We start from the raw sequence: 44,796 nt of genomic DNA, 5'->3' as shown, positions 1-44,796 counted from the left end.
GCCCCGCACAGCATTCCGCCCACCCGGCCGCCGCAACCGCCACCCCGCATAAGCCACAGCCCCCAAAGGAATCGGCAACACATACGTCAGCCCCCGCGCCAACAACACCGCCGCCGTAACCCGCGCGGCCCCCGCCGGGTCCAGCCCGACGGCCAGGTACGCCGTCAGCCCCAGCTCGATCACGCCGACCCCGCCCGGCGTCACCGGCACCGCCGACAGCACCCGCGCGAGCGCGAAGCCGGCCAGACACCGGCTCCACGGAACCTGCGACTGCGGCACCCCGCACGCCAGCAAGCACGTCTGGAACACCAGCAGCCAGCCCAGGTCGTTCCCGATGCTCGCCAGCGTCAGCCGTGTGCTCCGAGCCCGCAGCAGCTCCACCGAATCATCACGAAAACGCACCACCACCGCCGCGATCGTCGTCGGCGCCGTGCGATGCGCCAGCCGGAACACGCGGTCGGCCCACCGCTGCGCACCACGCCCGACGGCGTGCGCCGCGCGCTCGTCATGCAGCGAGCGGCGAACCACCGCCACACCACCAACAAACGCGCCAGCGCAGATCGCCGCACCCAGGCACAAAGTCGCGACAGCCCCATTGCCCGACGTCAGCCGCCCGGTGCCAGCCAACACCAGCACCACCACCGCAGGCGTCGCCAACTTAGCCAACGTGCTCCACACCCCGGTGACCCCGGTGTACACCGCGAACGACCGCCGACTCAGCCCCCAACTCGACAGCATCCGCCAACTCACCCCGACCGACACCGCGCCGCCCGCCGGCACCGTATTCGCCACAGCCGTCGACGCCAAATTCACCGCAGCCGCGCGCCGCAACGGCAGCCCGGGAATCGCGGCGGCAATAAACACCCAGTTCGCGAGCAGGTTCAGCGCCGCAGCAGCCAGGACCAGCACCGCCCAACCCGAAGTCAGCGCCCGGAAAGTGCCCAACACCCCGTGGTACGACGCGAGCTTGGGCAGCCCGTACCCGAAGGCGGCGACGCACACGACCGCCGGCACCAGCACCGCAGCCGCACGCCGTCCCCGAGCCCCAAACCTCCCCACGACAGCCACGTCAGCCCCCTCCGGCCTCTGACAAGAGCACTACCAAGCGCACGACCAAGAACACAACCAAGGACACTGACAAGAAGCGCCCTGATATCGAAGGAGGCTAACGGACCGGGCATAACTATGCGGCAGCGTTACGCCCAGCCCCACCGATCGACCACGAAAGCGTTACGCCCCGGCCACCCGCACGTTGTGCACCCGAAGCCGAACCGCCACCGCAGCCAGCGACGGCACCGCGACGCCCAGCGCCTCGCCGCGCGCCACCAGGTCGCCGAAGATCTGCTCGGCCTCGACCGGCAGGCCCACGGACAAGTCGCGGAACAGCGAAGAGGTGTCGTCGCTGTCCTGCTCGGTGAGCATGCCCCGGTAGACGTCCAGTTCCTTGTCCGAGACCGGATATCCGGCCGCCGCCGCAACCGACGCGCCCTCGGCCAGGACCGTCTCCGCCAGCGCCGCACCGCCACTCACCCCCGCGACCTCGCCGACGGTGCCGTTGCCAAGCACGCAAACCGCCCCGAGCGCGGCGATGAACGTCCACTTCGACCACATCCCCGACAGGATCCGCTCGGACAGCGCGGTATCGAACCCGGCGTCGGACAGCTCGGCGTGCACGGCCCGGATCCGGTCGTCGAGGCTCCCGTCGCGGCGGCCGTAGGCGACGCGGTGCATCGGCGCCAGCCGCAGGATGTCGCCGTCGGCGTCGAGCGTGGTCATGACGTAGGCGATGCCGCCAAGCACCGCGTCCTCACCGAAGCGCTCGACCAGCACGTCGATCTGCCGCATCCCGTTGAGCACCGGCAGGATCAGCGTGTCCGGGCCGACGGCGGGCGCCAGGTCCGCCACCGCGCCGAGCAGGCCGGACTCCTTCACCGTGAGCAGCACCAGGTCGTAGGGCCCCTCGACGGTGTCGGCGGTGACCAGCTTCGGCTCCAGCACGGTCTGCTCGCCGAGCCCGACGATCCGCAGGCCGCGCTCGCGCAGCGTGCGGGCCCGGCCCTCGCGGACCAAGAACGTCACGTCCCGCCCGGCCTGGGCCAGCCGCCCACCGAAGTATCCGCCGGTGGCCCCGGCTCCGACGACGAGAATCCGCATTCCGCACCCCTCCTGGGAAGCAACAGTGGTCCTAGCGAACAACCACTGCGCGGAGGTGATCATTCCCGCGCCACTGTCCACGAGCACTCCGGACAGCCATCCGTTCGGAGCAACGAATGCGGCATTGAGCCCGATGGATCGAGAATCTGGAGGGCATGAAGTCTCTCATCAGCCCCCGAAGCGTCGCGCGCCTGCTCGCCGCCGCCACAGTCGTCGCCGCCTCACTCGCGCCGATCACCGCCGCCGCGTCGACCCACGACCTCTGCGACGGCCACAAGTGGTCGCTGTTCGGCTGCCGCCACGATCTGGGGCAGCACCGGGTCCACCAGCCTGAGGCATCGCTGCCCGGATCAGGCCTCGCGGTCGGTGCGGCGGCGCGCGGCCCGGACGGTGCCGATGCCCGCGAGTAGTGCGGTCAGCGCGGTGACCGCGCCGAGGGCTGCTGACATGGGGACTCCGGTGTCGGGAAGGCTGCGGGCCTTCTTGCCGGTCTTGTGGAAGGGCAGCCCCGGGTGGCGCTTCTTGGGCGTCGCGTGCTGGGGCGCGGAGGGTGTCGTCGCAGGGTGCTGAGGCGCGGCGACGGGCACGGCGGCCGGGGCCGGGGCCGGGACCGCGACCGGAGCCGAGGCCGGGTCCGCCGGCGCCTCGACCAGGCCGCCCTGCTGCGGCGCCGGAGCCAGAGCCGAAACCGGCCCCGAGTGGACCGGGAACCCGACAGTCCCGGCCTCCAGGTCGAAGCGGATCGGACCCTGCGCGAACGCCGGGAACCCGATCAGCGTGCCGGAGGTCGTGGTCGAGGGCGCGTCGGCCACGGTGACGCCGGTGCCCGAGCCGGTGCTGTAGGCGGCTGACCAGCCGGCCGCCGGGACGCCGACGAGCAGCGAGCGCCCCGCCGGCCAGGTGCCCGCCGGACCGCCGGGCACGTTGAGCGCGAACTCCGGGGTCCCGGTGTCGAACATCGCCGGGCCGCAGTTCTTCACCAGCCCGGCGCCCTCGACGCAGGTCTGCACGGCCCGCGGGTTCCACGACGGCGGCGCCGCCGGCAGCCGCGCCGACCGCACGTGCCGGTGGCTGCCCGCCGGGGTCCTCGGCAGCTGCGCCAGGCCGTAGCCGGCGGCCGGGACGTTCAGCCGGATCTCACCGCTGACCTGCGAGGGGTCGTAGCTCACCGCGAACTGCCGGCCGATGTGGTCGCCGGCGGCGTCGTGCAGCGCCCACAGCGGGTTCACCAGCCCGGAGATCTCCTCGGGGCTGACGCCCATGATGCCGTCGAGGACGCCGCCGAACATCGCGGGCCTGGCGCCGTGCGCGGCCGGGCAGTTCGGCTTGTCCGCGAAGCAGTCGGTGGAGCGGACCAGCTCGATCGGCAGCGGACCGGTGTGGTAGCCGTTCATGACCACGTCGGCGTCGGCCTGGTCGCCGTGCAGCTGGATGCCGCTGCCGTAGCCGTAGGCCGCGGCCGGGCCGGTGACCGTGACCGCGCCGGAGGGGATCTTGTCGGCCGCCACGCGGATCCCGGTCGAGCCGGTGTCCAGCAGCATCAGCAGCTGCACGCCGCCGATCACGATCGTGACCACCGGCCGGGGCGCGGTGTCCGGATCGGCGACCGAGTAGGGGATGGAGCCCGACCCCGCCGCCGGGCTTAAGGGCGCGGGACCTAAGCGCGCCGGACCTAAGGACGCGGGGCCTAAGGGCACCGGACGCGCCGCCGCCGTCGCCGCGCCCACCGGCGAGGCGGCGAGCACCCCGCCCACCAGCCCGATCGCCGCCGCCGTTGCCGAGAACCGTGTGGCCAAGGTCCGAATCCGTCCGCCCGAGGTTGCCGAAGACGCGCCTACTCTGGGCGATCAGGACCCGGAGACACGAATCGCTTGCGCTGAACGGATGAAGGCATCCCCGATTCCGCTCGCGCACCCCTGGATGACGTGGAAACCTGACCCCCATGAAGCCGACCGAAGCAGCCATCGGCGCACCGTGCTGGGCCGAACTGGGCACCGCCGACGTCCCGAAGTCGGGCGAGTTCTACACCGCCCTGTTCGGCTGGACCGTGACCACGGACCCGCGCGCCGAAGCCGGCGGCTACACCATGGCGACGCTGGAGGACACCCCGGTCGCGGCCATGTCCCCGCTCTACGCCCCGGGCCAGCCGGTCGCCTGGACGGTCTCCTTCGCGGTCCTGGACGCCGACGCCACGGCCGCCCGGGCCGCCGAGGAGGGCGGCGAGGTCCTGATGGCCCCGATGGACATCTTCGACAACGGCCGCTTCGCGGTCCTGCGCGACCCGACCGGCGCGATGTTCACCGTCTGGCAGCCCCGCACCTTCCACGGCTTCGGCCTGTGGGACGAGCCCGGCGCGCCGTGCTGGGCGGAGCTGGCGACCCGCAACGTGCCCGCCGCGAACGCCTTCTACCAGGCGCTGTTCGGCTGGTCGATCAGCGACGACGCCTACGCGCACCTGAGCGCTGGCGACCGCCGGTTCGGCGGCGTGCAGAACATGCGCGCTTCGGGCGTCCCCGACGACGTCCCGCCGCACTGGCTGCTGTACTTCCGGACGGACAGCGCTGCGGCGGCTGCGGAACAGGCGGCAGAGTTGGGTGCACAGACCCTGACTCAGGCCTTCCACCTGCCGGGCACCGGCTACTTCGCGACGTTGCGGGATCCGCAGGGGGCTGTGTTCGCGCTGTATGAAGCCGAACGCGCGGACGCCACCGTGGCCTGAGCCCGCGTCACCGGCGTACCGGCGTCACCGGCATCACCGGACCAGCCCTTCCAGCAACGGCCGGTAGTACTCGAATCCCGGCACGTCAGCATCGGGATCCTTCGCCTCCTCGTCCCAGCGGCGCAGCGCCACCGCCTGGAGCGCGTACTCCCCGGCGGCGAACCGCTCGGCCTCCTCGGCGCTCATCGGACCTCCCTGCACCTGCAGGGTATAGACGGACGCCTCCGACAGCTTCTCGAAGTATCCGGGCTCGGTGGCGCACAGGTACCGCTTAGCGGCGACGTGCAGCCGCACCGGCTCGGTGACCGACTCCGGGAACCAGGCGCCGAGCCAGTCCGCGCCGACGTGGCTGTGCCGATTGTCGGTGCCGGACATCAACTCGTCGCCGCTCACCGGACCGGTGAAGTGCCCGACATCGTGCAGCAGAGCGGCGGCCACCAGCGACGCCGGAGCACCAGCGGCCTCAGCGAGCGCCGCGGCTTGGAGCATGTGCGCGGACTGGGTCACCGCCTCGCCGAGGTAGTCGTTCGCACCTTGCTCGGCGAACAGGATGGCAAATGTGTCGACCGGGTTCATCGCTGTTGTCTCATTCACTATGCCGCTCCGTTCGATTCGAGGGATCCGCGGCGCAGGACCGCGAGTGCGCTGTACGCGCCGTCCAGATCGGCGTAGCAGCCTTGCAGGTGACGTGCGCCGCCGGCCCGGAAGCCGGTACGCGCGTGCAGGACGCGGGTGTTGTCGAACACGACGCAGTCGCCGGGCTCCAGCCGGAAGGTGAGCTGCGCTTCGGCGCTGTAGAGGATTTCGGCGAGCCGCCGGTAGGCGGCGTAGAAGGCGGCGATCTGCTCGGCCGGCAGGGCGATCGGCCGCATCGAGCGGTTGTTGAAGCGGATCTCGCGGATCCGACCGACGGGATCGAGGCCGATGAGGGGCCGGGTCGCAGACAGTTCAGTTGCGGCGTCGGCGTAGCGGAAGGTCACTGGAGTCCGGGCGAGCAGGTCGAAGGCGGCGGGATCTTCTGCTCGCAGCCGCGCCGCCGCAGCGAAGCCGTCCACCAGGCCGGAATCCCCGCCCTCGGCGGCGTTCACCAGGCAGTGCAGCAGCTGGATGGTCGGGACGGGATCGCGGTACGGGTTGTCGGTGTGCGGTGTGATCGGGAGGCTGCTGAAGGCGAGGTTCGTGGGCTGGTCTTCGACCCGGACCTCGAAGAGTTCGCCGTAGTTGGTGCGGCGTACGTAACCGAAGGATTCGGCCACGGTCAGGACCGCGCGGTCGGTCGGCGGGACGTCTCGCAGCAGGAAGAAGCCCTGGCGCAGCAAGGCCTCCAGGCCCGCGGCCCGCGCGACCGGATCCTGCTGGAACGTCGGCCAGTCGCCGGTAGGGATCGCATCGGCCAGGTCAGTGGCCTGCCAGAGGTTCTTGGCGTCCTCAGAGCGGTCGTCGGCCGGTCGCGTCCCGGACCCTGCGTCGAGCCGGTGCGCTGCCAGCCAGGCGTGGGTGAAGCGGCTGCGGTGATCGTCCGGTGCGAAGACGACGACCACGGCGTCCTCGTGCTCTTCGACCCGGGCTATGCGGGTGTCCGGCGCCAGGTCGGTGATGCCGTGGAGCTTCTGCTCGGTACCCGGTGCCACGCAGTCGCCACAGGAACAGTTGTCGCGCAGCCACAGCGCGGGGTAGTCGGAGACGGGAAGGGTCATGAGCGGTCCTTCTTGACGTGGTCGCGCGCCAGCGGTGCGGCGCCAAGGGAGTTGCGGATGGAGAAGGCGACGGCGTCGCCGCGGTAGACGTCCTCGGACCACTCCAGGGGCCGGCCGTCGTGGTCGGTGGTGCGGCGGCGTTCCCGCAGCAGGGCGGCGCCGGGCTCGGTCTCCAGCAGCGCGGCGTCCTCGGCGGAGGCGTTGACGGCCTCCATGGTGTGCTGCGCGTGGGCGAAGAAGATGCCGTACTCCTCCAGCCGCTCGCAGACCGACTCCCGCTCCAGGTCGACGAACCCGAGCAGGGACCCGGCCCGGTCGGCGTACGCGGTCCGCTCGATCATCACCGGCCGGCCGGAGAGCAGGCGCAGGCGGACCAGGTACACCACCTGCTCCCCCGCCGCCAAAGCCAGTTGTTGCGCCTCGACGTCGGTGGCGGCCCGCCGCTCGAGCAGCACCACCCGGCCGGAGGGCACCTCGCCGATGGAGCGCGCCCACCGCGAGAACGATCGCAGCTCGCTGAAACTCTGCACGCGCGGCTCGGCCAGCACGATGCGGCGCGCGCCCTGGTGCGAGGAGATCAAGCCGTCCTGGCTGAGCGCGGCGAAGGCCCGCCGGACGGTGTTGCGGGAGGCGCCGTAGCGCTCGGAGACCTCGTGCTCGGAGGGCAGGCGCGAACCCGGCGGGAAGCTGCCGTCGGCGATCGCGTCGCGCAGTGTCGCTGCCAGGTCCTGGTACATGGCTGCCGGCATGGCGTCTGCTCTCCTCGGGGTTCGTCACTTGTAGGACCAAGTTCTGTCTTGGTGGAACAAGCTACTCGGCGACGCCGGCTCGGCGGGTGAACGACGGGTGAAGACTCCCTGACCTCCAGCAGCCTGCTGCCGATCCTCACCCGCGGCCGCACCGACCAGCGCTGGACCGCCCTCGTCGGCTCGCTCACCGTCGCCGGCGGCTTCGCGCTGCTGATGGCCGCGCCGTCGGCCTACCTGGTGTCGTGCACCCTTCTGGGCATCGGCGGCGGCGCGACCCTCGTCCTGGCGCTGACGTTCCAGAGCCAGCGCGCGGGCAGCGCCGGCGCGCGGGCAGCGCCGGCGACGCGGCGGCGCTGGCCGGCATGGCGCAGTCGATCGGCTACCTCATCGCCGCGACCGGCCCTCTGTTGCTCGGCATCCTGCACCAGAGCACCAACGGCTGGACCCTGCCGCTCGGGCTGCTCGTGGCGCTGAGCGTGCTGATGGCCGGCGCCGGCTACGAGGCGGGGCGCGATCGGCTCGTGGAGCGCTGAACGAACAAGGAACGAACAAGGGCTGGTGGCCGGCTGAACGGCCAGCGGCCCTCATCCCAGCGCCGCGCCGACCACCTTCGGCAGCTGATTCTCGGCGATCTGCCGACAGGCCGCCTCGAACTGGTCGAGCGAGCCGGTAGCCGGTATCCCCAGCACCGCCACGGCGTTCCGTTTCAGGCTGTACACCGTGCAGATGGAATTGCCGGTGGGTGCCGCGCTGTAGCGCACATCCGCACTCAGTGACTTCGAGCCCGGACTTCTCCGGACGAACTCCGCCTTGGCGCGCGACCGGCCGTCGTGCACGGCCTTGTCCGTGTACTGCACAGCGGTACCGAGATCCAGGCTGCCCGCCTGGTAGATGTCGACGGCGACGTAGCCCTGCATGTCCGCGGTCGCGCACTGGAGGTCCATGAAAGCCGGATCCAGACCGTGCTCAGGCGGCTGAGTCGGGGCGTCGTTCACCACCGTCAACGCCGGCTGTCCGGGCAGCGCACCCGCGAGTTTGCCGCACGTCGGCAAAGCCTTGTAGTCACTCGCGTCCGCTGATCCGGTGACCAGCAGCGCCGTGGTCGTCCCGGCTGCCGCCACGACGACTACGGCTGCGGCCGTCCCCCACCTCCGACGTCTCATTCCCGGATTATGGCATCGAACGCCGACGGCGAATCAGCGCTGAGGGGTGGTCTTCAGACAGGGTTCACGTGCCAGCGCGCCCCTGCTCGATCAGCTCCGCGACCCGGGTCGGGGTCTGCGCCAGGTAGAAGGCGCGGACGGAGAGTTCGACGCCGTACTCCTGGGCCACCCTTTCGATGATCTTTATCCCGATCAGCGAATTCCCGCCGAGTTCGAAGAAGTTGTCGTCAGCCTCGACCGCGCCGTCATTGAGGTATTCCCCCCACAGCGCCGAGATCTCACGCACGAGTGACATGGGCAGCCCCGATTCCATTGCCGGCGGTTGTCCCGCCAACGGGACACAAGCGTGTGGTCCGATCCTGGCGCGGCCGCACCACCGATGTCACCCTCTGCGCCTCAGGCGCCGCGCGCGCCGGAGGCGGCCATTGTCCGGGGTATCTCACGGGGATTACCGTGACTGCTCGGAATAATGACGCCCATCTGTGTCGGATCCTCCGGCCAGTATGTGTGGGGAGGATTTCGTTGCTAAAATCACAACGGCTCGCGGTGCTGCCGATGGACTCGTACGATCTCGAATCCGAACTGGCCGTCGTGGACCACCACGACTATCCCGGCGAGTACGACGCCCTGACCTTCGGATCATGGTCCTGCCACGTTCTGGCGAACGGCAGCGGCGCCGATTCCGACCTCGCCTTCCGCCCGCACGGCGACGAACTCGCGCTCACCGAACTGGGCAAGCGGCTGCCGGCCGTCATGTCCGTCGTGACCGATCACTTCTCCCTCGACCGGCTGCAATGGGTGCGCATCTTCGCGCTCCACGACGGGGGAATAGTGCCGCATGTGGATTTCCTGGAATTCGAGGAACCGGGCACCAGGCTGCAGGTCCCACTGCGCACCAGCGAAGAATCGCTCCATTCGGAGAACAACATCGTCTATCACCTCCGCCGCGGTGAGGTGTGGAAGATCCACACCACCGATCCGCATTCGGCGGGCAGCACTTCCGCCATCTCCCGGCTCAATCTGGTTCTGGACTACGCGGGCTCGGAAAAGCCGGTCGAGATCCGCGGCGACATTCCCGCGACCGAGCCGGTCCGCATCATGGATCGGCCCGAGCCGACCGAGGAGGAACGCGAAGAACTGCTGGACTCCTGCCGGCGGCTGACCGCCGCGACCATGCGGCCGGCGTTCCGCCGGTTCGTCGAGACCCACTTCTCGCGGCACCTGCACGCCCGGGAGGTCTTCGACTGGTACGTCGAGGCCGCCCGACGTTCCGGCGACGAGGACATGGTGGCCAAGGCCCGGGCATTCCGCACCTACTGCATCGAAAAGCGGAGCCTCCGCGAGAAGTTCGAGTGGTGAGGGCCGCCGAACAAGGCGACTCTCGACACAGGAGACGGAGCTGATGTATGGACACGCTTGACGACGGCGTGCTGAAGAGAGCCGCGGAGGAATACGCCGAGCAGGGCTTCGCCATCATCGGCGACGTAGTGCCGCCGGAGGTGCTGGACGAGGTGCGCGGCCACGTGGACTGACTCACCAACAAGTACCCGGACCTGCGTCCGGAACACTGCCACCAGCCGTCCTCCCGCACCGACCAGCCCGACATGCTGTTCTCCGGATCCAGAGCTCGGGGATCTACCTCGACCCACTGCTGGTGCGCGGCTCCGACACCGGCGACGGCAACAGCTACCGCCGGTTCCCGGTTTACCAGGAGAACGAGACCATCCCGTTCGCCGGGCAGGACGAGTGGAACGAGAAGGTGGCGGTGCTCAACGCGGCGCTGCCGGAGGGTTCGGCCGGCCTCCCGACAGAGAGTCCGATCGAGTCGACCCGGTGCATGAAAGAGCCCCCGAACACTTAGTGTTCGGGGGCTCTTTCATGCACCGGCGGGGGCGAATCACATCATGACTCGCCCCCGATTCTCAGATCCCTGAGGTGGGGTCGAACTCCCCGGCGATGAAGTCCAGCACTTCCCGGGCGCTGTCCACCAGATACATGTGATCGCCGGGGAACTCCGCATAGCGGAAGGCTTCCGTGGTCGCCTTCTGCCACTGCTGCGCCTCCTCCGCCGTCACCAGCCCGTCGGAGCTCCCGCGCACCGAGCAGATCGGGACCGGCAGCGGATCGTCCCGGCTCGGGACGTAGTTCTCGTGCATCTCGCAGTCGGCCCGCAGCACGGGGAGGATCAAGTCGCGCATCTCCGGGTGGTCCAGGGCCTCGTGCCGGAAGCCGGCGAACTCCTCGACCCGGACCAGGAACTCCTCGTCGGGAAGGCCTGTGGCCCGCCTCTCGCGCTGGGTCCACGGTCCGGGCGAGCCGCTGACGACCAGACCGTCGACCGTGATGTCACGGTCGAGGAGCAGGTGTGCCAGCTCGTACCCGAGCACCGCGCCGAGGCTGTGCCCGAACAACAGGACGGACTCCCCGTCGCCCAGGCCTGCGACGACGTCGTCGACACAGTTCAGCGCGGACTCCACCACGTTCCGGTACGGCGTCTCCAGGATCCGCCGCTCCCGGCCCGGCAGTTCGACCGGGAGCACCCGCCACCGGCCGGCCGCGAGGTCCCGCCACGGGTGGAAGAACGAGGGCCCCGCCCCCGCGAACGGCACGCACACCAGTGCCGGTGTCGCTGTCATCGCCGTCATCGCTGTCATCTCGGCCGCCCTCGATCCTCAGACCAGCCGCGGCACGATGACCCGCATCACCTGGGCAGCGGGTTTGGGCATGTGCATGTACTCGTGGGTGGAATCCACGTCGAACTCCTCGATGGTGCCCAGGATGTGCTCCCGCCAGTAATGCGCCCACGAGCCCGCCTCCTTGCCCTGTTTGGCGTTGAAGTAGAGCATGTCGCCGCGGTAGACGGGTGAGTCGAACTCCTTCATCACCGACCGGTTGTTGGCCCCGACCCGGCCCATGGCGTCCAGCAGGCCGCTGATGCTCTCGGGGTTCATGAAGTCGCTGACGAACTGCTCGACCTCCTTGCGGTAGGCCACCGGGTCCAGAGCGCCCAGGTCCTTGAAACCGATCGACGGCATGGCGTCCAGCACCGCCAACAGGCCCACCTCGTACCCGCGCTCGTCCATGGCGACGGCCAGGGCGTGCACCACCGGGCCGCTCAGGGACCAGCCGACCAGGTTGTAGGGGCCCTCGGGCTGGATGCCGACGATCAGGTCGAGGTAGTCCTCGACCATCTGCTCCACCGACTCGGCCACCGGGTCGGTGCCGTTGCAGCCGCGGGACTGGATGGCGTAGGCCGGACGGTCCTCGACGTACGGCGCGAAGGAGAAGTACACCCAGCCCAGGCCGCCGCCGCCGTGCAGGAACCACACCGGCTTCTTGCCGGTTCCGGGGTCGTCGTGCAGAGGCAGCACCGGAGCGTACGGGTCGAGGTCGTCGCCGAGGATGGCGCCGTTGAGCATCAGCGCCGCCAGCTCGGCCACCGTGGGGTACCGGACGATCGTCCGCAGCGGCACCTCGATCCCCAGGACCTTGTGGATGCGGGAACTGAGGCGGGTGGCCAGCAGCGAATGCCCGCCGAGGACGAAGAAGTCGTCCTCGATCCCCACGTTCTCCACGCCAAGGACTTCGCTGTACAGGGCGCACAGCTTCTCCTCGAAGACGTTGCGCGGCTCCCCGCCGCGAGCGACCACACGTTCCGTCGACAGCGCGCGCCGGTCGAGTTTGCCGGCTGCGTTCAGCGGCAGCTCCGACAGCGCGATCACCGAACCCGGGACCATGTAGCTCGGCAGCCGCTCCCGCAGATAGCCGGGCAGCTCGGCCAGCAGCGGACCGATCCGGGTGCCGAGCACGGGCGTGTTCGTCCAGGTGCGCCCCGCCGCGGAGCCCGGAACGAATCCTCCTCGGACCTGCCCCCCGGCCTGCGACGCGGGCAGCAGCACCGCGTCGAAACCGTGGTCCGCATCGCCGGACCACGTCAGAACCGGCTCGAACCCCCGCTGCCGCGCCCACTCGGCGAAGTCCTCAGGATCCAATGGCGCGCCGGACAGCGGGGGCCGACGCCACGAGCCGACGGAGACCGCCGTATCCGCCTCGGCCGCCAGCCGGGCGTTGGGGATCCCGCTCACCCGCACCGGTCCGGCTCCGGTCCCGTCGAGCCGCTCGAGCCGGTCGAGCTCATCGGCCAGACCGGCCAGACCGGACACCTCCCGGCCCCACCGCAGCGCCGGCACCCCGGCGAGGTCGATCTCAGCGGCCGGGTCCTTGGACAGGACGACTTCATAGCGGTGTCGCGTCAGCTCGTTGTGCGCCCGGCCGGACTTCAACCGGATGTCGACGCCGAGCCCGTGCTCGGCGGCCCAGCCGGCGAACCACTCCGGCGCGATCACCAGCTCGCGCTCGGTGAGCAGCGCCTGTTCCACCAGGGACCTGATCTCCTCGGCCGAGGCGTACGGCTGGGCCGTCCGCTGGACCGCCGTCAGCAGCAGCCGCAGGGTCCGGGCGTTGCGGACGTCGCCGACGATCAGCCGGCCGCCGGGGGCCAACAGATCCAGGGCCTGACTCAGAACCCGGTCCAGGTACGCGGCGCTCGGGAAGTACTGCACGACGGAGTTGATCAGTACCGTGTCGAAGCCGCCCGGCGGCAGTCCGGTGACGTCGTCGGCCGCCTGGACGCCGAGTCGGACCCGGTCGCCGTGAGGTGTCTGGTCCAGGTGCGCGCGCAGCCTGTCGACCGCCGGGGCCGAGAAATCGGTGCCCCAGTACTCGTCGACGGAATCGACGATCCCGGCCAGCAGCAGTCCCGAACCGACACCGATCTCCAGGACCCGCCGCGGCGCGAAACGCAGAACCTGCGCCACCGCCGCGTCCCGCCACGGACGCATCTGCTCCAGCGGAATCGGCTCGCCGGTGTAGCTGGATATCCAGCCCCGGAAGTCCTCGCCCCGGGCCGGCTCGCCGGCTTCGGCGTGGACGTCGGCGTACATGTCGGCGTAGACGTCGCGCCACTCGTCCACCTGCTCGCCGGCGGCGGCCGTCGCGGCCTCCGGATCCGGCACGACGTAGGCCGCCAGACTCTTGTCGCCCCGTCCGTTCTCGTGCACCACCACCGCCGCCCGGGCCACCGCGGGGTGGCCGGCGAGCACGTTCTCGATCTCGCCCAGCTCGATGCGGATCCCGCGCAGCTTCACCTGGAAGTCGGTGCGGCCGATGTACTCCAGGGCGCCGTCCCGGTTCCAGCGCACGACGTCGCCGCTCCGGTACATCCGGGCGCCGGGCCCGCCGAAGGGGCAGGCGACGAACCGCTGCGCGGTCAGCGCGGTGTGTCCGAGGTAGCCCCGGCAAACCCCGGCGCCGGCCAGGTACAGCTCGCCGGGGACTCCGGGCGCGACCGGACGCAGCGTCTCGTCCAGGACGTAGGCCTGGGTGTTCCAGATCGGGCTGCCGATCGGCACCCGGTCGGCACCGGGCACGTGCCGGTGTGCGGTGACCTCCACGGTGGTCTCTGTCGGACCGTAGCAGTTGTAGATCTCGCAGCCGGGCAGCACCTCCGCGATCGTGTTCGCGAGCACCGGCGGGAACGCCTCGCCGACGACCTCCATCCAGCGCAGGCTGGTGCACTTCTTCGCCTCCGGCTCGCCGAGGAAGGCGTCGAGCAGGGAGGGCACGAAGAACGCGCCGGTCACGCCTTCCCGCTGGATCAGCTCGGCGAGATAGGCCGGCTCCCGGCGCCCGCCCTCGCGGGCGACGACGACGGCGGCGCCGACCTGGAACTGGGCGAACAACTCCGGCACCGAGGCGTCGAAGCTCGTCGAGGAGCTCAGCAGGAACCGGTCCTCGGCCGTGACGCCGAAGTACGCCAGCACCCACGCGAGGTGGTTCATGATCGACCGGTGCGACACCTGCACCCCCTTGGGGCCGCCGGTCGAGCCCGAGGTGTAGATCACGTACGCGGCGTTGTCCGGCGACAGGACACGCTCGGGATTCGAGTCCGGATACGCCGAGACGTCCGGCAGGGTCTCGTCCAGGACCAGCAGCGGCGCGGCGCCGTCCAGCAGCTGCCGCACCCGGTCATCGGGTGCCTCGATGTCCACCGGGACGTAGGCGGCGCCGGCCTTGACCACCGCGTAGATGGCCACCACCAGCTCGGGCGAGCGGGGCAGACGCACCGCGACCAGCTGCTCCGGTCCGGCACCGCGCTCGATGAGCCAGTGCGCCAGCCGGTTGGCGCGCCGGTCGAGCTCCCGGTAGGTCAGCGTCTCCTGTTCGCCGATCACCGCCGGACGGTCCGGGTCGCGCAGGACCTGGGCCTCGAACGCGTCCGGCAGAGTGCCGGCGGGCACCGGGTGCGCCGTGTCGTTGATCCCCCGCAGCAGCCAGTCGCGCTCGGTGCGCGCGAGCACGTCGACCGTGCCGATCGGCGCCCGCGGATCGGCCGCCAGCTGCTCCATGACCCGTCCGAACCGGGCCGCGATCGCCTCGGCGGTCTCCCGGTCGAACAGCTGGGTGGCGTACATCAGGTCGCCCCACGCCGTGCCCGATTCGTCCATGGTCATGCTCAGGAACAGGTCGGAGATGGTGGCCTGGACCAGGTGCTGCTCGAACCCCACCTCGAGCCCGGTCAGCTCGTAGACCGTCTTGTCCCAGTTCTGCCAGGCGAACATCACCTGGAACAGCGGCTGGTAGGCGGCCGAACGGTTCGGGTTGATCAGCTCGACCAGCATGTCGAACGGCAGGTCCTGGTGCTCGTAGGCGGCCAGCGACTTCTCCCGCACCCGCGCCAGCAGATCGGCGAACGTCGGGTCGCCCGACAGGTCGACCCGCAGCACCTGGGTGTTGACGAAGAATCCCACCAGGTCGTTCAGCGCCTCGTCGGTCCGTCCGGCGATCGGGCCGCCGAGCGTGATGTCCTCGCCGCCGCCGAGCTTGCCCAACAGCACCGCCAGGCCCGCCTGCATGACCATCGACATGGTCACGCCGAGCTCGTCGGCCAGCCGGACCAGCCGGGCCGAGACGTCGGGATCGAGCTCGATCCGGACGGTGTCGCCGCGCGTGCTGCGCTCCTCGGGCCGCGGGCGGTCCACCGGGAGGCTGAGCGGCTGGGGCACGCCTTCGAGCTCGGTGCGCCAGTAGGCGGCCTGCCGTGCGGCCAGGCTGGCCGGATCCGTCACGTCGCCGAGCAGTTCGCGCTGCCACAGCGTGTAGTCCTTGTACTGCACCTCCAGCGGCGCCCACTCCGGCGCCGCGCCGTCCAGACGGGCCGCGTAGGCGGCGAACAGGTCCCGGGCCAGCACCCCGCCGGAAACGCCGTCGGCGGCTATGTGGTGGATGACCAGGAGCAGGGCGTGGTCCTCCGGGCCGCAGCGGTACAGGTGCACCCGGAGCGGGATGTCGGTCGCCAGGTCGTAGTGGTGCGCGATGGCCGCGGCGACCAGGGCCGGCAGGTCCTCGGGCGCGACGTCCGCCACCGGTGCCTCGACCAGCCCCTGTCCGGCCGGCAGGATCTGCTGGTAGGGCTCGTCGTCGTCACCGGTCACGTAGCGGGTGCGCAGGGTCTCGTGCCGGTCGACCACGTCGTTGACCGCCGCGACCATCGCGGTGGCGTCCAACCGACCGGTCAGGCGGAACAGCGGGGAGATGTTGTAGGTCTCGGCCTTGTTCTCCAACTGGTTCGTCAGCCACATGCGGCGTTGTGCGTACGAAAGCGGAATCATCGGGTCACTCCTCAACAGTCATCTTGCGCATGCGGGGACGAACGGGAACCGCGGACTTCTCGGTCCACGCGGCGAGCGCGGACACCGTCGGCAGATCGAAGATCGTGCGGATGGGGATCTCAATGCCCAGATCGGCCCGGGCCCGGGTGATCAGCCGGGCGGCCAGCAGGGAGTGCCCGCCGAGCGCGAAGAAGACGTCGTCGACGCCGACCCGCTCGACCCCGAGCACCTCGGCGAACAGCCGGCACAGGCCTTCCTCGCGGGGCGTGCGGGGCGCCCGGTAGGCGGTGGTGGGAGTGACTTCGGGGACCGGCAGCCGGCGGTGGTCGAGCTTGCCGTTGGGCGACAGCGGCAGCCGGTCCAGCGGCACGAACGCGGCCGGGACCATGTAGTCGGGCAGCCGCTCGGCCAGGTGCTCGCGCAGCCGGCCGGCGTCGGGGACGGCTGCGCCGGGTGGGGGCACCAGGTACGCCGCCAGGTAGCGCGCGCCGCCGTTGTCCCGGAGCACCACGGCCGCCTGAGCCACCTCCGGGTGCGCGGTCAGCGCGGCCGCCACCTCGCCGGGCTCGATCCGGTAGCCGCGGATCTTCACCTGGTTGTCGATCCGGCCCAGATGGTGCAGTTCGCCGTCGGCGGACAGGCTCGCCAGGTCGCCGGTGCGGTACATCCGGCTGCCGGGCGGCCCGAAGGGGTCGGCGACGAAGCGCTCGGCGGTCAGCGCGGCCTGGTTGACATAGCCGCGTCCGGCGCCGGCGAGGTAGAGCTCGCCGGCGGTGCCGGGCGGCAGCAGGGTCAGGCCCGGCCCGAGGATGTAGGCGCGCACACCGGCGAAGGGCCGGCCGATCGGCACGTCCGGCTCGTACTTCCGGTCGGGGCCGAGCAGGTGCGCGGTGGCGTAGAAGGTCTCGCTGGGGCCGTAGCTGTTGATGACCCGGATGTCGGGCCACAGCGAACGCACCCGGTCGGCCAGCGCCGGGGTCAGCACCTCCCCGGAGAAGTTCAGCGCGGTGGGCCGGAGGCGGTCGCCGAGCTGGTCGACGAGTTCGGCCCAGGCCGAGGGCACCGGGCAGGCCACGTCGACGTCCCAGCTGTCGCGGTCGGTCAGCTCCAGCACGTCGCGCACGATCTCGACGCCGCCGCCGGTGGTGAGCGCGGCGAACAACTCGAAGGTGGCGACGTCGAACCCGAAGGAGGCGGCGAGCAGGATCCGCCGGCCCGAGCCGGTCCCGGTCCCGGTCCCGGTCCCACGAGTCATCCCAGCCTGCGCGACCATGGTGTCCACGGCGGCCACGACCGTGGTGTGGGCGATGCCCACGCCCTTCGGCACGCCGGTGGAGCCGGAGGTGTAGACGACGAAGGCCAGGTTGTGGGGTCCGGCCTTGCGCCGCGGTGTCGCAGGGCTATCAGGGCTATCAGGGCTATCGGGGTTCTCAGCGCTCGCAGTCTCCTCGGCGGGCGCGCCGAGCAGGTCGTCCAAGACCAGGACGGGGATGTCCGTCTCCGGGACGAGCCCGCGGGTGTCGGCGTCCACCAGGACCAGGTGCGGCCGCGCCCCGGGCAGGATCTGCGGCAGCCGGGCGCGGGCGAACGCGGGATCCACCGGCAGATAGGCTCCGCCGGCCTTCAGGATGCCCAGCAGCGCCACGACCATGGTCAGGTCGCGCGGCAGGACCACGCTGACCAGCGCTTCCGGACCCACGGCGCGCGCGACCAGGCGGGCGGCGAGCTGTTCGGCGCGCGCGTCCAGTTCGGCGTAGGTGAGCGAGGCGCCCGCGGCCACCACGGCGACCGCGTCAGGGCTCTGCGCCGCCTGCGCCTCGAAGCGTTCGACGAGCGTGGTGTCGGCGGACCGCAGCGCCGGGTGGCTCAGGTCGCCGAGCAGCCAGTCGCGTTCGGCCGGGGTCAGGACGTCGACGTGCGCGACGGTGCCGTCGAGACCGGCCGCCATCCGGCGCAGGATGCCGACGAGGCGGGTCGCGCACGTCTCGGCGGTGTCCCGGTCGACGACCCCCGGCGCGTACTGCAAAGCGAGTTCGAGGTGTTCGCCGATCCCCGCCATCAGCGACAGCGGGTAGTTGTTGCCCGCGAAGGGCCGGAAGCCGGTGAAGGTGATCCCGTCCGCGGCCTCGCCGGCGGCGGACAGCCCCTCGCGGTCGATCGGGTAGGACTCGAAGACGACCAGCGTGTCGAACAGCGCCGGCACGCCGGCCGCCTGCTGGATGTCCGCGAGCCCGTGGTGGTGGTACTCCGCGAGCGCCGCCTGCCGGCCCTGGAGCCGGGTGACGACCTCGGCGAAGGTGTCGCCGGGCGCGTGCCGCACCCGGACCGGCACGGTGTTGATGAACATCCCGACCATCGACTCGACGTCCGGCACCGCGGGCGGCCGGCCCGAGACCGTGGCCCCGAACACCACGTCCTGGCGGCCGGTGAGCAGGCTGAGCAGCAGCGCCCACGCGCCCTGGACCAGGCTGTTGACGGTGACGCCGAGCTCTGCGGCGCGCCGGACCAGGTCCTGGGCCTCCTCCGGGCGCAGCGTGACGGCGACCTCGTCGCGGCCCCCGCCGTCGGCGCCCGCGGCGTCCGGGACCAGCAGCGTCGGCCCTTCGAGCCCGTCGAGCTCTTCGGCCCAGACCCGGGCCGCCTCCTGCCGGTCCTGCCGGGCGAGCCAGGCCAGGAACGCGCCGGGGTCGCCGGGCCGGGACAGCCCGGACGGCTCGCCGCCGGCGGCGTAGAGCAACAGCAGGTCTTCCATCAGCAGCGGCGTCGACCAGCCGTCGAACAGCAGGTGGTGGAAGGTCAGGACCAGCTCGGCCCGGTCCGGCGCCAGCTCGGCCAGGGCCAGCCGGAACAGCGGCGGGGCCCCGGGATCGAAGTAGGCGGTCCGGTCCCGGGCCAGGAAGCGCTCGAAGGCCTCAGTGCGCTCCGTCTCGCCGAGGGCACTGAGGTCAAGGTGCTGCCACGGCAGGGTCACCTTCTCGGGGATCACCTGCGCCACGTCGCCGTCGGTCCGGTCGGCGAACGCCGCGCGCAGGCCGAGGTGGCGGTCCAGCAGCGCCTGCCCGGCGCGGCGCATCCGTTCCGACTCGACCCTTCCGGACAGCTGGAAGGCCATCTGGATGTGGTACGGGTCGAATCCCGCCTCGGCCTGCTTGGCGTGGAACAGGATCCCGGCCTGCACCGGGGTCAGCGGCCACAACGTGGTCAGCGGGCCGAAGCGGCTCTCCCAGGTCTCGATCTCCTGCTGGCGCACCGGGATCAGCGGCGCGTCGCCGGGAGTCAGCCCGCCGGCTCCGGGAGCGGCGGCGTGCCGGGCCAGCGCGGTCAGCGCCCGCACCCACAGCCCGGCCAGCTCGCTGACCTCCTCGCGCGACAGCACTCCGGTGGCGAAGCCGAAGTACGCGGTCAGGACGTCCGCCCCGGCGGTGGCGACGGCCACGGTGTTGATCTCCAGCTCCGACAGCACCGGCATGTCGGCGTCGGGGGCGGCGATCAGGTCCTGCGCGTCGTCCCCGTTCCAGCCCAGGTCCCGCAGCTCGCCCGGTAGGTCCGCGCCGGAGGCCTTGCCCAGGTAGTTGAAGCCGATCCGCGGTTCGCGCTCCCCGGCCAGGACGGCGCCGGTCTCGCTGTTGAGGTACCGGAGCAGCCCGTAGCCCAGGCCGTTGTCCGGCACCGCCACCCGTTGTTCCTTGACCGCCTTGAGCGCCCGCCCGGCCGCCGGACCGCCGGCGAAGGCCTCGGCCAGGTCGACGCCGTCCAGGTCCAGCCGGACCGGGAACATCGCGGTGAACCAGCCGGCCGTGCCGGACAGGTCCGCGCCGGGGACCAGATGCTCTTCCCGGCCGTGCCCTTCCAGCCGGACCAGGGTCGAGGACCGGGCCCGGCCGCGCGCCTGGCGCCACTGCGCCACCGCCAGCGCGAGCGCGGTCAGCAGCCCGTCGTCGACGCCGGCGCGGAACACCGCGGGCAGCGTGTCCAGCAGGACCCGCGTGACGTCAGCCGGCACCTCGACGCGGACGGTGTCCACGGTCGCCGCGACATCGCGCGCCGGATCCAGGTCCCGCGCGCCGAGCAGCGGCTCGTCCCCGGCCAGGATGCCCTGCCAGACCGGCAGTTCGGCGGCACGCTGCGCGCCTGCTGCCTCGTCGGCCAGGGCGTGCGTCCAACGCCGCAGAGAAGTGCCTGTGATCGCCGGCTCGGCCGGGCCGCCCTCGCGGACCCGGCGCCAGGCCGAGACCAGGTCCGGCAGCAGAATCCGCCACGACACGCCGTCGACGACCAGGTGGTGCAGCACGATGAGCAACCGGTCGGCGCCGGGGCCGGAGGTGAACCAGACGAATTGCGCCATGACGCCGGTGTCAGGGTCCAGACGGCCCGCGGCCGCGTCCAGCTCGGCCTGCACGTCGGCCTCGGAGCCGACGACCGTGCGCAGCAGCGCGTCGGCCGCCACCGCCCCGACCGGTTCCATCCACAGGCCCGGCCGATCGCGGTCGAGCCGGGAGCGCAGTGCGTCGTGCCGGTCCAGCAGCGCTTGCAACGCCGCGACCAGACTGGCCCGGTCGGCCTCCGCCGGCAGATTCAGCAGCATCGACATGCAGAACCGGCCGATGCCGCCACCGCGCGCGAGCACGTGGGCTGCGGTCGGCGGGAGCGGTGCCCAGCCGACGCCGCCGCCGGGCAGCTCGGGCAGCGTCGCACGCTCCTGATCCGCCCGACCCTCGACGAGCTCTGCGAGGCGGGCCACCGAGCGGCGCTCGAAGACCTCCCGCGTGGTGATCTCGACTCCGCGCGTCCGGGCGCGCGCCACGACTTGGATGGAGCGGATGCTGTCGCCGCCGATAGCGAAGAAGTCATCGTCGACGCCCACCTGCTCGGCGTCCAGGACGTCGGCGTACACCTCGGCCAGCACCTGCTCGGCCACGCCGTGCGGCGCCCGGTACTCCGGGGCGTCGAGCTTGGGCTCCGGGAGCGCGGCGACGTCGAGCTTGCCGGTCGGGGTCAACGGCATCCGGTCCACGACCACGAACCGGGTCGGGACCATGTAGTCCGGCAGGCGCTCGGCCACGAACCGCCGCAGCTGCTCCACCGGCACCTCGGTGCCGGCCGGCGCCACGTAGGCGATGAGCCGGGCCCGGCCGGTGTGGTCCTCGCGCACCGTGACCGCGGCCCGGGCGACCGCCGGATGCGTGGCGATGACGGTCTCGACCTCGACCGGCTCGACACGGATGCCGTTCACTTTGGCCTGCGCGTCGACCCGCCCGGCGTACGACAGCCCGCCGTCGGCGTCCCACCGGGCCAGGTCGCCGGTGCGGTACAGGCGCGCGCCGGCCGGGCCGAAGGGGCTGGCGACGAACCGCTCGGCGGTGGCCGCGCCATTGCGGTGGTAGCCGCGGGCGAGCACCCCGCCGACGTAGAGCTCACCGGTCACGCCCGGCGGAACCGGGGCGAGCTCGGGGCCCAGGACGTAGGCACGCATGTTGGCCAACGGCCGTCCGACCGGGATCGCCGCGATCCCGGTCGATCGCGACGGCAGCGTGTAGGTGGAGGCGTAGAAGCTCTCTGTCTGTCCGTAGGCGTTGATGACGCGCACCCCGGGCAGGGCGTCGTGGACCCGGCGGACCAGCTCGGCCGAGAGCGCCTCGCCGGCGAAGATGACGGTCTCGATGTCCAGCTCGATCGCGTCCGGGCCGGCAGTGATCTGGTCCAGCAGCGCGGAGAACACCGATGGCACGGCGCTGACCGTGCTGCCCGACCAGCCGCCGCGCTCGGCGACCTCCAGCAGGTCGCGGACGATCTCGACGCCGGCCCCGGCGGTGAGCGCGGTGAAGATCTCGAACACTGAGACGTCGAAGTTCACCGAGCTGGCGGCCAGCATCCGGGACCCCGGCCCGACGTGCACGCGCTGCTTCAGGTCCAGGACGCCGTTGACGACGCCCGCGTGGGTGATGCCCACGCCCTTGGGGACGCCGGTCGAGCCGGACGTGAACATCACGTAGGCCAGGTTGTCCGGCGCGGTGCCCGCCTCGGCCTCGGTGCGAACTTCGCGGTGGTCCCCGCCGTTGTGGTCGGTGTCGTCGAGCTCTCTGTCGTCGAGGTCGTCCAGGCGCAGCACCGTCGACCGGGCCCCGGCCACCATCGCGGCCGTCGCACGGTCGGTCAGGATCAGCGCGGGCTCGGCGGTGTCGAGCAGCAGCCCGACGCGCGCCGACGGGAAGGCCGGGTCGACCGGCAGGTAGGCGCCGCCGGCCTTGAGCACCGCCAGCAGCGCGACCACCAGGTCCGCCGAACGCGGCAGCGCCACGGCGGTCAGTACGTCCGGTCCGACGCCCCGCGCGCGCAGCACCACGGCCAGCCGTCCCGCACGGGTCTCCAGGTCGCGGTAGGAGAGCACTGTCTCGCCGCAGACCACTGCCGCGGCGTCCGGGGTCCGCGCCGCCTGGGCGGCCACCAGCTCCGGCAGCGTCGCGGCCGGCACCGGCGCCGCGGTGTCGTTCAGCCGGTCCAGCTGCTCCCGCTCGGCACCGGTGAGCACGTCCACCCGGCCCAGCGGCGTCCCGGGGTCGGCGACGACCTGTCGCAGCACCCGGACGTACCGCTCGACCAGGCTCTGCGCGGTGGCGTGGTCGAACAGCTCGGTCGCGTACTCCAGGCGTCCGTACCCGCCGCCGGACTCCCACGGGATGATGTTCAGGACCAGATCGAACTTGGCGGTGCCGGTGCTCGCGGACAGCGGCGTGACCCGCAGGCCCGGCATCTCGACCTGGGACCACTCGAACTGCCAGGCCAGCATGACCTGGAACAGCGGCTGGTAGGAGGTGGTGCGCTCCGGGCCCAGCAGCTCCACCAGGCGCTCGAACGGCACGTCCTGGTTGTCGTAGGCGGCCAGCGCGCGGTCGCGCACCTGCTGGAGCAGGCTGGCGAACGACGGGTCGCCGGCCAGGTCCACCCGCAGCACCCAGGTATTGGCGAAGAAGCCGATCAGCTCGTCGAGCTGTTCGTCGGCGCGGCCCTCGATCGGGCTGCCGACGGTCAGGTCGTTGCCCGCCCCGAGGTGGTGCAGCAGCACGGCGAGCGCCGCCTGAGCGGCCATCGGCGGGGTGGCGCCGTGGTCGGCGGCGAGCTTGCGCAGCCCGCCGAGCAGCTCCGGTTCGAGCTCGAAGTCGGTGTAGGCGCCGCGGTGGTCGGGGCTGGTCGGCCGCGGCCGGTCCAGCGGCAGCTGCACCGGCTGGCGCGAGCCCGCCAGCTCCCGGCGCCAGTAGTCCAGCTGCTTGGCCGCGATGCTGTCCGGGTCGGCCTCGTCGCCGAGCAGTTGTCGCTGCCACAGGGTGTAGTCCCGGTATTGCACCGGAAGCGGTTTCCAGTCCGGCGCGCTCCCCCGGTGGCGGGCCGTGTACGCCGACACCAGATCGCGCAGGAACGGCCCCATCGACGCGCCGTCCGAGGCGACGTGATGGAACACGAACACCAGGACGTGCTCCTGCGGGCCGGTGCGGAGCACGGTCGTGCGCAGCGGCAGATCCGTGTCCAGCTGGAAGGTCTCCGAGGCGGCGAGGTGCATCGCGGAGTCCAGCGCGCCGACGGGCACGTCCACGACCCGCAGCGCGGCGGTCGCCTCGGCGGCGGGCAGGATCCGCTGCTCCGGCCGTCCGTCCGCGTCCTCGACGATCAGGGTCCGCAGACTCTCGTGCCGGGTGACGATGTCCTGCACCGCCGCGGCCAGGGCCGCGGTGTCCAGCGGCCCCTCCAGGCGCAGCGCGAACGGGATGTTGTAGGTGGCGGACGGGCCTTCGAGCCGGTGCAGGAACCACAGCCGGCTCTGGGCGAAGGACAGGGGGGTCATCGGCCCTCCTCCTGATCGGTCATCCGCCGCATCGCGGGGCGGTTCGAAGTGGCCATTTCCTTGAGCTGTCCGGCCAGCTGGGCCACGGTCGGGAAGCGGAAGATCGTCGTGACGTTCGCCTCGACGTTGAACTCGGCGCGGATGCGGCCCACGAGCCGGGTGGCCAGCAGCGAGTGCCCGCCGTAGTCGAAGAAGTCGACGTCGATGCCGACCTCGTCCACGCCGAGCAGTTCGGCGAACAGCCGGCAGAGGACTTCCTCGTCGTGGGTGCGCGGGCCGCGGCCCTCGGCGGCCGCGGCGGGATCCGGGTCCGGTAGCGCGGCCCGGTCGAGCTTGCCGCTGACGGTCATCGGGAGTTCGGGGATCGGCACGATGGCCGAGGGGACCATGTACTCCGGCAACCGGGCCCGGAGCAGATCCGCCAAGGGACCGACGTCCACCCCGGCCGGGTCCGTCCCGGCGATCGGCACCACGTAGGCGATCAGGCGCTGGTCGCCCCGCGTCTTCTCGCGCACGATGACCGCGGCCTGAGACACCTGCGGGTGCCCGGTCAGCGCCTGCTCGATCTCGTCCAGCTCGATGCGCAGACCCCGGACCTTGACTTGGAAGTCGGTGCGGCCGAGGTATTCGAGCTGGCCGCCCTCGTTCCAGCGCACCACGTCGCCGGTGCGGTACATCCGCGTGCCCGGCGCGCCGTAAGGGCAGGCGATGAACCGCTGCGCGGTCAGCCCGGTCTGCCCGAGGTAGCCGCGGGCCAGTCCGGCGCCGGCCAGATACAGCTCGCCGACGACGCCCGGCGGCACCGGACGCAGCGCCGCGTCCAGCACATACACCTGGGTGTTCCAGACCGGCCGGCCGATCGGGACCCGGTCCGCGCCCGGCACGTGCTGCCAGCCGGTCACCTCGACCGCGGCCTCGGTGGGGCCGTAGAGGTTGTAGACCGCGCAGTCCGGCAGCAGGTCGCTGCACAGGTTCGCCAGCGCGGCCGGGAACGCCTCGCCGGCGACCTCGATCCAGCGCAGGCTCGTGCAGTCCTTCGCCGTGTCCTCGGCGAGGAACACCTCCAGCAGGGAGGGCACGAAGTCGGCGCCGGTGACCCGCTCGCGCTGGATCAGCTCGGCCAGATACGCCGGGTCCTTGCGGCCGTCGGGGCGGGCGATCACGACGGCGGCGCCGACCCGCAGCGGGGCGAACAGCTCGGGCACCGAGACGTCGAAGCTCGCCGTCGTGCTCAGCAGCACCCGGTCCTCGGGCGTGACGGCGAACTGTGCCAGGCCCCACTCCAGCCGGTTGGTGATCGAGCGGTGCGAGACCGGCACACCCTTGGGGCCGCCGGTGGAGCCCGAGGTGTAGATGACGTAGGCAGCGTGGTCCTGCGACAGGTCGCGCCGCGGGTCGGTGTCGTCGTACCCGGACACGTCCGGCAGTACGTCGTCGAGCGTCAGCAGGGGCCGGGCGCTGTCCATCAGCTGCCGTACCCGGTCCTGCGGCAGCGCGGGGTCCACCGGCAGGTACGCGGCGCCGGCCTTCACCACCGCGTAGATCGCCACCATCATGTCGACGGAGCGCGGGATGCGGACCGCGACGATCTGCTCCGGCCCCGCGCCCTGCGCGATCAGCCAGTGCGCGAGCCGGTTGGCCCGCCGGTTGAACTCCGCGTAGGTCAGCGTCTCCTGCTCGCCGATCACCGCGACCCGCTCCGGGAAGCGCTCGACCGCCGCTTCGAACACCTCCGGCAGGATGCTCGCGGCCACCGGATGCGCCGTGTCGTTGACCTCCCGCAGCAGCTCCTCGCGCTCGGCTTCCGACAGCACGTCGATCGCCCCGACGAGGATCTGCGGATCGGCGGTCAGCTGCTCCAGGACCCGCACCAGCCGCACGGCGAGCGCCTGCGCGGCGGCGTGGTCGTAGATGTTGTCCTGGTAGTCCAGCGACAGCCGCAGGTTGGGGTCGGAGGCGTTGAGCGTGAGCGGGTAGTGCGAGCCCGCGAACGGCCGGATGGCGTCGATCGTGAGCCCGGCCGCGTCGTTCGCGCCGACGATGCCCTCCCGGTCGACCGGGTAGTTCTCGAACACCACGATCGTGTCGAACAGCACCGGCAGGCCGGTTCCGCGCTGGATGTCGGCCAGGCCGTAGTAGTGCTGGTCCAGCAGCGCGGTCTGGCGGTCCTGCAGGTCCCTGACGACCTCGCGGAAGCTGCTCTCCGGCCGGCAGGACACCCGGACCGGCAGGGTGTTGATGAACAGGCCGACCATCTCCTCGGAGCCGGGGAGATCGGCCGGGCGGCCGTTGACGGCGGCGCCGACCACCACGTCCTGCTGGCCGACCAGCTTCGACAACAGGACCGCCCAGGCGCCCTGCAGGAGCGTGTTCAGCGTGACCCCCAGCTCCGCCGCGCGCCGAGTGATCTCCCGGCCCTGGTCCATCGACCACGGCACCTCGACCCGGCCGAGCGCCGAGGCCTTGCCCTTCAGGGCGGCGTCCGGAGCCATGAGCGTGGGCTGGTCGAATCCGGCGAGCTCTTCTCGCCACAAGGCGGCGGTGGCCTCCCGGTCGCGGGTCGACAGCCAGGCCAGGTAGTCGCCGTAGCCACGGACCGGAGCCAGTTCGCCGGTGCCGGCGTAGAGCGTCATCAGGTCCCTGAACACCAGCGGCGAGGACCAGCCGTCGAACACGGTGTGGTGCGCGGTGATGATCAGCTTGGCGCGGTCCGGCCCGCAGGTGAGCACGGCCATGCGCACCAGCGGCGGCCGCGCGGGGTCCAGCGGCAGGCCGCGGTCCTCGGCGAGGAACCTGTCGAGCTCGGCGTCCTGCTCGGCCTCGCCGCGGCCGGTCAGATCGACGTGCCGCCACGGCAGCTCGACCGTCCGCGGGATCACCTGGACCGCGTCGCCGTCGGCGGCCAGCAGGAAGGCGGCGCGCATGTTGGGATAGCGGTCCAGCAGCGCCTGTCCGGCGGACCGCATGCGCTCGGGGTCCACCTGTCCGGAAAGGTGCAGCACGAACTGCATGTGGTAGACGTCGAAAGAGCCGTCGGCGACCGCGGCCTGGAACTGGATCCCGGACTGGCCCGGGGCCTGCGGCCAGATCTCGTCCAGCCCGCCGTAGTGCTCTTCCCAGGCCTCGATCTCGTCCTGGCGAACCGAGACCAGCGCCGCGTCCGAGGGGGTGAGGCCGCCGATGTCGGCGCGGTCGGCGAAGGCGGCCATGCCGCGCAGCACCTCGACCCACAGCGCGGCCAGCTCGGCGGTCCGCTCCCGGGACAGCACCCCCGAGGCGTAGGCGAAAGCCGCCTGCAGCCGAACGCCGTCGGAGTCCTCCAGGGCGACGGCGCCGACCTCCAGCGCGGACAGCGCGGGCATGGCCGGGTCCGGGTCCGGGATCAGGGCGGCGGACCAGGGCGCCGGGCCCCACCCGTTCGCCCGCAGCTCTTCGGGCACGTCAGCGGCGGAGACACGGCCCAAGTAATTGAAGCCGATCTGCGGCGCCGGGTAGTCGGCGAGCTGCGGGCCGGCCTCCGGGTTCAGGTAGCGCAGCAGCGCGTATCCGACGCCCTTGTCCGGTATCGCGCGCAGCTGTTCCTTGACCAGTTTGATCGCCGCTCCGGCCGCGGGGCCGCCGGCCAGCACCTCGGCCTGGTCCAACCCGCGCACGTCGATCCGCGCCGGGTACATGCTGGTGAACCAGCCGATCGTCCGGGACAGGTCGGCGCCGGGGACGATGTCCTCCTCGCGGCCGTGGCCCTCCATCCGGACCAGGGTCGAGCCGTCGATACCGTCGGTGCCACCAGTGCCGCGCCACCGGTCCACCGCCACGGCGAGCGCCGCGAGCAGGACGTCGGTCGCAGTGCCCTTGAACGCGGCCGGAAGCCGGGTCAGCACCGCCTCGGTGATCCCGGCCGGCAGGTCCACGTGCACGGTGTCGACCGTGGACATCAGGTCCACCGCCGGGTCGAACAGCCGCGGGCCCAGCGGGAGATCCGGTGTCTCCAGCACCCGGTGCCAGTACGCCAGCTCGTCCTCGCGCCGCTCGGACAGCGCGTCGGCCTCCAGCGCCGCCGCCCACCGACGCGTCGAGGTGCCGACCGCGGGCAGCTCGGGCGTCCGGCCGGAGGCGACCTGCTGCCAGGCCTCTGCGAGGTCGGCCATCAGGATGCGCCAGGAGACCCCGTCCACCACCAGGTGGTGCAGCACCACCAGCAGCCGGCCAGCGCCGGTCGCCGGGGCGAACCAGACGAATTCCGCCATCGCCCCAGCCTCCGGGTCCAGGCGTCCGGTCGCGGCCTGGAGCTCATCCTGCGCCTTCTGCAGCACGGACGGCTCGTCCCACGCTCCGTGGCACGAGACTTGGTGGATCAGATCCGCCGCCCGAACGCTGCCAGTCGGGCGCACCAGCAACGACGGCTCGTAGCCGGGGACCAGCTGCGCCCGCAGCAGGTCGTGCCGGTCGAGGACGGCGTCCAGCGTCGCGGCCAGCCCGTCCGCGCCGATGTCCGGCGGCAGCTCCAGCGTCATCGCCATCGCGAACCGGTCGATCCCGACGCCGTGCTCGAACACCTGCCGCGCCACCGGCGGCAACGGCATCGGCCCGACGCCGCCGCCTTCCAGTTCCTCCAGCCGGGGCAGCGTCTCCCGGCGCTCGGCGGCCACCTCGGCGAGTCGGGCCGCGGTGCGGCACTCGAAGATCTCGCGCGTGGTGAGCTGTAGGCCGCGAGCCCGAGCGCGGGCCACCACCTGGAGCGAGCGCAGACTGTCCCCGCCGACGGCGAAGAAGTCATCGTCGACGCCGACCCGCTCCACGCCGAGCACGTCCGCGTAGGCCGCGACGATGATCGCCTCGGTGTCGGTGCGCGGCTCCCGGTACACCTCGCCCACGAAGTCGGGTTCGGGCAGCGCCGAACGGTCCAGCTTGCCGGTCGGGCCCAGCGGGATCCGGCCCAGGGCCACGAAGGCCGAGGGCACCATGTAGTCCGGCAGCCGGGCCGCGACGAACCGGCGCAGTTCGGCGGAGGACGCACCGGCCTGGATGTCGACGTCGGAGATCGCCCCCGAGCCGTCCCCGCCGCCTTCGCCGCCGCCGATGTGCACCACGTATGCCACGAGCCGGCGGCCGCCGGAGGGCGCCGGCCGGCTGACCACCACGGCTTCGCTGATCCCGGGGTGCTGCACGCACGCCGCCTCCACCTCGGCGGTCTCGATGCGGAAGCCGCGCACCTTCACCTGGCCGTCGCTGCGGCCGACGCACTCCAGCCGGCCGTGCGCGTTCCAGCGGGCCAGGTCGCCGGTACGGTACATGCGCTCCCCGGCCGGGCCGAAGGGGTTGGCCACGAACCGCTCGGCGGTGGCCGCGCTGCTGTGCCGGTAGCCGCGACCGAGGCAGGTCCCTGCCACGTACAGCTCGCCGGTGACGCCCTGCGGCACCGGGGCGAGCCCCGGGCCCAGCACGTAGGCGCGCATGTTGCCCAGCGGAGTGCCGATCGGCGCGACCTCGCCGTCGGCCCATTCCTCGGAAGCGGCCAGGGCAAATGTGGAAACGTAGAAGCTCTCGCTCTGCCCGTAGCCGTTCACGACCTGCACCCCGGGCAGCGCCTCGCGGACCTGGCGCACCAGGCGGGCCGGAAGCACCTCGCCGGCCAGCACCACGCTGCGCAGCTCGGACGTCTTGGGCAGGTGGCCGAGCAGTTCTGTGAGCACCGACGGGACCGTGCTGATCACGTGGCCGTCCCAGCTGTCGCGCTCCCCGAGGGCGAGCGCGTTCGGCACCACCTCCACCGTGCCGCCGGTGGACAGGGTGGTCAGCAGCTCGAAGACCGAGACGTCGAAGTCCACTGAGGTGCCCGCGAGCATCCGCCAGCCCGCCGGTGCGTCCAGGACGCGGACCAGCTCCCGTACACCGTTGACCACGTTGCGGTGGGTGATCGCCGCACCCTTCGGCCGGCCGGTGGAGCCGGAGGTGTACATGACGTACGCCAGGTTGTCCGGGTGCAGCCGCGGTCTCCCGTCCGGGTCCGCCGGCGTCCGCTCAGACCACTCAGACGGCTCGGACCGGCTCCAGTCGGCGCGGCGGTCGAGGTGAACGGGATCGATGGCATCCACGACCACGCCGCCCGGCATCAGCTGCCAGGTATCGGTGTCGGTGACCGCGAAGCGCGGCGTCGCCTCGGAGAGCACGGTCACCGCGCGCTCGCCGAGGTGCCGCGGGTCCATCGGCAGGTAGGCGGCGCCGGACTTGAGGATGCCGAGCAGTCCGGCCACCAGGTCCTCGCTGCGCGCCAGCGCCAACACCACCAGGTCTTCGGGGCCTGCGCCACGCCGGATCAGCTCGTCGGCGACCCGGTCCGCGCGCTCGTCGAGCTCCCGGTACGTCAGTGTCCGGTCCTCGCACACCAGCGCGGGGGCGTCGGGGGTCTGCGCGACCTGCTCCTGGAACAGCTCCGGGATCGTCTGCTCGGGCACCGTGGCGGCGGTGAGGTTGAACTGCACCAGCAGCCGGTCCCGCTCGGCCGCGTCGAGCGTGTCGACCCCGGCGATCCGCTGCCCGGCGTCGGCCACCAGCCGGCTCAGGACCCGGACGAAGCGCTCCGCCAACCCCACGACCGTGCTCTCGTCGAACAGGTCGGTGGCGTACTCCAGCCGGCACTGCGCCCCGCCGGCGGCGTTCGGTATCAGGTCGAAGAAGAGGTCGAACTTGGCGGTCGGGGTCTCCAGCCGCTCGCCGTGGACCCGGAAGCCGGGGATGTGCGGCTCCGGCACCGGCGGCTGCCAGGACAGCATCACCTGGAAGAACGGGTGGTAGGCGGTGGACCGGTCCGGGTTCAGCAGCTCCACGACCCGTTCGAACGGCAGGTCCTGGTTGTCGTACGCGGCCAGGGACCGCTCCTGCACCCGCTGCAGCAGTTCCCGGAAGGTCGGATCGCCGGCCAGGTCGACGCGCAGCACCCAGGTGTTGACGAAGAACCCGACCAGGTCCCGCAGCTGCTCGTCGGTGCGGCCGGCGATCGGGACGCCGATCGGCACGTCGTCGCCGCAGCCCAGGTGGTACAGCAGCACGGCGAGCGCCGCGTGCATGGTCATCGACACCGTGGCGTTCTGCTGCGCGGAGAGCTCTTCCACCGCCGACAGCAGGCCGGGGCTGATCGAGAACCGGACCACGTCGCCGCGCCGGCTCAGCTCCCTGGGACGCGGTCGGTCGGTGGGCAGTGCCAGCGGCTGCGCCAGGTCGGCCAGGGCCTCGCGCCAGTGCGCCAGCTGCCGTGCGGCCAGGCTGTCCGGATCGCTCTCGTCGCCGAGCACGTCCTGGTGCCAGAGCGCGTAGTCGGCGTACTGCACCGGCAGCGGCTCCCAGGCCGGGGCCAGGCCCTGGTTGCGCGCCGCGTACGCCACGGTCAGGTCGCGCAGCAGCGGCCCCATGGACTCCCCGTCCAGGGCGATGTGATGCACCACCAGCACGAGAGTGTGATCGTTCGGACCGGAGCGCACGACCCGGGCCCGGACCGGGATGTCGGCGGCCAGGTCGAAGGGAACGGTCGCGGCCTCCTGAAGCGCCGCCGTCCGCTCCGCCTCGGGTCCGGCCTCGACGAGCGGGAGCCGGAAGGCTGCCTCGTCCAGGGACAGGACCCGCTGGTGCGGCAGGCCGTCGCCGTCCTCGGCGATCACGGTGCGCAGCACCTCGTGCCGGTCCAGGACGTCGTGGAACGCCGAACGCAGCGCGTCGAGGTCCAGCTCGCCTTCCAGCCGCAGCGCGAAAGCGCTGTTGTAGGTGGGCGAGGGCCCCTCGAACCGGTCCACGAACCACAGCCGGCGCTGCGCGAACGACAACGGGATCACGGTCTCTCCAAATCCGCTGAACGAGCCGGGCGCGATGCACCACTCAGCTCTGGTCGAGTACCGCCAGGAGGTCGTCGTTGTAGAAGTCGTCGAGCGAGCAGGCGCCAGACAACGTCGACAGGTAGCGGTCGATCAGGTCTTGGTGGCCGACCAGTTTGCTGAGCATCCCGGTCTTCTGGTCGGGTTTGAGCTCGGCCACGTTGAGCGCACCCCGATAGGCGTCGAGGAAGTCCTTGTCCAGGTCGTACTCGTAGTTCCGCAGCGCGGTGGCGAGTTCGGCCTCGTCGTGCAGCCGGTCCCCGATGCGCTCGGTGAGCGACTGGGCCTGGCGGAAGGCGTCGGATATGCCGCGGGCGGTGATCGAGTCCTTGTGGTGCGCCGCGTCGCCGACCAGCGCCCACCCGGGTCCGGTGGCTTTGCGGAAGAAGTTCTCCTGGTGGCCCGTGCCGTACATCTGCTCGGCCCGCTTGCCCGCCGCCAGCCGCTCGTACAGCTCCGGGGACGTACTGCGGATCGCCTCCTCGAAGGCGGGTTCCACGGCGATGCGGACCCTGGCGAACTCGTCCTGCGGGAAGTAGGCCATGACCAGCGTGAGGTCGTCGTTGGTGGGGATGACGCCGACCCAGCGGCCGGGGCGCTCATAGAGCTCGAAGTGGCTCGGCAGGTCGGCCCAGTAGCTGTAGTACGTGCAGGTCAGGCGCGGATGCTCGATGACGTTCCGCGCGCCGACCTTGCGCGCCACCAGCGACCGCATGCCGTCCGCGCCGACCACCAGGTGCGCCTGCTCGGTGGTGGTCGAGCCGCCGGGGGTGGTGTACCGCACCCCGACGACCCGGCCGTCCTCCTGGATCAGGTCATTGACCAGGCAGCCTTCCTGGAAGTCCACCCCGGCGGCGACGGCGCCGGAGGCCAAGATCGGATCCAGCACGAACCGCCGGGGCGCGTACGTGGTCCGGTGGCCGTCGACCGGCAGGGAGAAGCCCTCGATCCGGACGCCGGGCGCCTCGTAGCTCTGGTGGTCGATCGGCCGGCACCCGGCTTCGCGCAGGTCGTCGAGCAGCCCCCAGCTGTCGAGCAGCGCCACGCCCGGCTGGTGGATGTAGTGCGATGACAGCGTGTCCTGCGGGAAGCGCGCCTTCTCCAGGAGCAGGACACGGTAGCCCCGGCGGGCGAACAGCATCGCCGTCGGCGAACCCGCGCAACGGGCGCCTATGACAACTACGTCGTACATGGCCCTCGCTTACTGTTGAGTTACCGCACGCTGGGATTCGATGTACGCGGATATCGCAGACACCGTCGGATTGAGGAACATCTGGTCCATCGGGACTTCGACGCCGAGTTCCTCGATGAGGGCCCTTTGGATTTTCGCCATGATCACCGACTGGCCGCCGAGGACGAAGAAGTCGTCGTCGGTCGATATGTCGTCGCGGTCGAGCTCTCGGCACCAAATGGCCTGGACTTCGTCGGCAATCATCGCAGTCGTGCCCGGCGCCATCAATGGTCGGACTTCCGTATCGGCGCGCTGGTCGCGGAAATCCGCGATCAGCGCGGCGCGGTCCACTTTCCCGTGCGGGCTCAAGGGAATCCGTGGGATTTCCAGAAATGTGGCCGGCACCATCGAGCGCGGCAGGGCCTCCAGGAGATCGGCGCGCAGCCGGCTCGGATCCAGGCGGCCGTTCTCCGACACCACGAACGCGACCAGCTCGTTCTCGCCGGTGTCGTCGGGCACCGGGACCACGGAGGCCTGTCCGATCCCGTCCAACCGGACCAGCGCGCGCTCGACGTCGGTCGGATCGATGCGCATGCCGCGCACCTTGACCTGTGCGTCCATCCGTCCGGCGACCACGAGGTCGCCGGCGGCGGTGACGCAGCCGAGGTCGCCGGTGTGGTAAAGGCGGCGCGGTTCGCCGTCGACCAGGACCGTGGTGAAGCGCTTTGACTCGGGTCCGGCGCCGTTGAGGTAGCCCGCGCCGACGCTGGTTCCGGAGATGCAGATCTCGCCGTACTCCCCCGCCCCGACGCCCTCGGCCTGCTCGTCGAGGATGTGGATCTCGGTGTTGTAGGCGGGCCGGCCGACCGGGGCGTTCTCGTGTCCGGTCGGCCGGAACCCGGCGAGGTCGTAGGACGTGGCGACGTCCGTGCACTCGGCGACGCCGTACTGGTGCAGCAGCGTGCAGATGTTGCCCCCGCGCCTGGCCCACGGTGCGATGCGCTCGACGTGCAGCGGCTCCCCGCCGAACAACACGTAGTCCAGCTTGCTCAGCACCTCCCCGCCCCGCGCGGTCTCCCAGTCCACCAGCAGATACAAGGTGCTGGAGGCGCAGTGCACGGTGCGGATCGCCTGCTCGCCGAGCAGGCGGTAGGCCAGAGCGGCGTCGAAGTGCCGGCTGGGCATCAGGTGCTGGGTGGCGCCGCAGAACAGCGGCGTCATCAGGGCGCGCTGGGACAGGTCGAACCCGAAGGCGCTGACCACCAGGTTGCCCGACCGGGAGTCCAGGCCGTACTCGAGCTGGAGCCAGTTGAGCAGGTTGAACCAACCCTTGTGCCGCACCCCGGTGAGCTTCGGCGTGCCGGTCGAGCCGGACGTGAAGACCGCGTAGCACAGGTCGTCCCCGAGCACCGGCACGTCCGGATCGGTCGCCGGCTGGTCCCGCAGGCGCTCGCCGAGCCGGTCCGGGGCGAGCACCTCGACCGCCGCCGAGCCCAGGAGCCCGGCCGTCGCCGGCGACGCCACGATCAGCGCCAGATCAGGGGTCTGCTGCTGGAGCAGCGCCAGCCTGGCCGCCGGATAGGCCGGGTCGAACGGCACGTAGGCGGCCCCGGCCTTGAGCGTGCCGAGGATCGCGATCAGCAGGTCGACCGAGTAGTCCAGGCAGATGCCGACCTTGGCGCCGCGGCCGTGGCCGCGCGCGATGAGCAGGTGCGCGAACCGATTCGCCGCGGCGTCCAGCTCCGCGTAGGTCACCTGCTCCCCGGCACACCGGACCGCGACGGCGTCCGGGCTCTGCCGGGCCTGCGCCTCGAACCGCTTGTGCACGACGGGCGTCGGGGGCAGGTCGACCCGCTTTCCCCGGAGGATCATCAAACAACTCCGATACGTCTGGCTCCGGTCGGCGACAAGCGGGTCACCTCGGCGCGATGGGCGAAGGAGGGGCGCGTCCGGCGCGGTTCAGTCCGCCGCCGCCATGGCCTCCCGCAGGCTCTTGGGACGCAGGTCGGTCCAGTTCTCCTCGACGTGGGCCAGGCACTCGGCCCGCCCCGCCGCACCGAACGCCACCCGCCACCCGGCGGGCACCTCGGCGAACACCGGCCACAGGGAGTGCTGGTCCTCGTCATTGACCACGACGTAGAAGCTGCCGTTCTCGTCGTCGAAGGGGTTCGTGCTCACTGCCACCGTCCTTAACAGACACAGAGCGATCTGGAAATGAAAATGCGAAGTGACTCGGAGAAAGGGCGCCGTGGCCGGACAAGTGCGTGATCAGCCTTGTCTTGTCGACGGGACACCCGGCTTCCGCATTTCAGGAAACGCCGACGTCACTGCCGGAAACGCTAGATCGGCCCCCGGTACGACCGCAAGGGAAAAGGGGCGCCCCCGGACTTCCGGCGAAACAGCGCCGAAAAGCAAAACGGCGCCGGGTCCGTCAAGGACCCGGCGCCGCATCAGCGCTCGAACGCCGCCTTCTCAGGCGATCTGCCGCCGATAGGTCATCATCGCCAGCGCGTAGAACACCACCAGCACCCCGCCGAGCCACGCCGCAGCGAGCCAGGCCTGGCTGCCGACCGCCTGGTTGTCCACCAGCGCCCGGATCGAGTTCACCACCGGCGTCACCGGCTGGTTGTTGGCGAAGGCCTGCAGCGGCCCCGGCATGGTCCTGGTGGGCACCATCGCCGAGCTCAGGAACGGCAGGAAGATCAGCGGATAGGCGAACGCGCCCGCGCCCTCGGCCGTCTTCGCCGCCAGCGCGGCCAGCACCGCGATCCAGGTCAGCGCCACGGTGAACAGGCACAGCAGGGCGGCGATACCCACCCAGGACACCACCCCCGCGCTCGACCGGAACCCCACGGCCAGGGCCACCAGCACCACGATCACCAGGGAGATCGCGTTGGCGATCAGCGCGGTGAGCACGTGGGCCCACAGCACGCTGGAGCGCGCGATCGGCATGGAGTGGAAGCGCTCGAAGATGCCGCTGCGCCGGTCAGTGAACAGCCGGAGGTTGGTGTACGCGATGCCCGACGCGATGGTGATGAGCAGGATGCCGGGCAGGATGTACTTCACGTACGCCGCCCGGCCGCCGGGGTCGACCGCGCCGCCGAGTACGTACAGGAACATCAGCATCATCGCGATCGGGGTGACGGCGGTGGTGACGATGGTGTCCGGGCTGCGCAGGATGTGCCGCAGGGAGCGGCCCATCATGACCGAACTGTCACTCAGGAAACGGCTCATCACTGCTCCTTGCTCGTCAGGTCGGCGCCCGTCACGTCGGCACTCCTCAGATCGGCGCTCGCCAGATCGGCGCTCGTCAGGCCGGCACCCGCCGGGTCGGCGTTCTGGCCCGGAACCGTCTTGCCGGCTCCGCCGACCCTGCCGACGACGGCGAAGTAGACGTCCTCCAGCGTCGGCTTCACCTCGACGTACTCGACCTTCGGCGGCCCGAGCAGCTCCTGCAGCTCGCCCAGCGTCCCGTTCACGATGATCCGGCCCTCGTGCAGGATCGCGATCCGGTCGGCGAGCTCCTCGGCCTCGTCCAGGTACTGCGTGGTGAGCAGCACGGTCGTCCCGCGCCGGGCGAGCTCCTTGACCGTCTCCCACACCTCCTGGCGCCCCTCGGGGTCCAGTCCGGTCGTCGGCTCGTCCAGGAAGACCACCGACGGGCTCCCGATCAGGCTCATGGCCACGTCCAGCCGGCGGCGCATCCCGCCGGAGTAGGTCGCCGCGCGGCGGGCACCGGCCTCGGTCAGCCCGAACCGGTCCAGCATCTGGTCGGCGATCTCCTGCGGGTTCGGCACGTGCCGCAGCTTGGCCACCATGACCAGGTTCTCCCGGCCGGTGAGGATGTCGTCGACCGCGGTGAACTGGCCGGTGAGGCTGATCGACTCCCGCACGTTCTTGGCCTGCGTCGCGACGTCGAAGCCGTTGACGCTGGCCGAGCCGGAGTCGGCCCGCAGCAGCGTGGCCAGGATCTTCACGAGCGTGGTCTTGCCGGCGCCGTTCGAGCCCAGCAGGGCGAAGATGCTGCCCGGCTGCACCTCGAAGTCCACACCGCGCAGGACTTTGAGATTCTTGTACGACTTCTCCAGACCCTGTACACGGATCGGCAGAACTAGTTGCGCGGTCATCTGGTGGCCCCCTCTACACTCGCAGTGGTTTCGCCGGTGCTGGTCATCAGGTAGCGTTGGTTGTGTCCACGTTCTGTGGCCATGTCGTGGCCCCCTCCTCGCCGGAGCGTTCGACCTGTTCTGGCAGGGAGCTCCAAGCCCCGCAGAACCTCTTTGATGCACGCCGAGGCCGCGCTGCTCGATTCCAGCGAGCAGCGCGCAGACGGTCGTCTCGGCGGGCGTTAGGGCGTTACCAGCCGCCGTTACTAGCCGCCCTGGGACTCGCGGTAGACGTCGGCGTGGGTCTGCGAGTCCTTGATCAGGTTGTCGGTGAAGGCGGCGACGTCCGGGCCGGTGAGTTCGAGGACTCCCTTGCCGGCCGCGACCCCCTCTTCGAAGAAGTCGACGATCCCGGAGAGCAGGTTCCCGTCCTCCAGGTCGACCGGCCCCACCTTGAAGAGGTACTTCTGCATCTCCTTGTAGACGATGCGGTAGTCCGGCGGCAGCGCGTTCACCCGCGCGACGTGGGCCCGCCACTGCTTCTTGCCCTCAAGAATGTCCTGGATGCCCATGTCAGCCTCCCAGCCGGCTCAGCTTCTTGGCGACGTCCTGGTTCAACTGCTCGCGCCACTTGTCGCGATAGGACCGGGCCCGTTCGCCGCCGACCAGGGCCACGGCGAAGCCCTCGACGTCGTCGCCGAGCACCTCCGCGATGCCCAGCCCTTCGGCCGCCGACTCCTCCAGCAGGCCCAGGACGCCGTCGAGGACCGGCATCAGGCTGCGCCCGGAGAAATCCCCGCGGGGCAGCAGGACCTCCACGATCCGTTCGTATCCGGCCCGGTAGTCGGCCGGCAGCGCCTTGGCGCGGGCCTCGAAGCCCTTCCATTCCCTGGACAGGTCACCGCCTGTGACGTTCTCCCAGAACTTCATCGGCTGCCCTCCTTCAGTGTGTTGATGCGCGACGAGAGGTACTCCCATTTCGCCCAGAACCTCGCCAGCTCCGCGCGCCCGGCGTCGTTGAGCGCGAAGAACTTCCGCGGCGGGCCCTGTGCCGACGGCCGCTTGGTCACCTCGACCAGCCCGTTCTTCTCCAGCCGGACCAGGATCGTGTAGGTCGTGCCCTCGACGACATCGGGGAAGCCGAGATCGTTCAGCCGACGGGTGATGGCGTAGCCGTACGTCTCCTCGTTACCGATGATCTGGAGAACACAGCCCTCGAGCGTGCCCTTCAGCATCTCTGTCAGATCGTCCATCGCGAGCCCTCCTCCCAGTACTTAGTAGTGCTGAGTACCACTACACAGTATCACGGAGTAGTGGGCGGGGGAAGCGGACAACAACCCGCCGCCGACCAGGCTCTAGAGGACTTCGCCGTCCTTCGTCCGCCGGCGCAGAGCAGGCCGGCTGGACTGCGCGAGGCTGGTCCACATCTCCGACAGGCCGGTGATGGTCCGGACCGCGAACAGCGTGCGGATCGACAGCTCCTGGTTCAGCTCCGAGCGGACGAGGCCGACCAGCCGGATCGCCCGCAGCGAGTTGCCGCCGAGGTCGAAGAAGTCCTCGTCGATGCCCACCCGCTCCACGTCCAGCGCCTCGGCGAACACCTCGGCCAGGATCCGCTCGGTGTCGTTGCGCGGCGCCCGGTACCCCGGGCCGCCGAACTCGGGCTCCGGCAGCGACGCCCGGTCCACCCGGCCGCCGGCGGTCAGCGGCAGGGCGTCCAACACGACGAAGACCGACGGCACCAGGTACTCGGGCAGCCGCTCGGCGGCGAAGCGGCGCAGTTCCTCGCTCGACGGACCGGTGTGGTCCGCATCGCGGCGCGCGCCCTCGCCCTCACCACCGCGCGCGCCTTCGCCGGTGCTCGCGCCGGCCGCGCCGGCCTTGCCGGCCGCCGGGACCACGTAGGCCGCCAGGCACTGCCGGCCGGAGGGGTCCCGCACGCCGGCCACCAGCGCGTGCGCGAGCCCGGCATGCTCGGCCAGCGTTTCTTCGACCTCTGCCACCTCGACCGCGTGTCCGCGCACTTCCACCCGCGCACCGGCTCGGCCCACGTACTCCAGCCGGGCGGGGCCTTCTCCGTCGGCGACCCACCGGACCCGGTCTCCGGTCCGGTACATCCGGGCACCGGGCGTGCCGAACGGACAGGGGACGAAGCGCTCCGCGGTGTGCGCGGACCGTCCGGGATAGCCGCGCGCCACGCCGGGCCCGGCCACGTACAGCTCTCCGGTCACGCCGACCGGGACCGGTGCCAGCCCGGGGCCCAGCACGTAGACGGCGGTGTTGTCCACAGGACCGCCGATCATGCCTGTAGGCACCGCTGCGTCCGCCGCCACGCGGTAGGACGCGGCGAGCACGGCCGCCTCGGTCGGACCGTGGCCGGTGACGATCGTCAGGTCGGGGCAGGCCGTCCGCACGCGTCGCACCGCGGCCGCGGGCACGCGGTCCGCACCGGTCCACACCTCGCGCACCCCGACCAGCCGTTCGGGACGGTCCGCCGCGATCGCGCAGAACTGTCCGGCGGACAGCCACAGCGAGCTGACGTCGTCCGGCGTCCGATCCTCCGCCAGGTCGTCGGGGTCCAGCGCGCCGGGCGGGGCCACGACCACGCGGCCGCCGGTCAGCAGTGGGGTCCACAGTTCGAGGGCGAGCGCGTCGAAGGTGTGCGGCGAGTGCCACAGCACCGCGGCTTCGCCGCCCTCCTGCCAGCGGCGGTCCAGGACCAGCCGCTGCATGTTCCGGTGCGTCATCGCGACGGCGGCGGTCCCGCCGGGCGATCCGCGGCCGTAGAGCACGGCCATCAGGTTGTCCGGGTGCTGCGAAGCCGAGGCCTGTGGACCGTCGTCGCCGACACCGTCACCGTCGCCGGTGGCATCAGAGTCCTGCGACAGCACCTGGCCGAGCACGATCGCCGGGACTCCCAGCTCGGGAGCGAGCCCGTCCGCGGTCGCGGCGTCGGTCAGCAGCGCGTGCACCGGGCAGTCACCGACCACCGGCTTGACCGCCTCGACCGGCCGCTCCGGGTCGATCGGCAGATAGGCGCCGCCCGCCTTCAGCACCCCCAGCAACGCGACGGCCAGATCCACCGAGCGCGGCAGCGCCACCGCCACCAGCGTCTCGGGTCCGACGCCCCGGCTCCGCAGCGCGCCGGCCAGGCGGGTGGAGCGCGCGTCCAGCTCCCGGTAGGAGACCGCCGAGGCCCAGGAGACCAGCGCGTCGGTCTCGGGGGTTCGCTGCGCCTGGAGCGCGAACAGCTCGGGGACGGTCAGCTCCGGCAGCGGCACGGCGGTGTCGTTCGGGGCCGTCAGCACCCGGTCCCGCTCGGCGCCGTCGAGGACGTCCAGCGCACCGACCGGCAGCCCCGGATCAGCCTTGGTCAGGGCCCTGATGACCGCGATCAGCTCGGTCCCGATGACCCTCAGCTCAGCGCGCGAGTACAGGCCCTCGGGCGCGTCGAGCCGGAAGTACAGGTCGCTGTCGGGGCTCCCGTCGGTCCCGACGCTGAACGACAGCTCGTTGAAGACCCCGTTGATCCCCCCGAAAGCACGCGCCGGGCAGCCCGCGAAGTCCAGGCGGTCGGCGAACTCGATGATGTTCATGACGGCGCCGAAGCTGGCGCGGTCGGCCGGGGCGGTGCCGGCGGCCTGCTGGATCTCCGAGTAGTGGCACGCCGTGTGGTCGAAGATGTCGAAGGTCTGGTCGCCGACGGCTTCGGCGACCTCGGCGAAGGTCGCGCTCAGCGGGACCTCGACGCGGACCGGCACCACGTTCACCGCCAGGCCCGGCGTCCGGCCGGCGGCGCCGGATCGGTTGCCCACGGCCAGGGACAGCAGGAACTCCGGAAGATCGCAGCGCTGCCGGAAGTACACGGCCGCGGCCGCGGTCACCATCGAGGACAGCCACACCCCCATCGACTTCGCGGCCTCGCGCCACGCGTCGGCCTCGGCGCGCGGCACCGTGAGCGTCCGGCTCACCACGCCGATCGCGCCGGCCAGCTCAGACCAGCGGTCGGCGTCGTCGATCGGGACGCTGAGCGCGGTCTGCTCGGCCTCGGACAGCGCGATGCGCGGAACCCGCGCGGGTGCGGGAGCGGCCTTCAGATAGTCGCGCCAGAAGGTCTTGTCGTCGGTGAACCTGCGCGAGGCGTGGTACTCGGTGGCGATGGCCGCGAACGAGCCGGCGTCCCACGCATGCTGCGGCTCGGGTACCGCGGATCCGCGTGCCAGCGCCGTGTACACCTCGGCGAGGCGGTGCGACAGCAGGCCGGCCGCGCCGAAGCCGTCGGATATCAGGTGGTGGTAGGCGATGACGACCAGGGAGCGGGCCGGGGCGAGCTTGACCACGCCGAGCCGGAACAGCAGATCGCGCTCCAGGTCGAAGGGCTGTCTGATCATCTCGGCCAGCGCGTCGCGGGCCGCCTGCTGGGGATCGGCGGCGTCGGCGACGTCCAGGAAGAAGGGCTGCCAATCCCCCAACTCCCGGGGGACCATGCGCAGCCCGCTGCCGTCGTCGGCGAAGGTGACGCGCAGTACTTCGGCCTCGTTCAGCACCTGCCGGAAGGCGGACTCCATGACCGTCGGGTCCAAGTCACCTTCGACATCCCACATGGTCAGCGCGTGGTTCAACGCGTCGGCGGAGAGTTTCTGCGCCAACCACAATCCCTTATGCGCAGACGACGCCTCGAACGAACGCACCGGATCAACCCCTCGGTATCAAGAGTTCATGAGTTCAGAGTTCATGAGTTGAGAGTTCATGAGTTCAAGCCCAGGAAAGAACTGCGATGGATCGCGCGCAGCCCTCAGGCGTCCCAGGTGACCGGGAGGCTCGTCATCCCGTAGACCGCCGCGGTGTCCGGGCGCAGGCCGATCTCCTCGACCGGCACGGCCAGGCGCAGTGTGGGGAAGCGGTTGAACAGGCCGGTCAGCGCGATGCGCAGCTCCATGCGGGCCAGCTGCTGGCCCACGCACTTGTGGCTGCCGTGTCCGAAGGCCAGGTGGCTGACGGCCTTGCGGCGCAGGTCGAGCTTTTGGGGATCGGGGAAGCGCTCGGGGTCGCGGTTGGCGGTGTTGTAGGACAGGACGACGACGGTGCCGGCTTTGATGAGCACGCCGCCCACTTCCACGTCCTCCATCGCCCTGCGCATGAACGTCTTGGCGACGGTCGTGTAGCGCAGCAGCTCGTCCACGGCGCCCTCGGCGAACTCCGGTTCGTCGCGCAGCACGGCCAGTTGCTCCGGGTTCTGCAGCAGCGCGAAGGCACTCAGCGCCAGGGTGTTCGCGGTGGTGTCGAACCCGGCCGACATCGTGAAGAAGCTGATGCCCTTCAGGTCCTCGTTGGTGAGGTCGGTCTCGGTCAGGTCGCTGAGGATGTCGTCGGTGGGGTGTGCGCGCTTGGCGAGGACCAGCTCCGCGAAGTACTTGTGGGCCGCGGCGAAGGCCGTCATCTGCTCCTCGGTGCTGGCCTCGCCGCCGAGGAACTGGTCGACCTGTTCCTGGAAGTACTCGCGCTCCTCGTACGGGACCCCCAGCAGCTCGCAGATCATGATGGTGGGGATGGGCTTGGCGAACGCGCTCACCAGCTCGGCCGGCGGTCCGGCCGCCTCCATGGCGTCCAGGCACTCGGCGGTGATCTGCTCGACGCGCTCGGTGAGCTGCCGGATCCGGCGCGGGGTCAGCCTGCTCGTCAGGGGCTTGCGATAGCGTCCGTGCAGGGGCTCGTCCATGAAGACCATCTCGCCGGGCGTCGCCGGCGGCGGGTCCCAGCCGGTGATGTCCATGGACAGGTCGAGCATCAGCTCCTTGCGGGCGCTGAAGCGCGGGTCGACCAGGACCGCGCGGACCTCGTCGTAGCCGGTGATCACGTAGGCGGGGACGTCGCCGGGGAAGGTGAAGCTGCTGACCGGGCCGTGGCCGCGGGCTTCGAGCAGCTCCGCCGGCGGGTCGAAGGGGCAGCCGGGCCTGCGCTCCAGCATCATCGTCTCGACGGCGTGAAGGGCTTCACCCATGGACCATCCTCATTTCACGGCATGCATATATGACGGGCTTTGACGGGCGTGGAGCTTCGCCGCAACCAGCGTGATTGCCATTAAGACCGCTGTCAATAAAAACGCCCGGCGCAGGCCGGGAAGGCCTTGCCGAATCGGTATAGACATTGCGGGCGCGGGCTTGACTCTAATACCGGCCGGCAATTCCAATGAATGGCGCCGAAAGGCGGGCGCGGGACGGCCGAGCGTCCCGCCGACGGGACACGGCCGGGACACGGCCCGGGCCGACATGAGGGAGCTACGTGCGAGACACCGGCATGGACGCGGACGCCGACGGCATGGACGCGGATGTCATGGACGGCGATGTGGTGGACGGCGATGTGGTGGACGGCGATGTGGTGGACGGCGATGTCATGGACGGCGATGTGGTGGACACGGACGTGGTGATCGCGGGCGCCGGGCCGACGGGCCTGATGCTCGCCTGCGAGCTGCGGCTGGCGGGGGCCGACGTGACGGTGGTCGAGCGGTTGGCCGAACGGACCGGCCAGTCACGGGCCGGCGGCATCCACTCCCGCACGCTGGAGGTGTTGGACCAGCGCGGGATCCTGGACCGCTTCCTCGCGGCCGGACGGCTGGAGCCGGTGGGGCACTTCTCCGGGCTGTACCTGGAGTTCGACGAGGCGGAGTCCCGGCACCCCTACCCGCTGACCATCCTGCAGCCGGTCATCGAGCGGCTGCTTGAGGAGTGGGCTGCGGAGCTGGGGCTGCGGGTGCGGTGGTCGTCGGAGGTGACCGGCGTGCGGCAGGACGCGGACGGCGTGACTGTCGAGCTGAACGCGGGGCAGGGGCCGCAGCTGCGTGCACGCTATCTCGTGGGCTGCGACGGCGGCCGCAGCGTGGTCCGCAAGCTGGCGGGCATCGACTTCCCCGGCACCGCGGCGACGATGACCTCGCTGATCGGCGACGTCGAGCTGCCCGAGCTGACCGAGGACTACGTCTGGGGCGGGCGCGGCGAGGGCGGCCACTGGTCGGCGATCAACTTCGAGCCGGGATGGCACCGGGTGATCACGTCGGAGTACGACCACGTCACCGACCCCGAGGGGCCCGTGACGTTCGAGCAGCTGCGGGCGTCGCTGATCAAGCTCATCGGCACCGACCACGGCATGCGCAACCCGCGCTGGGTGTCCCGCTTCAACGACACCGCGCGCCAGGCCGCCGAGTACCGCAAGGGGCGGATCCTGCTCGCCGGCGACGCCGCGCACATCCACTTCCCGGCCGGCGGCCAGGGGCTGAACATGGGCGTCCAGGACGCGGTGAACCTCGGCTGGAAGCTCGGGCTGGTGCTCAACGGCCGGGCGCCGGAGGGGCTGCTGGACACGTACCACGCCGAGCGGCACCCGGTCGCCGAGCGCGTCCTGCACAACACGCGCGCGCAGGCTGCCCTGAGCCGCCCGGATCCGCAGACTGAGGCGCTGCGCGAGGTGTTCGCTTCGCTGATCGTGTTCGATGATGTGAATCGGCATCTGCGGGGCATGCTGACGGCGTTGGGTATCCGGTACGCGGGTGCGGGCGATCATCCGTTGGCGGGGCGGCGCGTTCCTGATGCTGGGCTGAAGACGGTGGATGGGGGCAGCGGGGGCAGCCGCGTGTACGAACTCTTGCACGCCGCGCGCCCGGTGCTGCTC

At 71.3% G+C, this 44,796-nt stretch carries 29 protein-coding genes; 7 read left to right on the top strand and 22 right to left on the bottom strand.

Annotation, left to right across the window (positions count from 1 at the left end; genetic code table 11):
• Positions 1 to 1,068 (bottom strand): lysylphosphatidylglycerol synthase transmembrane domain-containing protein (locus tag GWK61_RS20625; RefSeq protein WP_194910433.1); only part of this gene is annotated, 1,068 nt, incomplete at its 3' end.
• A 162-nt stretch (positions 1,069 to 1,230) separates the two neighbouring features.
• Positions 1,231 to 2,154, bottom strand: a complete 924-nt coding sequence (locus GWK61_RS20620) for a ketopantoate reductase family protein (RefSeq protein ID WP_194910429.1) — start codon at positions 2,152 to 2,154, stop codon at positions 1,231 to 1,233.
• 155 nt (positions 2,155 to 2,309) lie between these two features.
• On the opposite strand from GWK61_RS20620, the gene GWK61_RS20615 reads away from it, so the two are divergent.
• Positions 2,310 to 2,564 (top strand): hypothetical protein, encoded by a 255-nt coding sequence (locus GWK61_RS20615; protein ID WP_194910428.1) that lies wholly within the window; start codon positions 2,310 to 2,312, stop codon positions 2,562 to 2,564.
• Here the strand turns inward: GWK61_RS20615 and GWK61_RS20610 are convergent.
• On the bottom strand, positions 2,505 to 3,950 hold the full coding sequence (locus tag GWK61_RS20610; RefSeq protein WP_194910439.1) for a hypothetical protein: 1,446 nt from the start codon (positions 3,948 to 3,950) through the stop codon (positions 2,505 to 2,507). The genes GWK61_RS20615 and GWK61_RS20610 overlap by 60 nt on opposite strands.
• Before the next feature lie 146 nt (positions 3,951 to 4,096).
• Between GWK61_RS20610 and GWK61_RS20605 the strand changes: the two genes are divergently transcribed.
• Entirely contained in the window at positions 4,097 to 4,873 is a 777-nt protein-coding gene (locus GWK61_RS20605) for a VOC family protein (RefSeq protein WP_194910427.1), read from the top strand.
• A gap of 33 nt (positions 4,874 to 4,906) precedes the next feature.
• Here GWK61_RS20605 and GWK61_RS56630 read toward each other — a convergent pair whose 3' ends face one another.
• From GWK61_RS56630 to GWK61_RS20595, 3 genes are read right to left on the bottom strand one after another with little or no spacing between them, the layout of a single operon-like run.
• Positions 4,907 to 5,467 carry a phosphonate degradation HD-domain oxygenase gene (locus GWK61_RS56630; RefSeq protein WP_323747664.1) on the bottom strand — a complete coding sequence of 187 codons (561 nt, stop codon included), beginning with the start codon at positions 5,465 to 5,467 and terminating at the stop codon, positions 4,907 to 4,909.
• Entirely contained in the window at positions 5,467 to 6,570 is a 1,104-nt protein-coding gene (tmpA, locus tag GWK61_RS20600; protein ID WP_228562649.1) for a 2-trimethylaminoethylphosphonate dioxygenase, read from the bottom strand. The genes GWK61_RS56630 and tmpA overlap by 1 nt, the downstream gene beginning before the upstream one ends.
• Positions 6,567 to 7,319, bottom strand: coding sequence for a GntR family transcriptional regulator (locus GWK61_RS20595; RefSeq protein WP_194910425.1), 753 nt, complete (start codon positions 7,317 to 7,319; stop codon positions 6,567 to 6,569). Before GWK61_RS20595 ends, tmpA begins: the two co-directional genes overlap by 4 nt.
• Positions 7,320 to 7,681: 362 nt before the next feature.
• Here GWK61_RS20595 and GWK61_RS56625 point away from each other — a divergent pair, with 362 nt between their 5' ends.
• Positions 7,682 to 7,852 carry a hypothetical protein gene (locus GWK61_RS56625; protein WP_228562648.1) on the top strand — a complete coding sequence of 57 codons (171 nt, stop codon included), beginning with the start codon at positions 7,682 to 7,684 and terminating at the stop codon, positions 7,850 to 7,852.
• A 51-nt stretch (positions 7,853 to 7,903) separates the two neighbouring features.
• Here the strand turns inward: GWK61_RS56625 and GWK61_RS20585 are convergent, their stop codons facing one another.
• A complete protein-coding gene (locus GWK61_RS20585; RefSeq protein WP_194910423.1) occupies positions 7,904 to 8,482 on the bottom strand; it encodes a hypothetical protein in 579 nt (192 codons plus the stop codon).
• A gap of 64 nt (positions 8,483 to 8,546) precedes the next feature.
• Positions 8,547 to 8,777 (bottom strand): phosphopantetheine-binding protein, encoded by a 231-nt coding sequence (locus GWK61_RS20580; RefSeq protein ID WP_228562647.1) that lies wholly within the window; start codon positions 8,775 to 8,777, stop codon positions 8,547 to 8,549.
• 212 nt (positions 8,778 to 8,989) lie between these two features.
• Between GWK61_RS20580 and GWK61_RS20575 the strand changes: the two genes are divergently transcribed.
• The 3 genes from GWK61_RS20575 (at position 8,990) to GWK61_RS56620 (ending at position 10,343) form a co-directional block, all read left to right on the top strand.
• A complete protein-coding gene (locus tag GWK61_RS20575; RefSeq protein WP_194910420.1) occupies positions 8,990 to 9,841 on the top strand; it encodes a putative nonproteinogenic amino acid hydroxylase in 852 nt (283 codons plus the stop codon).
• A 47-nt stretch (positions 9,842 to 9,888) separates the two neighbouring features.
• Positions 9,889 to 10,014 carry a hypothetical protein gene (locus tag GWK61_RS58615; protein WP_267254305.1) on the top strand — a complete coding sequence of 42 codons (126 nt, stop codon included), beginning with the start codon at positions 9,889 to 9,891 and terminating at the stop codon, positions 10,012 to 10,014.
• Positions 10,015 to 10,136: 122 nt separating this feature from the next.
• Entirely contained in the window at positions 10,137 to 10,343 is a 207-nt protein-coding gene (locus GWK61_RS56620) for a hypothetical protein (protein ID WP_228562646.1), read from the top strand.
• Positions 10,344 to 10,404: 61 nt separating this feature from the next.
• On the opposite strand, the gene GWK61_RS20565 is transcribed toward GWK61_RS56620, so the two are convergent.
• The 14 genes from GWK61_RS20565 to GWK61_RS20500 all read right to left on the bottom strand — a co-directional run bounded on the left by GWK61_RS20565 (position 10,405) and on the right by GWK61_RS20500 (position 43,132).
• The gene (locus tag GWK61_RS20565; RefSeq protein WP_194910438.1) at positions 10,405 to 11,118 is read right to left on the bottom strand and encodes a thioesterase II family protein; all 714 of its coding nucleotides are present in this window, start codon (positions 11,116 to 11,118) and stop codon (positions 10,405 to 10,407) included.
• A 36-nt stretch (positions 11,119 to 11,154) separates the two neighbouring features.
• A complete protein-coding gene (locus GWK61_RS20560) occupies positions 11,155 to 16,152 on the bottom strand; it encodes a non-ribosomal peptide synthetase (protein ID WP_194910419.1) in 4,998 nt (1,665 codons plus the stop codon).
• A gap of 4 nt (positions 16,153 to 16,156) precedes the next feature.
• Positions 16,157 to 23,989, bottom strand: coding sequence for a non-ribosomal peptide synthetase (locus GWK61_RS20555; protein ID WP_194910418.1), 7,833 nt, complete (start codon positions 23,987 to 23,989; stop codon positions 16,157 to 16,159).
• Positions 23,986 to 31,815 carry a non-ribosomal peptide synthetase gene (locus tag GWK61_RS20550; protein WP_194910417.1) on the bottom strand — a complete coding sequence of 2,610 codons (7,830 nt, stop codon included), beginning with the start codon at positions 31,813 to 31,815 and terminating at the stop codon, positions 23,986 to 23,988. The genes GWK61_RS20555 and GWK61_RS20550 overlap by 4 nt, the downstream gene beginning before the upstream one ends.
• 43 nt (positions 31,816 to 31,858) lie before the next feature.
• A complete protein-coding gene (locus GWK61_RS20545) occupies positions 31,859 to 33,046 on the bottom strand; it encodes an NAD(P)/FAD-dependent oxidoreductase (RefSeq protein WP_194910416.1) in 1,188 nt (395 codons plus the stop codon).
• A 9-nt stretch (positions 33,047 to 33,055) separates the two neighbouring features.
• Positions 33,056 to 34,897, bottom strand: a complete 1,842-nt coding sequence (locus GWK61_RS20540) for a non-ribosomal peptide synthetase (protein ID WP_194910415.1) — start codon at positions 34,895 to 34,897, stop codon at positions 33,056 to 33,058.
• Between the two features lie 87 nt (positions 34,898 to 34,984).
• Positions 34,985 to 35,203, bottom strand: a complete 219-nt coding sequence (locus GWK61_RS20535; protein ID WP_194910414.1) for an MbtH family protein — start codon at positions 35,201 to 35,203, stop codon at positions 34,985 to 34,987.
• 294 nt (positions 35,204 to 35,497) lie between these two features.
• Entirely contained in the window at positions 35,498 to 36,262 is a 765-nt protein-coding gene (locus GWK61_RS20530) for an ABC transporter permease (RefSeq protein WP_369125597.1), read from the bottom strand.
• A complete protein-coding gene (locus tag GWK61_RS20525; RefSeq protein ID WP_194910410.1) occupies positions 36,259 to 37,152 on the bottom strand; it encodes an ABC transporter ATP-binding protein in 894 nt (297 codons plus the stop codon). Before GWK61_RS20525 ends, GWK61_RS20530 begins: the two co-directional genes overlap by 4 nt.
• Positions 37,153 to 37,397: 245 nt before the next feature.
• Complete coding sequence (locus GWK61_RS20520; protein WP_194910407.1) at positions 37,398 to 37,703, bottom strand: DUF1048 domain-containing protein; 306 nt, start codon at positions 37,701 to 37,703, stop codon at positions 37,398 to 37,400.
• Position 37,704: 1 nt separating this feature from the next.
• Positions 37,705 to 38,061 carry a DUF1048 domain-containing protein gene (locus GWK61_RS20515; protein WP_194910406.1) on the bottom strand — a complete coding sequence of 119 codons (357 nt, stop codon included), beginning with the start codon at positions 38,059 to 38,061 and terminating at the stop codon, positions 37,705 to 37,707.
• Entirely contained in the window at positions 38,058 to 38,384 is a 327-nt protein-coding gene (locus GWK61_RS20510; protein ID WP_194910404.1) for a PadR family transcriptional regulator, read from the bottom strand. Before GWK61_RS20510 ends, GWK61_RS20515 begins: the two co-directional genes overlap by 4 nt.
• A 102-nt stretch (positions 38,385 to 38,486) precedes the next feature.
• On the bottom strand, positions 38,487 to 41,822 hold the full coding sequence (locus GWK61_RS20505) for a non-ribosomal peptide synthetase (RefSeq protein WP_194910403.1): 3,336 nt from the start codon (positions 41,820 to 41,822) through the stop codon (positions 38,487 to 38,489).
• A gap of 104 nt (positions 41,823 to 41,926) precedes the next feature.
• Positions 41,927 to 43,132, bottom strand: coding sequence for a cytochrome P450 (locus GWK61_RS20500; protein WP_194910401.1), 1,206 nt, complete (start codon positions 43,130 to 43,132; stop codon positions 41,927 to 41,929).
• Between the two features lie 281 nt (positions 43,133 to 43,413).
• Here GWK61_RS20500 and GWK61_RS20495 point away from each other — a divergent pair.
• Positions 43,414 to 44,796: FAD-dependent monooxygenase (locus tag GWK61_RS20495; RefSeq protein ID WP_323747663.1), on the top strand; the 1,383-nt coding region annotated here is incomplete at its 3' end.

The sequence above is a fragment of the Catenulispora rubra genome (genome assembly GCF_015356825.1).
In the GTDB taxonomy this organism is placed as follows: domain Bacteria; phylum Actinomycetota; class Actinomycetes; order Streptomycetales; family Catenulisporaceae; genus Catenulispora; species Catenulispora rubra.
This window is presented reverse-complemented; position numbering and strand designations above follow the sequence as displayed.

Coding starts and splice junctions, on each gene's coding strand:
- GWK61_RS20620 (WP_194910429.1), bottom strand. CDS start 2,154: ATGCGGATTCTCGTCGTCGGAGCCGGGGCCACCGGCGGATACTTCGGT.
- GWK61_RS20615 (WP_194910428.1), top strand. CDS start 2,310: ATGAAGTCTCTCATCAGCCCCCGAAGCGTCGCGCGCCTGCTCGCCGCC.
- GWK61_RS20605 (WP_194910427.1), top strand. CDS start 4,097: ATGAAGCCGACCGAAGCAGCCATCGGCGCACCGTGCTGGGCCGAACTG.
- tmpA (WP_228562649.1), bottom strand. CDS start 6,570: ATGACCCTTCCCGTCTCCGACTACCCCGCGCTGTGGCTGCGCGACAAC.
- GWK61_RS20595 (WP_194910425.1), bottom strand. CDS start 7,319: ATGCCGGCAGCCATGTACCAGGACCTGGCAGCGACACTGCGCGACGCG.
- GWK61_RS56625 (WP_228562648.1), top strand. CDS start 7,682: ATGGCGCAGTCGATCGGCTACCTCATCGCCGCGACCGGCCCTCTGTTG.
- GWK61_RS20585 (WP_194910423.1), bottom strand. CDS start 8,482: ATGAGACGTCGGAGGTGGGGGACGGCCGCAGCCGTAGTCGTCGTGGCG.
- GWK61_RS20580 (WP_228562647.1), bottom strand. CDS start 8,777: ATGTCACTCGTGCGTGAGATCTCGGCGCTGTGGGGGGAATACCTCAAT.
- GWK61_RS58615 (WP_267254305.1), top strand. CDS start 9,889: ATGGACACGCTTGACGACGGCGTGCTGAAGAGAGCCGCGGAGGAATAC.
- GWK61_RS20565 (WP_194910438.1), bottom strand. CDS start 11,118: ATGACAGCGACACCGGCACTGGTGTGCGTGCCGTTCGCGGGGGCGGGG.
- GWK61_RS20560 (WP_194910419.1), bottom strand. CDS start 16,152: ATGATTCCGCTTTCGTACGCACAACGCCGCATGTGGCTGACGAACCAG.
- GWK61_RS20555 (WP_194910418.1), bottom strand. CDS start 23,989: ATGACCCCCCTGTCCTTCGCCCAGAGCCGGCTGTGGTTCCTGCACCGG.
- GWK61_RS20545 (WP_194910416.1), bottom strand. CDS start 33,046: ATGTACGACGTAGTTGTCATAGGCGCCCGTTGCGCGGGTTCGCCGACG.
- GWK61_RS20540 (WP_194910415.1), bottom strand. CDS start 34,897: ATGATCCTCCGGGGAAAGCGGGTCGACCTGCCCCCGACGCCCGTCGTG.
- GWK61_RS20525 (WP_194910410.1), bottom strand. CDS start 37,152: ATGACCGCGCAACTAGTTCTGCCGATCCGTGTACAGGGTCTGGAGAAG.
- GWK61_RS20520 (WP_194910407.1), bottom strand. CDS start 37,703: ATGGGCATCCAGGACATTCTTGAGGGCAAGAAGCAGTGGCGGGCCCAC.
- GWK61_RS20515 (WP_194910406.1), bottom strand. CDS start 38,061: ATGAAGTTCTGGGAGAACGTCACAGGCGGTGACCTGTCCAGGGAATGG.
- GWK61_RS20510 (WP_194910404.1), bottom strand. CDS start 38,384: ATGGACGATCTGACAGAGATGCTGAAGGGCACGCTCGAGGGCTGTGTT.
- GWK61_RS20500 (WP_194910401.1), bottom strand. CDS start 43,132: ATGGGTGAAGCCCTTCACGCCGTCGAGACGATGATGCTGGAGCGCAGG.